This window comes from Roseisolibacter agri, from assembly GCF_030159095.1.
In the GTDB taxonomy this organism is placed as follows: Bacteria; Gemmatimonadota; Gemmatimonadetes; order Gemmatimonadales; family Gemmatimonadaceae; genus Roseisolibacter; species Roseisolibacter agri.
In genome coordinates, this window is record NZ_BRXS01000008.1 from 57,672 (window position 1) to 115,342 (window position 57,671).

At 74.4% G+C, this 57,671-nt stretch carries 45 protein-coding genes and 1 pseudogene (2 of these 46 cut by a window edge); 34 read left to right on the forward strand and 12 right to left on the reverse strand.

What is annotated here, in order from left to right; translation table 11 throughout:
• The 8 genes from rosag_RS23385 to rosag_RS23420 all read left to right on the forward strand — a co-directional run.
• A protein-coding gene (locus rosag_RS23385) for an efflux RND transporter permease subunit (protein WP_284352602.1) crosses the window boundary here: on the forward strand, positions 1-1,231 show its end. It extends 1,925 nt beyond the left edge of the window; the window shows 1,231 of its 3,156 coding nt (coding positions 1,926-3,156); its start codon lies off the left edge, out of view; its stop codon occupies positions 1,229-1,231.
• Positions 1,228-1,617: a P-II family nitrogen regulator gene (locus rosag_RS23390; protein ID WP_284352603.1), complete on the forward strand. Its 390-nt coding sequence runs from the start codon at positions 1,228-1,230 to the stop codon at positions 1,615-1,617. The genes rosag_RS23385 and rosag_RS23390 overlap by 4 nt, the downstream gene beginning before the upstream one ends.
• Before the next feature lie 198 nt (positions 1,618-1,815).
• Positions 1,816-4,887, forward strand: a complete 3,072-nt coding sequence (locus tag rosag_RS23395) for a heavy metal translocating P-type ATPase (RefSeq protein WP_284352604.1) — start codon at positions 1,816-1,818, stop codon at positions 4,885-4,887.
• Positions 4,888-5,215: 328 nt separating this feature from the next.
• Positions 5,216-5,797, forward strand: coding sequence for a Spy/CpxP family protein refolding chaperone (locus rosag_RS23400; protein WP_284352605.1), 582 nt, complete (start codon positions 5,216-5,218; stop codon positions 5,795-5,797).
• Positions 5,798-5,940: 143 nt separating this feature from the next.
• Positions 5,941-7,020, forward strand: coding sequence for a HEAT repeat domain-containing protein (locus rosag_RS23405; protein ID WP_284352606.1), 1,080 nt, complete (start codon positions 5,941-5,943; stop codon positions 7,018-7,020).
• A gap of 760 nt (positions 7,021-7,780) precedes the next feature.
• Complete coding sequence (locus tag rosag_RS23410; protein WP_284352607.1) at positions 7,781-8,071, forward strand: hypothetical protein; 291 nt, start codon at positions 7,781-7,783, stop codon at positions 8,069-8,071.
• Positions 8,072-8,481: 410 nt separating this feature from the next.
• A complete protein-coding gene (locus rosag_RS23415; RefSeq protein WP_284352608.1) occupies positions 8,482-9,138 on the forward strand; it encodes a hypothetical protein in 657 nt (218 codons plus the stop codon).
• Positions 9,139-9,238: 100 nt separating this feature from the next.
• Positions 9,239-9,712, forward strand: a complete 474-nt coding sequence (locus rosag_RS23420) for an MgtC/SapB family protein (RefSeq protein ID WP_284352609.1) — start codon at positions 9,239-9,241, stop codon at positions 9,710-9,712.
• 152 nt (positions 9,713-9,864) lie between these two features.
• Here rosag_RS23420 and rosag_RS23425 read toward each other — a convergent pair whose 3' ends face one another.
• On the reverse strand, positions 9,865-10,167 hold the full coding sequence (locus tag rosag_RS23425; RefSeq protein ID WP_284352610.1) for a DedA family protein: 303 nt from the start codon (positions 10,165-10,167) through the stop codon (positions 9,865-9,867).
• A gap of 118 nt (positions 10,168-10,285) precedes the next feature.
• Complete coding sequence (locus rosag_RS23430) at positions 10,286-11,182, reverse strand: cation diffusion facilitator family transporter (protein ID WP_284352611.1); 897 nt, start codon at positions 11,180-11,182, stop codon at positions 10,286-10,288.
• A gap of 342 nt (positions 11,183-11,524) precedes the next feature.
• Between rosag_RS23430 and rosag_RS23435 the strand changes: the two genes are divergently transcribed.
• The 6 genes from rosag_RS23435 (at position 11,525) to rosag_RS23460 (ending at position 18,156) form a co-directional block, all read left to right on the forward strand.
• Complete coding sequence (locus rosag_RS23435; protein WP_284352612.1) at positions 11,525-12,859, forward strand: family 1 glycosylhydrolase; 1,335 nt, start codon at positions 11,525-11,527, stop codon at positions 12,857-12,859.
• A gap of 40 nt (positions 12,860-12,899) precedes the next feature.
• Entirely contained in the window at positions 12,900-13,709 is an 810-nt protein-coding gene (locus rosag_RS23440) for an SDR family NAD(P)-dependent oxidoreductase (RefSeq protein WP_284352613.1), read from the forward strand.
• A gap of 136 nt (positions 13,710-13,845) precedes the next feature.
• A complete protein-coding gene (locus rosag_RS23445) occupies positions 13,846-14,664 on the forward strand; it encodes a flagellar hook-basal body protein (RefSeq protein WP_284352614.1) in 819 nt (272 codons plus the stop codon).
• A gap of 245 nt (positions 14,665-14,909) precedes the next feature.
• A complete protein-coding gene (locus rosag_RS23450) occupies positions 14,910-15,893 on the forward strand; it encodes a glycoside hydrolase domain-containing protein (RefSeq protein ID WP_284352615.1) in 984 nt (327 codons plus the stop codon).
• Positions 15,894-16,076: 183 nt separating this feature from the next.
• A complete protein-coding gene (locus tag rosag_RS23455) occupies positions 16,077-16,409 on the forward strand; it encodes a hypothetical protein (protein ID WP_284352616.1) in 333 nt (110 codons plus the stop codon).
• A 730-nt stretch (positions 16,410-17,139) separates the two neighbouring features.
• The gene (locus tag rosag_RS23460; protein ID WP_284352617.1) at positions 17,140-18,156 is read left to right on the forward strand and encodes a HEAT repeat domain-containing protein; all 1,017 of its coding nucleotides are present in this window, start codon (positions 17,140-17,142) and stop codon (positions 18,154-18,156) included.
• Between the two features lie 478 nt (positions 18,157-18,634).
• On the opposite strand, the gene rosag_RS23465 is transcribed toward rosag_RS23460, so the two are convergent.
• The 3 genes from rosag_RS23465 to rosag_RS23475 form a co-directional block, all read right to left on the reverse strand.
• Entirely contained in the window at positions 18,635-19,621 is a 987-nt protein-coding gene (locus rosag_RS23465; protein ID WP_284352618.1) for an IS630 family transposase, read from the reverse strand.
• 166 nt (positions 19,622-19,787) lie between these two features.
• Entirely contained in the window at positions 19,788-20,579 is a 792-nt protein-coding gene (locus tag rosag_RS23470; RefSeq protein WP_284352619.1) for a dioxygenase family protein, read from the reverse strand.
• Positions 20,580-21,583: 1,004 nt separating this feature from the next.
• Positions 21,584-21,985 (reverse strand): copper resistance CopC family protein, encoded by a 402-nt coding sequence (locus tag rosag_RS23475; protein ID WP_284352620.1) that lies wholly within the window; start codon positions 21,983-21,985, stop codon positions 21,584-21,586.
• Positions 21,986-22,379: 394 nt separating this feature from the next.
• Here rosag_RS23475 and rosag_RS23480 point away from each other — a divergent pair, with 394 nt between their 5' ends.
• Both rosag_RS23480 and rosag_RS25480 read left to right on the forward strand, forming a co-directional pair.
• The gene (locus rosag_RS23480; RefSeq protein WP_284352621.1) at positions 22,380-23,066 is read left to right on the forward strand and encodes a response regulator transcription factor; all 687 of its coding nucleotides are present in this window, start codon (positions 22,380-22,382) and stop codon (positions 23,064-23,066) included.
• Positions 23,067-23,860: 794 nt separating this feature from the next.
• Positions 23,861-24,616 (forward strand): sensor histidine kinase, encoded by a 756-nt coding sequence (locus rosag_RS25480; protein ID WP_425607535.1) that lies wholly within the window; start codon positions 23,861-23,863, stop codon positions 24,614-24,616.
• 164 nt (positions 24,617-24,780) lie between these two features.
• On the opposite strand, the gene rosag_RS23490 is transcribed toward rosag_RS25480, so the two are convergent.
• On the reverse strand, positions 24,781-25,935 hold the full coding sequence (locus rosag_RS23490; RefSeq protein WP_284352623.1) for a DUF4396 domain-containing protein: 1,155 nt from the start codon (positions 25,933-25,935) through the stop codon (positions 24,781-24,783).
• Between the two features lie 363 nt (positions 25,936-26,298).
• On the opposite strand from rosag_RS23490, the gene rosag_RS23495 reads away from it, so the two are divergent.
• Both rosag_RS23495 and rosag_RS23500 read left to right on the forward strand, forming a co-directional pair.
• Positions 26,299-26,898 (forward strand): hypothetical protein, encoded by a 600-nt coding sequence (locus tag rosag_RS23495; protein WP_284352624.1) that lies wholly within the window; start codon positions 26,299-26,301, stop codon positions 26,896-26,898.
• A gap of 140 nt (positions 26,899-27,038) precedes the next feature.
• Complete coding sequence (locus tag rosag_RS23500; RefSeq protein ID WP_284352625.1) at positions 27,039-27,752, forward strand: hypothetical protein; 714 nt, start codon at positions 27,039-27,041, stop codon at positions 27,750-27,752.
• Between the two features lie 347 nt (positions 27,753-28,099).
• Here the strand turns inward: rosag_RS23500 and rosag_RS25495 are convergent, their stop codons facing one another.
• A complete protein-coding gene (locus rosag_RS25495; RefSeq protein WP_486666787.1) occupies positions 28,100-28,468 on the reverse strand; it encodes a four-helix bundle copper-binding protein in 369 nt (122 codons plus the stop codon).
• Between the two features lie 150 nt (positions 28,469-28,618).
• Positions 28,619-29,453: pseudogene (locus tag rosag_RS23505) on the reverse strand (prolipoprotein diacylglyceryl transferase).
• A 354-nt stretch (positions 29,454-29,807) separates the two neighbouring features.
• On the opposite strand from rosag_RS23505, the gene rosag_RS23510 reads away from it, so the two are divergent.
• The 9 genes from rosag_RS23510 to rosag_RS23550 all read left to right on the forward strand — a co-directional run bounded on the left by rosag_RS23510 (position 29,808) and on the right by rosag_RS23550 (position 41,904).
• Positions 29,808-30,764: an IS1595 family transposase gene (locus rosag_RS23510; protein WP_284352626.1), complete on the forward strand. Its 957-nt coding sequence runs from the start codon at positions 29,808-29,810 to the stop codon at positions 30,762-30,764.
• Between the two features lie 57 nt (positions 30,765-30,821).
• The gene (locus rosag_RS23515; RefSeq protein ID WP_284352627.1) at positions 30,822-32,357 is read left to right on the forward strand and encodes a transposase; all 1,536 of its coding nucleotides are present in this window, start codon (positions 30,822-30,824) and stop codon (positions 32,355-32,357) included.
• 1,082 nt (positions 32,358-33,439) lie between these two features.
• Entirely contained in the window at positions 33,440-33,622 is a 183-nt protein-coding gene (locus tag rosag_RS23520; protein ID WP_284352628.1) for a hypothetical protein, read from the forward strand.
• A 161-nt stretch (positions 33,623-33,783) separates the two neighbouring features.
• A complete protein-coding gene (locus rosag_RS23525) occupies positions 33,784-34,470 on the forward strand; it encodes a hypothetical protein (RefSeq protein WP_284352629.1) in 687 nt (228 codons plus the stop codon).
• 228 nt (positions 34,471-34,698) lie between these two features.
• A complete protein-coding gene (tnpA, locus tag rosag_RS23530; RefSeq protein WP_284352715.1) occupies positions 34,699-35,097 on the forward strand; it encodes an IS200/IS605 family transposase in 399 nt (132 codons plus the stop codon).
• A 15-nt stretch (positions 35,098-35,112) separates the two neighbouring features.
• Positions 35,113-36,375, forward strand: coding sequence for an RNA-guided endonuclease InsQ/TnpB family protein (locus rosag_RS23535; RefSeq protein ID WP_284352630.1), 1,263 nt, complete (start codon positions 35,113-35,115; stop codon positions 36,373-36,375).
• Positions 36,376-36,729: 354 nt separating this feature from the next.
• Positions 36,730-37,059 (forward strand): AbrB/MazE/SpoVT family DNA-binding domain-containing protein, encoded by a 330-nt coding sequence (locus rosag_RS23540; protein WP_284352631.1) that lies wholly within the window; start codon positions 36,730-36,732, stop codon positions 37,057-37,059.
• A gap of 241 nt (positions 37,060-37,300) precedes the next feature.
• Positions 37,301-37,804 carry a type II toxin-antitoxin system YhaV family toxin gene (locus tag rosag_RS23545; protein ID WP_284352632.1) on the forward strand — a complete coding sequence of 168 codons (504 nt, stop codon included), beginning with the start codon at positions 37,301-37,303 and terminating at the stop codon, positions 37,802-37,804.
• Between the two features lie 1,298 nt (positions 37,805-39,102).
• Positions 39,103-41,904, forward strand: a complete 2,802-nt coding sequence (locus tag rosag_RS23550; RefSeq protein WP_284352633.1) for a hybrid sensor histidine kinase/response regulator — start codon at positions 39,103-39,105, stop codon at positions 41,902-41,904.
• A gap of 217 nt (positions 41,905-42,121) precedes the next feature.
• Here the strand turns inward: rosag_RS23550 and rosag_RS23555 are convergent, their stop codons facing one another.
• Complete coding sequence (locus rosag_RS23555; protein ID WP_284352634.1) at positions 42,122-43,834, reverse strand: hypothetical protein; 1,713 nt, start codon at positions 43,832-43,834, stop codon at positions 42,122-42,124.
• A 1,139-nt stretch (positions 43,835-44,973) separates the two neighbouring features.
• On the opposite strand from rosag_RS23555, the gene rosag_RS23560 reads away from it, so the two are divergent.
• Positions 44,974-46,497 (forward strand): reprolysin-like metallopeptidase, encoded by a 1,524-nt coding sequence (locus rosag_RS23560; protein WP_284352635.1) that lies wholly within the window; start codon positions 44,974-44,976, stop codon positions 46,495-46,497.
• 47 nt (positions 46,498-46,544) lie between these two features.
• Here rosag_RS23560 and rosag_RS23565 read toward each other — a convergent pair whose 3' ends face one another.
• The gene (locus rosag_RS23565) at positions 46,545-47,336 is read right to left on the reverse strand and encodes a response regulator transcription factor (protein WP_284352636.1); all 792 of its coding nucleotides are present in this window, start codon (positions 47,334-47,336) and stop codon (positions 46,545-46,547) included.
• 270 nt (positions 47,337-47,606) lie between these two features.
• Between rosag_RS23565 and rosag_RS23570 the strand changes: the two genes are divergently transcribed.
• From rosag_RS23570 to rosag_RS23590, 5 genes are all read left to right on the forward strand, one after another.
• Positions 47,607-50,054, forward strand: coding sequence for a TonB-dependent siderophore receptor (locus rosag_RS23570; protein WP_284352637.1), 2,448 nt, complete (start codon positions 47,607-47,609; stop codon positions 50,052-50,054).
• Between the two features lie 360 nt (positions 50,055-50,414).
• Entirely contained in the window at positions 50,415-50,741 is a 327-nt protein-coding gene (locus rosag_RS23575) for a heavy-metal-associated domain-containing protein (protein ID WP_284352638.1), read from the forward strand.
• A 12-nt stretch (positions 50,742-50,753) separates the two neighbouring features.
• Positions 50,754-51,197, forward strand: coding sequence for a cupredoxin domain-containing protein (locus tag rosag_RS23580; RefSeq protein ID WP_284352639.1), 444 nt, complete (start codon positions 50,754-50,756; stop codon positions 51,195-51,197).
• Between the two features lie 40 nt (positions 51,198-51,237).
• Entirely contained in the window at positions 51,238-53,661 is a 2,424-nt protein-coding gene (locus tag rosag_RS23585) for a heavy metal translocating P-type ATPase (RefSeq protein WP_284352640.1), read from the forward strand.
• A 260-nt stretch (positions 53,662-53,921) separates the two neighbouring features.
• Positions 53,922-54,293 (forward strand): metal-sensitive transcriptional regulator, encoded by a 372-nt coding sequence (locus tag rosag_RS23590; protein WP_284352641.1) that lies wholly within the window; start codon positions 53,922-53,924, stop codon positions 54,291-54,293.
• Positions 54,294-54,818: 525 nt separating this feature from the next.
• On the opposite strand, the gene rosag_RS23595 is transcribed toward rosag_RS23590, so the two are convergent.
• Both rosag_RS23595 and rosag_RS23600 read right to left on the reverse strand, forming a co-directional pair.
• The gene (locus rosag_RS23595) at positions 54,819-55,328 is read right to left on the reverse strand and encodes a hypothetical protein (RefSeq protein ID WP_284352642.1); all 510 of its coding nucleotides are present in this window, start codon (positions 55,326-55,328) and stop codon (positions 54,819-54,821) included.
• Between the two features lie 69 nt (positions 55,329-55,397).
• Complete coding sequence (locus rosag_RS23600; RefSeq protein WP_284352643.1) at positions 55,398-55,922, reverse strand: hypothetical protein; 525 nt, start codon at positions 55,920-55,922, stop codon at positions 55,398-55,400.
• 660 nt (positions 55,923-56,582) lie between these two features.
• Between rosag_RS23600 and rosag_RS23605 the strand changes: the two genes are divergently transcribed.
• Positions 56,583-57,671 carry the 5' portion of an RNA-guided endonuclease InsQ/TnpB family protein gene (locus rosag_RS23605; RefSeq protein WP_284352644.1) on the forward strand. Its footprint extends 291 nt past the window's final position, so 1,089 of the gene's 1,380 nt are visible here — the first part of the coding sequence; it begins with the start codon at positions 56,583-56,585; the stop codon falls past the right edge of the window.

The window sequence follows — 57,671 nt, forward strand, 5'->3', positions numbered from 1 at the left end:
GGTGCTCGGGAAGATCCCGGGGCTCGTGTTCAGCTTCAGCCAGCCCATCGAACTGCGCGTCAACGAGCTGATCGCCGGCGTCCGCAGTGACCTGGCGATCAAGATCTACGGCGACGACCTGCAGGAGTTGACCCGCGTCGGCGACCAGGTGGTCGGTGCGGTCTCGCGCCTGCCGGGGGCGACCGGCTTCAAGGCGCAGCAGCTCGAGGGGTTGCCGCAGCTGCAGGTCACGGTGCTCCCCGACCAGCTCGCGCGGTACGGGATCAACGCCGCCGACGTCATGCGCGTCGTGGAGGCGGTGGGCGGCGCCGAAGCGACCACGGTGCTGGAGGGCCAGCGGCGCTTCGCGCTGACGGTGCGTTTCCCGGAGAGCGCGCGGCAGAACCGCGAGACGATTGTCGGGCTGCTCGTCAACGCGCCCGGGGGCCAGCGGGTCCCGCTCGGCCAGCTCGCGCGCGTCGAGGAGGTGCAGGGGCCTGCGGAGATCAGCCACGAGAACGGGTCACGGCTCCTCATCGTCGAGGGCAACGTCCGCGGTCGGGACATCGGCAGCTTCGTGGCGGACGTGCGCGCACTCTTCGACGACGGCACGGTCAAGCTGCCGCCGGGCTACCGCCCGGAGTTCGGCGGGCAGTTCGAGAACCTCGAGCGCGCGTCGCGGCGGCTCTTCCTGGTCGTGCCGCTCTCGCTGCTCCTGATCTTCCTGCTGCTCTTCACGACGTTCAACTCGGTGCGCCAGGCGGCGCTCGTCTTCACGGGCATCCCGCTCGCCACGGTCGGCGGCATCGCGGCGCTGCTGCTCCGCGGCATGCCGTTCAGCATCTCGGCCGGCGTGGGCTTCATCGCGCTCTTCGGGGTCGCGGTGCTGAACGGCGTCGTGATGGTGTCCTACATCAACGAGTTGCGGCAGCAGGGCCTACCCCTGGACCGCGCCGTCCGCGAGGGGGGGCTCACGCGACTGCGTCCCGTGCTGACGACCGCGTTGGTGGCCAGCCTCGGCTTCATTCCGATGGCGATCTCGACCGGCGCGGGGGCGGAGGTCCAGCAGCCGCTCGCCACCGTGGTGATCGGCGGGCTGGTGACGAGCACCCTGCTCACCCTGCTCGTGCTGCCGCTCCTCTACTCGCTGTTCGAGCAGCGGGCGGCCGCGCGCGAAGAGCGCGCCGCGCGCCGCGCGGTTGGGGCGGAGCCCCTCGCGCCGACCGATACCCCCGTGGAGGCAGGCGTATGAGCACGTCGACGCTGATGACGCCCACTGCGCCCAGTGCGCCCGCGGTGCCGATGGTCCTCGTGCTGGCGTACGTGCAGCCGTTTCGCGCCTCCGCGGTTGTCGACGCGCTGCACGGCGTGCCGGGCGTGACCGGCGCGACGTTCGCCGAAGCCTCGGGCTTCGGCCGCGGCCGGCATCCCGACCTCGCCGCGCTCGAGACCGTCACGGGAACGGCGCCGCGCACCCGCGTGGAGGTGGTGATCCGCGCGGACCTGGAGGACGCCGTCGTGCAGGCCATTCGCGAGGCGGCACGCACGACCAATCGCGGGGACGGCAAGATCTACGTGCTACCGGTCGCCCGGGCCGTTCGTATTGCGACCGGCGAGGAGGGGGGAACAGCCGTGTAGATCGCCGCGTGGGTGGCCGGGGAGCCGGGTGGCCGGCAGCAGGTGGTCCCCGCACGCGGCGCGCACGGAGTGGCGGCGTGCGGGATCGGCCCCGGCACTCCGCACCCGCGCGGGTCGCCGTGGCTGCGTCTCCCGCCCTGCCGTCCCGCACGGCGTGGCCGCCAGGCGAAAGCACGCAGCCGCCCCCGACCCGAGGCGATGACGGGCGGACGCCCGCCCTCCCCGCCACCCCCGCCACGCCGGCGTTCGCGGCGCGCCGACCACGCCCACCGCTCGCCGGCGCCTTCCCGGCACGACGGGCCGCACCGACGAGTCCCACGCATGAGGAGTGCAATGGAGCAGACCATTCGGCTGGATATTCCGCTGCTGTTACCGGACGTCAGGGATCTGCAGGACGCCTGCGTGACGCGCCTCGTGCGCCTGCTGGAGCGCCGTGACGGGGTGGCGCGCGTCCACGTGATGTGGCCGGGCGAGCCAGCCGACGCCGCCGCGAGCACGGCCGCGGTGGGGAGCGGGGGGCCGGTCGTCGGCGCGGGCGTCCGCGGCGGCCCTGGCGCCGACCTCGCGGAGGCACCGCAGTTGTGCCTGCACTACGATCCGGAGCGCCTGACGCTGGCCCAGGTGCTGCGCGTGGCGCAGTCCGCGGGGGCCAACGTGACCGAGCGGTTCGCGCACGCCCTCGTCGTGTTTCGGGCCGTCAGCACCGAGGATGACGGCCGGCGACTCGAAGACGGCCTGCGCGAGCTCCCGGGGGTGACCGCGGCCTCGGTGAACCTGGCGGCGCAGCTGGCGCGCGTGGAGTACGACCGCCGCCGCATCGACCTGCCCAGCATCCACGCGTGGCTCGCCGAGGCGGGCGCCACCCCCGCGGGGCCGCCCACGCGAGACACCGGGGACCGGGGTGACATCGGCGGCGAGGACGCGGACCCGGGACCGGGCGTGCTGGTGACGGGGGCTACTGACGTTCACGGCCGGGGGGAGAGCCGGCTGGACGCGCACCTCCGCGGCGACCACGCGTCCTCGGCTGGCGGGGCGCGTACGGCGCTACTGTCGTCAGCCGAGAGCCGCCGGGAGGCCACGCGCGCGGCGCGGGGCGACGACCACGCGGGGCACGATCATGCGGCCGACGCGGAGCCGGCGACCGGCGGGTGGTACGCACGCAACCGGGAGCTCGCGTGGAGCTTGGCGGCGGGGGCACTGGTCGCGGTCGGGTGGAGCCTGGAGCGGACGGCGCCCGGTGACCGGTCCCTGCCTATCGCCGTTTACGCGCTCGCGTACGTGTTCGGGGCGCGCGACAACGTCGGCCACTTCTTGGGCGACCTGCGGCGGGGCCGGTTCCGGTTCAACATCGACCTCCTGATGGTCGTGGCGGCCATCGGCGCGGCCGTGCTCGGCGAATGGTTCGAGGGGGCGCTTTTGCTGTTCCTGTTCAGCCTCGGGCACGCCCTCGAGCACTACGCACTCGGCCGTGCCCGCAACGCCATCAAGGCGCTGGCGGAACTGGCACCGTCACGCGCCACGGTCCTGCAGGACGGGCGTGAGGTGTCCGTGCCCATCGAGGCGGTCCGTCCCGGCGACCGTGTGGTGGTGAGGCCCGCCGAGCGGATCGCGGTCGACGGCACCGTGACGGACGGACGGTCCGCGGTCAATCAGGCGCCGATCACGGGGGAGAGCGTCCCGGTCGACAAGAGTCCGGGGGAGCCCGTCTTCGCCGGCTCGGTGAACGGGGAAGGGGCGCTGGTCGTGTCGGTGACGACGGCGGTGGGCGACCGCACGCTCGACCGCGTGATCCGCCTGGTCTCGGAAGCGCAGACGCAGAAGGCGCCGACGCAACAGTTCACCGAGCGCTTCGAGCGCGTGTTCGTGCCCGTCGTGCTGGTCGGCGACGTCCTGCTGGCCGTGGTCCCGCCGCTCCTCGGCTGGTGGACGTGGCCGGAGGCGTTCTACCGCGCCATGGCGTTGCTCGTGGCGGCGTCGCCGTGCGCGCTGGCGCTGGGGACGCCGGCCGCCGTCCTCGCCGGCATCGCGCAGGCGGCGCGCGGGGGCGTCCTGATCAAGGGCGGCGCCCATCTGGAGACGCTGGGGTCGGTCGAGGTGCTCGCGCTGGACAAGACGGGGACGATCACCGTGGGCGAACCCGCCGTCACCGACGTGGAGCCCCTCTGGGGTGGGGATCGCGACGTGCTCCTCGCCACCGCGGCGGCCGTCGAACGCCGCTCGCAGCACCCGCTGGCGAAGGCCGTCGTCCGCGCCGCGGAGGAACGCCGCCTCGAGATCCCCGCGACGGGCGAGTTGGAGTCGGTGACGGGGAAGGGCGTGCGCGCCGTCATCGGGGCGGACGTCGTGGAGATCGGCCGGCTGCTGATGTTCGAGCAGGAGGCCACGTCCGTGGCGTCCGCCACGAACGGTACGGCGTCTGACCCGGCGGAGCCGGCGGCCGCAGGCCGACGCGAAGGCCGGACCGAGCAGCCGGGGGGCGTCCGAGCCGGCAGCCGCGCGAGCATCATCCCGGCCGAAGTGGCCGCCATCGTGAAGCGGCTGGAAGCCGCTGGGCGCACGACGATGGTCGTGCGGCGTCGGCGCGCGGACGCCGCGGCGGCCGGCGACGGAACCGCGGACGGTCTCGTCTGGCTGGGCGTGCTCGGACTCGCGGACGAGCCCCGCGCGGGCGTGGCCGAGACGCTGCGGCAACTCCGGGCGGCCGGCACTCGGCGCATCGTGATGCTGACGGGGGACAACGCCGGCGTTGGCAACGCGGTGGGGCAAGCGGTCGGCGTGGACGAGGTGCGCGCGAGCCTGCTGCCCGAGGACAAGGTGACCGCGATCCGCGAGCTCGCGGCGACCGGGCGGGTGGCGATGGTCGGCGACGGCGTGAACGACGCGCCGGCGCTCGCCCACGCGACGGTCGGCATCGCCATGGGGGGGGCGGGGACCGCGGCGGCGCTCGAGACGGCGGACGTCGCGTTGATGGGCGACGATCTGGGTCGGCTGCCCTTCGCCATCGGCCTGTCGCGGCGCGCGCGCGCCGTCATCAAGCAGAACCTGATCGTCTCGCTCGGCGTCATCGGGGTGTTGGCCGTCGCGACCGTCACGGGCGCTGCCGGCATCGGCGCCGCGGTCGTGGTGCACGAAGGGAGTACCCTGGTCGTGATCGCGAACGCCCTGCGGCTCCTCGCCTTCAAGGGCCCGCGCTCGACGCCGGCGCGGGTGGCCCAGGACACCGACGCGCGGGCGGGCCGCCCCCGGGGACCCAGGGAGGGCGGCGTATGAGCGGGCACGAGGGAAGCCCGCCGCCTGCGGACACATCACGGGTCCTGCTCCTGCCGCTGCGCGGGTTGGCCAGTGAGGGCATCGAGCCCGCGGTGCAGCGCGCGCTGGGGGAGACGCCAGGCGTCCTCGCCGTCGAGGTGCATGCCACCGAGATGCTCGTGCGCGTGACGTACGACGCGACCCGGACGGCGCCGGCGACGCTCCGTCGCCGTCTACGTGCGGTGCGTGGCTCCGGGCCGGGGCCCGGCGGAGTCGCATGACGCGCGGCGGACACGGCCGGCGGCGGCTCACAGGCACGGGCGGGGGGCATACCCGCGTGCTCACCCCGGTGCGCACGACCGTCAGCAGGGTGCTGCTGACGGCGGCGCTGGCGCTCGCCTGCGCACCGCGGCGCGCGGTGACGTCGGATCGCACAGAACTCGGGACACCGGCGCTGGCCAGGCCTCGCGCACTGCCCCGCACGCAGCCGAGCGAGTTCGACCCGGTGGGCCTACTGCTGGAGCTCAAGGGCGAACTCGGATTGACGGCGGAGCAGGTCGGCGAGCTCCGGTCGCTCCGCGCCGCACTCCGGGAGGCCAACCGGTCGGTGCTCGCCCAGCTGGACTCCGCGGATGCCGCGATGCGTGGCCGGTTGCGGGGATGGCTCGGCCGCGCCCGGGGAGAGGAGCTGCCGGTCCGCCGGACCCGTTGGACGCCGAAGGTCGGGCCCCCGCAGTACGCGACCCTCGTCGCGCTACTCGAACACGCGCGCGGCAATGCGCGGAGCACGTTGGAGGCGGCGGCGGCGTTGCTCGACGACGAGCAGCGTGCCACGCTGGAGCAGCTCGCGCGCCGGGATGCACGCCTCGCCGTGCTCACCCGATTCCAGGTCGACGCGCGGGATGCGCGCCAGGCGCAGAGGGTGCCGTGAGACGCGCGGTGGAGGCGGGGCTGGGCTGTGGGCCGGGCGTCACGGATCGGGGCGCCGAACCGAACGGCGTGCCACCGTGTCAGTGGCCTGGCGCGGTCGCCGTGCGACCACGTGCGCCGCGCCGCGTCCCGCTGCGTGCTGCGGTGGCCGACCTCGCGAGGCTCGCGAGGCGGGCGCGCGGGGGCCGTGCGCTGGCGCTCGCACGGTCGATGGTGGGCGCACTCGGCGTCGTGGCCTGTGCCGCCGATCCTGGGTACGGCGGTCGCTCGACGAAGCAGTGGATCGCGCAGCTCGCGGATCCGACGACGAGCGCCCGCCTCGAGGCGACGACGGCGCTCGGACGGGTGCTCGCGGTCTATCCGCAGTCGGCGCCGGCCGTGGCGGCGCTTGTCGGCGCGCTGGCGGATACGAGTGACGATGTGCGCGTGAGCGCCGCACGCGAGTTGGCCACGGAGGGTGTACGCGCGCCCGACGCCGTACCGGGCCTCGCGCGGGCGATGGCCGACTCCGAGCACGCCTGGGTCCGGGAGCAAGTCGCGGGTGTGCTCGGTACGGTGCTCGACCAGAGCCTTCCCCCCGACGCGCGGGCCGCGACGGGGTGGCCCACGCGCGAGGATCGCCCGCGTGTCGACGCAGCGGTGCTGGCAGTCGGGGTCGATGCCCTGATCCGCGGGCTGGGCGACCCACACGGCGAGGTGCGGACCGAAGCGGCGACCGCCCTCCGACGGCTTGGGCCACGTGCGGCCCGCGTGGCGCCCCAGGTGATCCCGGCGTGGCGCGATCTCGCGGGGGCCGCGCAGCCCGGCCTGCGGGTGCTCGCGTTTGACGGACTGACGGCCGGAGGGGCGCCGGCGGCACTGGTGCTTCCGCTCGCGGACGCCGCCATCAGGCGGGACACGGCCGCCGTGGTGCGGACGGCGGCCATCCATGCGGTGGCGCCTCTCGGCGCGGCGGCGACGGCGGCCGTGCCAACCCTCAGGATCGCGTTGCGCGATCCCGATGCCGGCGTGCGCTTGGCGGCCGCCGTCGCCCTCGGGAAGATCGGCCCGGGGGCTGCCGTGTCGGACCTGCGTGCTGCCCTGACGGACGCGGACGCCCGGGTGCGCGTCGAAGCGGCGCACACGCTCGATGCGTTCCATCGACGCGGGGGGCAGGATGCGCCGCCGGCTGAGCCGACCCCGCTTCAGAAGTGCGCGGGGCGCCTCGGCACCCCGGGCTGCTGAGGCGCGGCGACCCACGCGCCTGCGGCCGTTGCCCGCAGGGAACGCTCAGGCCCCAGGTGGAGGCGGCGCACCTCGAGTGACGGGGGATCCTACCGCGGATTGCGTGACCTGCCGCGCCCACGGAGTCGGTACTGCGGGGGCCGTGTTGACGTCCTCCCCGGCCTGTAGGCCGGGGCTTCCCGCGCACCTCGGATGAGGCGCGCGGCGTACGCGGCCAGGTGCTGTGCCGAGGCTTGCCGGGACCGCAGGCGACGGTACTGCCGCCGCCCGTGTGCGATGATGTCACGTGCGTTGGCCAGGTCGAGGACGCCCTGGTCTTTCAGGCGCTCGTCGCGCAGTCCGCCGCTGAGGCGCCCCACGCGGCCATGGTCAACCGGCGTACGTCGACGCCTGCCAGGTCGGACGGAGCCGAGGGCGAGAGGGTGTGCTCGCGCCCGCTCCGGAACGCGCGGCTGGAGAACGCCGAGCCGTGATCGCTGCCTCGAGCGCGCCGAGTGCACGGTCGGCATGCTCATGGCCCGACGGGGGCGCCCGGGGCGCCCCCGTCGGGCCATGAGCGCACTGTCCAGATGGGTGCATGCCGTCGCGCACCTGGGCGATCTGCACCGCCTGCAGGTGCCGGCGAATCCGACGGGACCTGCGGCTCCTCTCCGCTCGAGCGCGCGGCGGCCGTCCGAGGCTAGAGCCGGCTGGCAGGGCGCCGCCGCGGCGGCGCCCTGCCAGCACGCTTTCACGACTTCCGCCGCGCGTTGGTGTCGCGGTGACCGTGCTGGTCGGCGTCGCCCGGCGTGTGCCCGGGGTGGTCGTGATGCGTGCCTGGCTGGCCACTCGTTCCCGTGTCCCGGTGCCCGTGCTGGTCCACATCACCGGCCTTATGACCCGGGTGGTCGTGATGCTGGCCGGGGACCGACTGCCCCGCGCCGTCCTTGTGCCCGTGCTGATCGACGTCGCCCGGGGTGTGGCCCGGGTGGTCGTGGTGCTGATGCTGGCCGCTCTTCTGGTGTGCCATCGTGATGTCCCTCGCCAGTGGGGGGGGCCGTGCGCTGGCTAGATGCCTCCTGTCACACAGCGCGACTGGAGCACGCACGACGAAACGCGCGCCGGGCCACCTCATTGTACGGCCCGCGCGACCGCGACCGACGCCCCGTGGGGAACCCCGTGGGGAACCCCGTGGGGAACCCCGTGGGGAACCCCGTGGGCGCCTGGTGCCGCTCTGTGCGGGACCGTGCACGACGGATGCCGACACCCGTCCAGATCGCCCCTGGTCACTGTACCGAGTCGAACCGGGACGCCCGGCATACCACCGAGCGGGCGACAGCCGGGCTCCGTACGTCGCGCCCGGAGGCGCGCACGAATCACGCACGGAACATGCTCCATGTCAGCATGCACTGACCTGGGGCACTGGGCTGGCGCCGCACACGCCGGCGTTCGGCAACCACGCAGCGACTCGTCGGAGATCCCGTGAGGCCCAGCAACCCAGACGACACCGACTCGACGTTCGTCCGACGCTACGCCGAGGACCCTCAGGCGATCTCGGGGGAAGAAGCCGTGCGCCGCCACCAGCAGGTGGCCGCCCAGCTCCCGCCCGCGGACTCTCAGGAAGCCGCGGAGACGGCGCTCGCCCGCCTCTCGCCGCAGGAGCGCGTCGCGCTCGGGCGCTACCTGCTGACGCAGGCCCCGGCCGCCGGCGGCACCGGGTTCCCCGACGTCAACGGCGACGGCATCGACGACCGGCTGCAGGACCGGCGGTACCTGGCGGGCGTGGCTGCGCAGGCGCAGCAGCAACCGGGGCTCCTCGACCGGCTCCTCGACCCGCTCCTCGGCGGGATGGGGCTGGCGCCTCCGGCACCTGGTCCGGCCGGAGACCCGCCGCCGGGCGGAGCACCGGGCGGAGCACCGGGCGGAGCACCGGGCGGGGCACCGGGCGCGCCCGCCGGGCCGTTCGGCGGATCACTGGGCGGCACGCTGGGCAAGGTCGCCCGCGGCGGCATCGCCGCCGCGGGGCTCGCGCGCCTGCTCCGCGGCGGACAGGGGCACGGCGGGGGCGGACTGTTCGGCGGCGGGGTCGGGGGCGGTGGGCACCACGGCGGCGGTCATCATGCTGGGGGGCACCACTGAACCGCCCCGAGTTCCACCTCCGTCCCCACGCGCCGTTCCTGCCGCGCGCGGCCGGGCGACGCCGGCCGCACGGGGGGTGGCTCCCGAGCGCGCTGCGGCCGTGACCCCCTGGCCCGAGGTGCTAGGCCACCTCCGCGACCTCCTCGTGGCGTACGCCCTCGTCCTGCCCGTCGGCTGGCACCAGGAGCGGGAGGAGCGGAGCGCGGGGCTGCGCACCTTCCCGCTCGTCGCCGTGGCGAGCTGCGGCTTCGTGCTCGTGGCCATCGCGGTGCTCGGCCTCCGCTCGTCCGGGCAGGCCCGCATCCTCGAGGGGCTCATCACCGGCATCGGCTTCATCGGCGGCGGGGCGATCCTGAAGGGCGGGAATCAGGTGCGCGGCACGGCCACCGCGGCGAGCCTGTGGACCACGGGCGTGGTGGGCGGAGCCGTCGGCTACGGCCTGTACGACATCGCGGCCATCCTCGCCCTGGTCAACTTCCTGACGCTCCGCGTGCTCGGCCCGCTGAAGCAGGAAGGGCCGCCGTCTCCCCCGCCCGCCGGGCGGCGGGTCGGCGACACCGGCGACCGAGTGTAGTCCGGCACAGCGCCGGCGAGGTCCGCCCGGGTCCTGCCCGACCAGGGTGCGTGAGCCGCCCCCGGCGCCTCGGGGGTCGGCCGGGTGAGGTGCGCGGCGATGGCGGACGACCCGGACCACGTAGACCACGTAGTAGACCACGTACGCCACGACTACCGCGCCGACCACGACCCGGGTGCCGGGCCGAGCACGACGCGCACCCGCGCTTCGTTCGCGCCCAGCAGCCGGCCGGCGTACGCGAGCGCCGCCGTCCACGCCATGGTGCTGGCTGCGGAGTACAGCAGGAACGGCGCGAGCGGCATGCGGACCAACCCTGCCGGCACCAACGCGACCGTGCGCAGCGCCGGAATGAGCCGGCAGACGCCCACGGCGGCGTGCCCGTGACGGTCGAGCCAGGCCACCGTGCGGTCGATGTCCTCGCCGGAGAGCACGAACCAATGGCTACGGCGGTCCATCCAGGCGCGTACCCGCCGCCCCCCGCCGCCGCCGGCCGACGACGCACCACCCCACGGCGCCCATTCCGATGGCTGAGGCGGCCGGTCAGTGGCCGGTCACCGAACGGTCAGCGGCCGGTCACAGGTGGGTCTCGCCCGTCTCCCATTCCGGCGGCTCGACCTGCACGGTGAGGTGGGCGATTTTGTGGCCGCTCGTGACGCCGGCTTGGATCGCCGCAAGCACCGCCCCGTACGCCGCCCCGTCGGCGGCGACCACGTGCACGCTGAGCGCGTTGGTGCCCGAGGTGAGGGACCACACGTGTAGATCGTGCACGCCGACGACATCCGGCACCGCGGCGATGGTCGCGCGTACGGCGGCGAGGTCGACGTCGGCCGGCGTCCCCTCGAGCAGTACGCCCACCGCCTCGTGTAGGAGCTTCCACGTGCGGGGCAGGATGAACAGCCCGATCCCCGCCGAGATGATGGGGTCGGCGTAGTACCATCCAGTCGTGAGCATGATCACGCCGGCGACCATCACGCCGACCGAGGTGATCATGTCGGACAGCACCTCGAAGTACGCCCCCTTCATGTTGAGGCTCTCGGCCGAGCTGCCCCGGAGGAGGAACATGCCGGCGAGGTTCACGACGAGGCCGATGCCGGCCACGACCAGCATCCCGCCGCTCGCGACCTCCGGCGGGTTCCGGAACCGCTGGTAGGCCTCGTACAGGATGTAGAGTGAGATGACGATCAGGACGACGGCGTTGGTGAGCGCCGCGAGGATCTCGATGCGGTAGTAGCCGAACGTGCGCTGCGGCGTCGCCGGGCGCTCAGCCAGGCGGATCGCGATGAGCGCGAGCACGAGTCCGCCGACGTCGGTGAGCATGTGTCCGGCGTCGGCGAGCAGGGCGAGGCTCTTCGTTACGATGCCGCCGACGACCTCGGCGATGAGGTACACCGACGTGAACCCGACGACGAGCTGCAGCCGGCGCTTGTTGCGGCCGGCGGCGGTGGGGGCCTGGCCGTGCGCAGTGCTCATACCGTGCTCCTGTCTGTACGTCCTGGCGTCACGAGGGTGGACGGCTGCCGCCAGGACGCTGCCGCGTCGCCTGACGTCTGTATCGCCCGCTGGGTCCGTCGCACGGCGCCTTGCACAACGCTCGCCACGCGGGCGGTGGTGGGGCTCGTCGGGCGGGCATGGCAGCGGGAGGGCACCAGGAGGGCAGCAGCACGGCAGCCGGGTCTGGCGCGGGACACGCGCGACCGCCCCGCCGGGCCGCCTGGACCGCTTCGTGCCCCCAGCGACCGGTCCACCTGCGCTCGCCCTCCTCGCGCCCCGCGCCGCCGGCCCACCCGCCACCACCAGACGCCCGATCCGACGATGGCCTTCATGTTCGCGACCGGCATCGAGAACAGCTACCCGACCGTGCGGAACGCGCAGGGCGTGCGCGTGCGCGTCGACGAGATGGCCAAGTGCGGCCACTATCAGCACTGGCGCACCGACTTCGACCTCGTTCAGCAGCTCGGGGTCGACTACCTGCGCTACGGCCCCCCGATCCACACGACCTGGCTCGGGCCGGACCGCTACGACTGGGCGTTCGCCGACGAGACGTTCGCCGACCTCGCGCGGCGCGACCTCACGCCCATCGTCGACCTGTGCCACTTCGGGGTGCCCGACTGGGTCGGTGACTTCCAGAACCCCGACTTCGCGTCGCTCTTCGCCGGGTACGCACGCGCCTTCGCGACCCGCTTCCCGTGGGTGCAGCTCTACACGCCGGTGAACGAGATGTACGTCTGCGCGCTCTTCTCGGCCAAGTACGGCTGGTGGAACGAGCAGCTGACCACGGACGCGGCGTTCGTCACCGCCATCAAGCACGTCGTGCGGGCGAACGTGCTCGCCATGCGCGCGATCCTCGACGTGCGCCCCGACGCGCTCTTCATCCAGAGCGAGTCGAGCGAGTATTTCCACGCCGCGAGCCCCGCCGCGCTGCCGCGCGCCGACTTTCTCAATCAGGTCCGCTTCCTCTCGCTCGACCTGAACTACGGGCGTCGCGTGAGCTCGGAGATGTACGAGTACCTGCTCGACAACGGCCTGACGCGCGCGGAGTACCACGCTTTCCTCGACGAGACGCTCAAGCACCACTGCGTGCTGGGGAACGATTACTACGTGACCAACGAGCACCGCGTGGAGGCCGACGGCTCGACGCGCGCCTCGGGGGAGGTGTTCGGCTACGCCGTCATCACGCGCCAGTATTTCGACCGCTACCGGCTACCGGTGATGCACACCGAGACGAACCTCGTGCAGGGGCCGACGGGCGATGAATCGGTGGCCTGGCTGCACAAGCAGTGGGCGAACGTGCTCCGCGTGCGGAACGACGGCGTGCCGGTGCTCGGCTTCACGTGGTACTCGCTCACCGACCAGGTGGACTGGGACACCGCGCTCCGTGAGGACAACGGCCGCGTCAACCCGCTCGGCCTCTTCGATCTCAACCGCGCCATTCGCCCAGTAGGCGCGGCGTACGCGACGCTGATCCGTGAATGGCGCGCCGTGCTGCCGACCCAGAGCACTGCCCTGACGGTGACCACCGTGCGGCCGCGTCACGCCGGGGCTGGCGACGCCGCCCGGGCGGCGCTGTGGGCACGCGAGCGCCCGCTGCACGCCCCGCCCCAGGACCGCGCGGCGCCCGGCATGCCACGCGCGGGCGGCGAGGTATGAGCGCCGATGAGAGCCCCATGAGAACCCCATGAGCGGCCCCATGCGCCGCCCTGACGCGGGACTCCCGGAAGCCGCAGCCCACGAGATCCCCACGGGCCGCGAGGCCCGACGCTTCGACGGACAGACGGTGATCGTGACGGGCGGTGCGAGCGGCATCGGACTCGCCGCCGCGCGGCGCTTCGCGGCCGAGGGGGCGCGCGTGGTGATCGCCGACCGCGACGCGGCGGCGGCGGCGCGCGCGGCCGACGGGCTGCGCGCGGCGGGGGCGGCCGGCGCCGCGGGTGCGCCGTGCGACGTCGCCGACGAAGCGCAGGTGCGCGCGTGCGTGGCCGAGGCGGTGGCGCGCTTCGGCCGGCTCGACGTGGTGGTCAACAACGCCGGCCTGATGGTGGTCAAGGCGATCCCCGACCTCACCGCCGACGACTGGCGGCGCGTACTGGCCGTCGACCTGCTCGGCGCCTTCTTCTTCATCCGCGAGGCGTTCGCGGCGATGCGTCCGGGCGGCGCGATCATCAACGTCGCCAGCGTGCACGCCCTCGAGACCACGCCGCAGGCCGCCGCCTACGCCGCCGCGAAGGCGGGGCTCGTGTCCCTAACCCGGTCGGCGGCGCTCGAAGCCCGCGCACGGGGGCTGCGCGTCAACGCGGTGCTGCCCGGGGCCGTCGATACGCCCATGCTGTGGGACAACCCCAATGTGCGCGCCGGCCTTGAGGTCGTCGACCGCGCGGCCGTGGGCACGCCCGACGACGTGGCGGCGGCTATCGCGTACCTAGCCTCCGCCGACGCGCGGTTCGTGCAGGGCGCGGCGCTCGTGATCGACGGCGGGCGCCTGGACCGGCTCGGCGGGTAGATCCCTTCGCGGCACGGCATGCGCGTTCACCTGACGGCACCGCAGCGGCCGTGCTCGGGCGGCGGTAACGGCGACGCCGTGTGGATCGTCTGCTGTCGGAGCTACGACCCACGAGAGGCCGCTCGAGCCACCGCGTGTGCGCCTCGCGACCTGCCACCCGTCCTGTCCGGCCATGCCGCCGTCGCTGCCGCCCGCCCTACGCGATCCGCTCGCCGCCGCCTTCCGGTACTACGAGCGCCGCCAAGAAGTGGCCGCCCACAACTTGGCGAACGTCGATACCGCCGCCTTCAAGGGCGAGCGGGTGTTCGCGCGGGTGCTGGGCGCTGCGGCCGTCGGCCCGGCGGCCGTCGGCCCGGCGGCCGTCGGCCCGGCGGCCGTCGGCCCGGCGGAAGAGGGGCCGTCGGTGCCGGTCCCCGATGCGGCGACGGACCTGCGGCAGGGGCCGCTGATGGACACGGGCGCGCCGCTCGACCTCGCACTGTCGGGCCCCGGGTTCTTCGTGGTAGCCACGCCGGGCGGCGAGCGCTGGACGCGCGGCGGGAGCTTCTCGCTCGCCGTCGACGGGAGCATCCAGGACGCGACCGGGGCGGCGTTGCTGGGCCCGGACGGGCCGATCCGGATCCCCGCGGGTGCGGCGCAGATCACGCTGGATGGGGGCGGACGCATGCTGGCCGACGGCCGGGTGGTAGGGCACCTCCGCTTGGAGATGCCCCTCGGCCCGGTCGTTCAGCTCGCCCACGAAGCCGGCGGGCACGCCGTCCCGACGGCCCCGCGTGTCGGCGCCCCTGGCACCACGATGGTGCGGCAGGGCATGCGCGAGGGGAGCAACGTGAACGCCCTGAGCGCGATGGTCGACCTGATCGGCATCCAGCGCGCCTACGCCGCTCTCGGCAAGGCGCACGCGACACGCGAAGCGGTCGAGGACCAGGCGAACGAGTTGGGCAAGCCGGTCTGATCCGTCCCGGCCGTTCGGGGCGCGTCCGGTGCCGGCCATGCGCGCCGGCTGGCTGAGCGGTCAGCCAGTGCCCCCGACTCGTCGCCGCGTATGGGAACGGCCTGACAGGCGGCGCGTATCATGGAGGGCCTCCCATCCTCTGTGATGTGCATCACACGCTGCTCGCTCGTCTGGCGCGCTGGTCCCCCCGGTCCGCGCGTGGCACTCAGGTGCCCCTGATTCGGGCTGCCTGCCTCGGCCTCGCTGTGGCGCTCCTCGCCGTGCCCGGCGTGCTGCGACTCTCGGTAGTCGCGGGCCTACGCGCGGACCTGCAGGCGCTCGGCCGCACTGTGCCGACGCTCGCCGGGGTGGCGACGGGTGAAGCGGCCGACCTGGCCGTGGCAGACCGCGCACCGGACGCCGGGCGCCACCTCGGGTTCGACACGAGCGTGTACCCGGGCGACCGCGCCATGCGGGCCTGGAAGGCCTCCGACGCTCCCTACGAGTGGGTGGGCTACTACCTGCCGGCGCCCTGCCACCGCGACGCTTCCTGGAGCGGCAGGCGCCGGGCGCTGGCCGACATGGGCTGGGGCACGGCGGTCATCTACGTCGGGCAGCAGACGTGGGGGCGCACGCCGCGGCCGGGCTCTCGGGCGGCGCCGGCCGCCGCGCGGCGCGGGGCCGTGTGCGACGCCGACCTGGTGAGCGGCCCGCGGGGGGAGGTCGAGGCGGCGGACGCGGTGGCGCGGACCGCGGCGGAGGGGTTCGCGCGGGGGACGGTCATCTTCCTCGACCTCGAGTACATGGCGTCGGTGCCGCCGGCCATGCGCGACTACTACCGCGCGTGGGTCGCGCGCGTGCTCGCCGACGGGCGGTTCGTGCCGGGCGTCTACGTGCACACGCGCAACGCGGCCGAGGTCTACCGCGACATGCAGGCCGTCTTCGCGCAGGCCGGCGTCGCGCACACCCCGCACGTCTGGGTGGCGGACGGCCGCCGCTTCGCGCCGGACAAGCCGCCGCAGGCCACCGGGCACGCCTTCGCGTCCGCCTGGCAGGGGGTGCTCGACGTGGTGCAGCGGTGGAACGGCGTCGCGCTGTCCATCGACGTGAACGTCGCCCGCGTGCCGTCGCCGTCGGACCACGAGTCGCTCACGCATGTCGCCGCCGTCTCGCCGGCGGCGGCGCCGCCGACCACGCCGGCCGACGCCCGTCGCATGGCCATGGAGAGGGCCGCAGGCGTGGCCGAGTAGCAGGCCGGCTCGGCCGGTGTCCGCCCGTGGTGCCTTCCCGCGGTACCGGGCGACGGTACGGGGCTGGGAGACCGGCCCGAACCATGCCCGAGCGCCGCGTATGCCGTTCATGCCGTTCATGCCGCGCACCGAGCGTTCGTTCGTCCTGCCGTCGCGTCGCGCCCGCGCGGCGCCCACGCGGCCGTGACGCCCCGTCCGGACCCCGTCGTCGTCGGCAGCGGCCCGAACGGGCTCGCCGCCGTCATCGTGCTCGCCCAGGCCGGGAGCCACGTCGTGGTGCGGGAGGCGGCGCAGGGTTCCCTCCGGCTCCTCGACCTGGCGCCCCAGCAGGTGCTGCGCGTGGCCGGCCACCGGCTGCCCCGGCGCCAGCGCGACGCGCTCGCGCGCTTCCGCGGTGGGGCCGGCGTGTATCAGGATGTCGGGCAGACTGGGGCGGCCGCTGCGGGTCGGAGGTCGCGCCGCTGCGCGAGCACCGCGCTGGCGGTAGGTTCCTGCACGTCAACCACAACTCTGTAGCACCCAGCCCGAGTTGTACGCGCCGGCGTTGCACACGGCGTGTCTGTCGTGGTGTCTGTCCGCTCCAGGGCTGAAGGCCGGCGCCACATCGCCGCGTACCGCAGCGAGCGGCTCGCGGAGACGCAAGTGCCGGAGCGCGGCGCGCGACGGGGCTCGGGTGGCGCGCGGACCGGGGTGGTGCCACGACTGGGGCTACTGGCTTGCGTGGGTGGTGGGTTGCGCGTGCGAAGCACAGTTTGCTGTGCGCCGACGTGGCGTCTGCCCGCAGCGGACGCGTGTCCGGCGAGGCCATGACCACCCCCGCCGCACGCGAGCGGTGGCACGTACGTCAGCGGTGACAAACGCACCCTCGGCCGCCGGAGCGCGTGGGCCTGGTCGCGGCGGCTCCGAGGGAAGCGTACCGCCCGGACGGGTGCGCAGCAGGCACGGAGGAACCGCGACGATAGCGAGGCTGGTAGCCGGAGCCATGGCTTGCCACCCGCCCGTCTGTCCAACCCGAACCACGCCAGAGGCGCACCCGATGGAGCACGAGACAGCCCGCCCGCGGCCCACGGGCGCTGCCGCCGACGTGCCGTGCGGCCCGACGTGCCGCGCTGCCGACGGCGCCACCTCTGGCGCGCCTCGCCTCGCCACGCTCGCACCGGCCGGCCGTGGCGACGCGCTCGGCGCGGCGATCTCGCGGACGCGGACGCGGAGCGGCATCCGCCAAAGGAGCGCGACGCCGCCTCGGGTGCTCGTCGCGGCCGGTGTGGTGATCGCCGCCCTCACCGGAAGTGCTGGCTGTTACACCGACCCCGGCTACAAGGGCCGCCCCAGCGACGCGTGGATTGCGCAGCTCGCCGCGCCCGGCCTCGACGGCCGGCTTGACGCCGCGGCCGCGCTGGGCGAGGTGCTCCGCCTCCAGCCGAACGCGCCCAAGGTGGTGACCGCCCTGGTCGCGGCGCTCGCCGACACGAGCGACCCGGTGCGTGTCGCCGCCGCCTCGGCGATCCGGCATGCCGGGCGGGGCGGCGGCCGGGTGCGCGAGCAGCTCCAGCGCGACGCGGTGCCGGCCGTCGCCGCGTTGCTCGCCGACTCCGCGCACCCGGTGGTGCGGACACAGGCGGTCGCCGTGCTTCGAGACTTCGGCCCCGACGCGGCGCCGACCAGTGCCCCCGCGCTCGCGGGCGCACTCAGCGACCCGGACCCGTTTGTGCGCCGCCCGGCCGCCGAGGCGCTCGGCGCCCTGGGCGAGGCGGCCCAGCTGGTGGCGGCATCGCTCGCGCGCGCGGCGACGCGGGACGGGGACTTCCGCGTACGCCGAGCGGCGGCGCATGCGCTCGCCCTCGTCGGCGGCCCGCCGGGCACCGTCGGCCCGGCGCTCGTCGGCGCGCTCCGGGACACCGTGGAGCTGGTGCGCGAGGCGGCCGCCGAGGGCATGGGCCAACGCGGCGCTGACGGGTTGTCCGAGTGGACCGTGCCGGCCGCCGCCGGGGCGGGCGATCCGATGGCGATGCTGCGCGCCACCGCGACGGCGGACCCCAACCCTCGCGTGCGGATCGCGGCGGTCACGGCACTCGGCCTCGTCGGCGACCGGGCCAGCCGCCCGGCGCTCCGCCAAGCGCTCGCCGACCGAGACGCCACCGTGCGGCGGGAGGCCGAGCACGCGCTCTCGGCGCTGCACCGGCGCGGCGGTCAGGACCCGGGGATGGAGGAGCCGAGTCGGGCGGACCTCTGCCGGTCGAACCCAGGCGGGCCGGGGTGCTGATGATGCTGCAGATGCGCGTGTGGAAGAGGGTGCCGATGCCGCTTCTCGCCGCCGCTCTCGTAGCCGGAGGTGCGCAACGCGGTCGTCTAACGCGCGGGCCGCGCCGCGCCCCGTAGCGGCGCCCGTGCGAGACGAGTTGGACCCGCTCGGCTTCGTCGTGGAGCACCGCGCGGACCGCGAGCTCACCGAACCGCAGAGGAGTGCTCTCCGAGACCTGTGTGCCGGGTTACGGGTGTCGAATCGCGCCGACTGGCGCGCCCTCGACTCGCTCGACTTCGTGCTCCGCAGGCGCCTCGGGCCGTGGTTGCGCGAGGCACACGGGGGCCTGCGCCCGAGATGCGGGTGACTGCCGAAGATGACGCCCGATCAGCGGGAGGTGTTCGAGCCGCACATCGGGGCCATCCGAGCGAGGGGAGAGGCGACCGAGTGCCGAATGGCGGCGCTTCTCACGCCCGAACAGCGCGTGAGACTCGTGCGCCTAGTAGCCCGAGTCGGAAGTACGTAGACAGAACCGAGCGACGGAGGCGAGGATCTCGTCGGCAGTCTTCGTCCAGACGAAGGGCCTCGCCTCCGTGTTCGCCACCGCGACGTACTGCCGGATCGCGCGCTCCAGCGCGTAGGTGCTGCGGTACACGCCGCGGGCGAGCTCGCGCCGCTGCAGGATGCTGAACCAGCACTCCACGAGGTTCAGCCACGACGCGGATGTGGGCGTGAAGTGCACGTGGTAGCGCGGGCGCTTCCGCAGCCACCGCCGGATGATCTCGGTCTTATGCGTGGCGGCGTTGTCGAGCACGAGGTGCACGTCGAGGGCCGCGAAGAGGTCCGTCGTCCCATGCCGCACGTAGTCGTGCGTGCGCCGCTCCAGCTGCGCGGAGCGCATCGGCATGACGGGCACGGTCGGTTCGCGCGCCTGGACCTGCGTCTTCTCGTCGACGCACAGCACGAGCGCCCGGTCCGGCGGCGCGAGATAGAGCCCGACCACGTCGCGCACCTTCTCGACGAACTGCGGATCGCGTGAGAGCTTGAACGTCTCGGTGCGGTGCGGCTGCAGGCCGAACGCCCGCCAGATGCGACTCACGGCGGTCTGACTCAAGCCGACGCGTCGGGCGAGCTGCCGCGTGCTCCAGTGCGTGCCGTTGGGCGGCGCCTGCTCGAGGGTGGCGGCGAGCGCCTGATCGACCCGGTCATCGGTGATCGTGCGCGGCGCGCCGGGCCGGGGCTCGTCGGTCAGCCCCGCGAGGCCGCGCGTCGCGTACCGCTGGCGCCACTTCGCGACCGTGTGGCGGTGGGTGCCGAGCCGCGCCGCGATCTCCCCGTTGCTCGCCCCGTCGTCTGCCGCCGCCGCGAGGACGATGCGGGCCCGCAACGCGAGTGCCTGGGCCGTCTTCGGGCGGCGCGCCCAGCTCTGCAGCGTCAGCCGGTCAGCCTCGCTGACCGTGATCGGCACGGCATACGGCGCGGGCATGGCTCTCTCCAGTATGGGAGCCCGCTCCGCGCCGCACTACCCGCGCCAGACTGGCCACCTTCTACCAACTCAGACCACTAGCACTACCCTGCCAGATCTTCCCCTCGAGTTCGGCCTCGCAGAGGTAGGCCGCTGTGCATCGGTATGCTCCCGGGGGTGCACGACCCTACCGGAGGGTGTCGCGCCCTTGCGCCTTGAGGATGTCCCAGAATCGCGTCCCGATGGAGCGGCCCATGCCGCCGCGCAGCACCCCGTCGTCGCCCTCGAAGGCCGTCCGGCCGAGCACCACGTCGAAGCGCGCGGTCCGTTCGCCCGAGCGCGCACCGGGGGCGCGCCCGAAGTCCGCGAGCACGGTCGCGCGCGCCGGGGGCGCGAGCCCCTGCAGCACCCCGTCGGTCGCGTTATCCGGGTGCCCGCGCACCAGCACCTGGGTCGTGAGGACCCGACGCCCATTGAGGCTCACGGCGAGATGGATGTGCGGCGCGCGCGTCACGCCGTACAACGCGTAGGGCCGCGGCACGATGGTCCGGAACAGGTAGTCGCCCGTGGAACCCGTGAGGGCGCGGCCGTAGCCCTGGAAGTTCGGATCGAGGCCGCTCGGATCGCGTCCGCGGGTGTGCACGTACGAGCCCAAGGCGTCCACCTGCCAGATCTCCACCGTCGCGTTCCGCACCGGCTGTCCGCTCCGCGAGAGCACCCGGCCGTGCAGGTAGGCGACCTCGCCCACCGCCGGGGTGATGGCGTCGTTGATGATCAGCAGGTCGTTGTCGGTGTCGAGCGGCATCCGGTCTGGGTAGAACGGGCCCTCGATGGTCTGCGCCGTCTCGGTGAGCGCCTCCGCGAACGCGCCGCGTACTGCGAAGAGCGGCCCGCCGAGCGCGAGGCCCTGCAGGAAGTGGCGCCGGTCGTAGCGGTCGTAGCGGTCGTAGCGGTCGTAGCGAGGATCGGGCGAGGACATGGGCCTCCGTGCCGTGGCGCGAGTCGGGCGATCTGCGCCGTCGCGATGCGGGTACCGAAGGTATCGAACGTGGGCAGGCGATGCCGCGACAAGGTACCGGTATCCGGCACACCGGCAAGCCGATGGCGGAGCGGCGCGGAGTACCGGAGCGGCCTCATGCCGGCCCTGGCGGATGGTAGGTCAGCCGTCCGTGGCGGGAGCCCGAGGGCGCGAACGTCGCGCCGCACGGCGGACATGCGCCGCGTGCGCCGGCGAAGGGACCGGGCCCGGCATCGCGATGACTGGCGCGCGGCGCCAGGGGCGCCCGGTGGCACGCGTCTTCGCCGCCGCCCGTGGGCGGCCCGATCCGGAAGTGCGCCGCATCCGGCACCTCTGGGCGCCGAGTCATGGCTCGGGGCCAAGGCGCCCGGACGCGTGGCCCGCGGCGCTGACGGCATCACGAGACGGCCGCTCTGTCGGTGCGGGAACAGGCACCGCCATGCTCCCTGCCGCACCTGCGTGCGCGGGCAGCGACCGGGGCGGCGACCACGCGCCGCACCCTCCCGCGCATGTCGACCGCGGCCGCCCAGCACCGGGGTGCACGCGAAGTGGTCGTTGTGCGGCCGCGCTCGGCGCCGTGGGCACCGCAGCGAGTGGTTTGAGGTGGCGTAAAGCGGTGGCCGTTGGTCGCGTGGCCCGGCCGCATGCCTGGGACGGCCGGCGGTGGTGCGGCCGCGGGCGGGGCTCGGACGACTGCTCCTGCAGGCGCTCATGGACCGGTGAGCTGTTTGCGAACGTGCATGTGGGGCTCGCCGCGACGAGAGACGTCTTCGTCGACCACCACAGCCGGACGCCAGCCGGGGTGCGCTCCATCCACGGCGCCCCCCATGACGCGCGACGAAATACGTCGGACCGCGAGCACGCCGGGGCGGCGGCCGCGGCGGACCCCGCGGCCGTGGTGGTGTACGGGTGCGGCGCTAGGTGCGGCGCTAGGTGCGGCGCTAGGTGCGGCGCTAGGTGCGGCGCTAGGTGCGGCGGACCGGCGCCGTGGCGGCGGATGACGTCGAGCCGACCACCCTGAACGTGTACGTGCCGCGCACCGGGTGGCCGTCACGTCCGGCCATCTGCCACCGCACCTCGTACCTCCCCGCGCCGAGCCCGCGGGTGACGGGCGCGACGAGCGTCATCGGGTCGCGCGGGTCGAGGGCCGCTGTACCGAGGGGGACCGACCCGCCGTTTGGCCCGACGAGCGTGATCGCCGAGACGGCGGCTTCCGGTCGCTCGGTGAACGTCAGTCGGAGGGATCGGACGACGCCGGTGACTCGCGACTGTGGGCCCGGGGACGCCGTCTTGAGGCGGCCGTGCGCGAACGCGGGGCGCGCGGTCACGAGCAGCGCGGTCAGGGCCGCGAGCGCGACGGCACGCAACCGGGGCGCTCGGCCGCGGCAATGCGCGACCGCCGCGGACACACGGGTGCCGCCGAAGTGCGTCGGCGCCGGGCGGTGCAGGGCGGGGCGGAGCGGGAAGCCCGGGAGTGGGCGGCGAATCGGGCGCGGGAGGGAGCGCATGGTGTGGGGTGTTCGAGAGTCGATGGCGCTGGGACGTGCGACCACGTCGCGTCCCAGGAGTGCCTGCAATCTCACGCCCGCCGTCTGAAGTGACCGTGAAGGTCGGCTAAGGACGGCTTCAGAGTTGGGGACCGCCACGCGACGGGTGGCGACGCGCGGCGCGTGTCGCGCACCGCGCGTCGTCCCCGGCCACGTGATGTCGGCGGCGCGGCGCCTGTTGCGCCGGGACGCACGTGGGGGTGATCGTTCGCGCGTGCGCGCACTGCTCGTCGAGGACGACCCGAAGCTGGCCGGCTACGTCGCCCAGGCGCTCCGCGAGGAGGGCTGGGCCGTGGACGTGGCGGCCACCGGACCCGAGGGCTCGTTGCTCGCGCACACCGAGCCGTACGACGCCGTCGTCCTCGACGTCATGCTGCCCGGCAAGAACGGGTTCCAGATCGTGGCCGAACTCCGCGCGGCCGGCGTGCGCACCCCCGTGCTGATACTCACCGCGCGCGACGACACCGCCTCGCTGGTGCAGAGCCTCGACCTGGGCGCGGACGACTACGTCACCAAGCCGTTCACGCTGGAGGAGGTGCTCGCCCGCCTCCGTGCGCTGACGCGGCGCGGCGCGCCGACCGGACGCGTCGAAGCCTTGCGTTACGCGGACGTCGAGGTGGACCGCCTCCGGCACGTCGCGCGGCGCGGGGGGCAGGTCCTGCCGCTGACCGCCCGGGAGTTTCAGATCCTCGAGCTGCTCGTCTCCCGGCCGGAGCAGGTGGTCCGGCGCACCGAGTTCCTGGAAAAGGTGTGGGACCTGCAGGTGGACCCGGATTCCAACGTCGTCGACGTGCACGTCGGGAATCTCCGGCGCAAGCTCGCCGAGGCGGGCGGGCCGCCGCTCGTGCAGACGGTGCGTGGGGTCGGGTTCGTGCTCCGACTGGCCAACACCGCGACGTGAGCGGCGACGGCGGCGCCGTGCGCGCCGACACCGCCGAGGGCCCCGCGCGGAAGTCCGACGGTGCCCGCCCGGCGTCCGGCCGTCGCCCCACGTCGTTCCGGACGCGGCTCGCCGGGCGCTTCGCCGCGCTGATGGCGGGCGCGTTCACGCTCGCCGCGCTGGTGGCCATGGTGCTGCTGCGGCGTGCCCTCGTGGGCCAGCTCGATGCCACCCTGCTGCGCCTCGGCGCTATCGAGGCGGCCACGCTGGCCGACGCGCCCGCCGACGCGATGCACTTCCATGAGGGCGCCTTCGACCCGCCCGCGGCCGACCAGCGCGAGCTTGCGCAGTTGGTCCGCTACGCGGAGATCTGGGGCCTGGACGGACGCCCGGTGCTCCGCAGCCGGAGCCTCGGCGTGCGCGACCTCCCGCTGGCCCCTGGTGCCCTCGCGGCGGCCGCGCGCGACCGGGTCGTGGCGACGGGTGGCCGCTGGGACGGCGGGCCGTTACGGATGGTCTACCTTCCGCTCGCCCGGCTCGGTCGGGGGCACGAGCGCCACGTCCTGCAGGTGGCCGCTCCCGCCGCCCCGGTGGACGAGGTGCTCCGCGCCATGGTGTGGACGCTCGCCGCGTTCGGCGCGACGGCCACCGTGCTGACCTTCGGAGGCGGCTGGGCGCTCGCGGGCCGCGCGATCCGACCGGCACGGGAGGTGGCGGAACAGGCGGCCGCCATCACCGCCGGCTCGCTGGGCGCGCGGCTGCAGGCCCACGCCGATGCCGAGGAGTATCACCGTCTCGTCGCGGTCCTCAACGACATGCTCGCGCGCCTCGAAGCGGCCTTCGCCGCGCAGCGTCGGTTCGTGGCCGACGCGAGCCACGAGATCCGGCATCCGCTCGCAGTGCTCCGGGCGGGGCTCGAGTTGGCGCTCCGGCGCGACCGAGCTCCCGACGAGTACCGGGCCGCGCTGGCCGACGGGATCGCCGAGGCGGACCGCGTCGGCGAACTGGCCGCCGGGCTTCTGCTCCTGGCTCGCAGCGACGCCGGCGTCCTGCAGCCGCGGCGGGTCCCGACGGACGTGGAGGCGCTCACCGCGGCGGCGTGTCTCCGTGCCGCCAAAGTCGGCGAGGCCCGTGCCGTCCGCGTTGCGCTCGTGCCGGGGGCTGCGCCCGAGCGGCCCGAGGCCGCGGGCGACGCGGCGGACGGTCCGCCGGTCGTCGCCGCCGTGGACGCCGTGCTGGTGAGCCAGGCGCTCGACAACCTGCTCGACAACGCCGTGCGGGTCAGCCCGGCCGGCGGGGGCGTACGCGTCCACCTCACACGTTCGCCGACGACGGTGGCGGTCCACGTGGTGGATAGCGGGCCGGGCGTGGCGCCGGAGCACCGGACGCGCCTCTTCGAGCGCTTCTTCCGGGCGGATCCGGCGCGGGCATCCGGGGGCGGCGCGGGCCTCGGGCTCGCCATCGTGAAGGGCATCGCCGAGGCGCACGGGGGCGACGTGACGTACGCGCCGGCGACCACCCCGACCGGCGCGGTGGCTGGAAGTCGGTTCACCCTCCGGCTCCCGATCTAGTCTCGGCGCACGGCGCGTAGCCGTCGAGTGCCGCGCCGGGCCCACGGCCAGGCCCACCGCCAGGCCCACCGCCAGGCACATCCTCGGGGAGCACGCTCGCGCGCCGCTTGCCGGCCCGATCTCCGCCTCCGAAGGGCGGCGACCGGCCCGGGTGTTGGCCTCGGCTACCGAGTCGGGGGCATGCCGGGCATCGCGGGCATGCCGGTCCCCGGAGCCGCGTGTCCTGACGCGGGCGCGGCCGGCATCCCTGGCCGCATTGTGAGGTCACCGCCGAGCGCCGCCACCAGCGTCCCGGCGCCGAGCGCGAGCACCGTGAGGATCGTCACGGCGGCCACCTGGGCCGTCGTCGCGGCCGGCCGTTCGGGGGTCCCCATGCCCCCGTGCACCATCGCGGGCGGCACGCCTGGATCCTCCGGCCCGTCCGAATGCCGCTCGGGCTGCGCGGGGGCGGGCGTGGCGGGCGTGGCGGGCGCGATGCGGGGCATCTCGTGCGACATGGCCCCCATCTCACCCCGTGGCCCTCGCGTGTCTGCCACTGCCCCTGTCTCGGGCGTCGCGGCGCCTCGGGCCGTCGTGCCAGCCGCCGCGAGGCGCGCCTCGCGGCCGCGTTCGACGGCGATGGGGTGACCACCGGCGCCCAGCACGCGCTCGGTCCCCATCCCGTGCTTCATCCCGACCGCGACCAACCAGGCGTTGACCGGGTACGCGACGGCGGCGCCGACGAGTGAGGCGAGCGACATCACCCCCCAGAAGCGGAGCGAGGTCGCTTCCATCGCCCGCATGTCGCGCGACATCAGCACCGCCATGACCGGCGTCATCCCCGCCATCACCGCGTTCATCGACAGCCACTCCGGGAGGAAGGCGCGCCGCACGGCTCGCGCGTACGAGCCGCCGAGCATGCCGCGCATGAAGAGCGCCTGGAAGACGAAGAGCCCGAAGGCGAAGCCCAGGACGTACTCGACGACGAGGTCCAGTCCCATCGGCAGGCCTAGGGCGGCGGTGACGGCCGCGGCGAAGACGATCCCGCTCGCGTCTCCCGCGAGACAGTGGATCGTGGAACCAAGCGCCTGCTTCCAGAGCGGTCGCACGAACTGTTCGTGGGCGCCGGGGGCTGGTTCCTGACACGCCAGGACGTACACGGCCGCGCCCACCGGGCCGGTGTAGAGCGTCACGAGCAGCCAGCCCCACTTCATGACGCGCATCTCTGGGGTGCGAACAAATGCGTCGTACGCCACGTACGCCGCACCGAGGCCGGTGAGGGCGAACCACGCGACGAGCGCGACGTCGATGAGTTGGCGCGAGTCGGTCATACGCCTCATGCGGCTGATGGTGTGCGGCGACGGACGGTCGAGTCGCTCCGGCCGCCGACCCTCGCGCGACCGGGGACGGCCGGATCCTGCGAAGTCTAGTGCCAGTTTTATGCTGCGTAGTATGGTCGGCCGGCGGCTTGTTCGCGCGAATCCAGCGGGTGGCGCGGGCCCATGCGTCCTCGCCCGTGAAGTCTAAGGCCCTCTTTAGGCGTGCTTCACAGTCCCTTCAGCTCGCGGCGGCTAGCATCTCCCCGGTCGGGCAATGCGCCCCGCGCAGGCTCCGACGCTCACGCAGCCCGGCATGCCCACGACGCCGGCTCCGCTGCGGCACGCTGCTGCGCACCACGCCTCCTCGCTACTGGAGTGACCCCGATGTCTCTGCGTTCCACGATGTCGTCGACCGCTCGTTCCGCCGACCTGCCGCGCGCCACGCGCGACGGCGCCCGCCCCGCTGCCGCCTTCGCGGCCGCCTTCGCGGCGGCCTTCGCGGCTGCCGTCCTCGCGCTCGCCGCGCCGCGCGTCAGTACGGCGCAAGCCGCGGGGGCGCCACCGGCGTCGGGCCACGCGAGCCACTCGGGGCATGCCCACCCGAACGCGTCCGGAGCGGATACGGCCCGCGGAGCCACGGCGATGACAGGCCACGGGCGGGCGCCACACGGTGGCCAGCTTGCCATGGCTGGCGCCGGACATGTGGAGCTGGCGGTCGAACCGGGTGGTACCATCGCCGTGTGGCTCTACGACGCGGGGTTGAAGCCCATCGCGCCGCCGCCGGGTGCGAGCGTCATGCTGATGCGAGGGAATCAAATGGTGACCCTGCCGCTGACCTCGGACGCGGCCGCCGGCCGGCTCACGGCTCGCTACGACGCCGCCGCGTTCCGCGCCTTCGAGGCCATCGTCCGACTCCCCAGTGCCGGTGTCGGTTCCGGTGCGCCGCGCGAGGTGACGTTCACGGTGCCCGCGCCGGCGCCGTGACCATTCGCGCCGCCCCGGAACGCGCGTGCCGCCCATTGGCCCAGCTGGGCGCGGGTGTCTGGCCCGTCTGGACGCGCGGCCGCGTGCACCGGGGGGCGCGTGTAGGGATGGATCACTCCGTTGGGCCTTGGGAGGCTCGCATGCGTCTGCTCGGAATCCGCCCCGTCGGCCGGATGGCCGCCCTCCTCGCCAGCGCGGCGGCGCTCGGCTGCACGCGCGGCCGGGAAGCCGACCGGCGCGGCGACTCGGCGACGCGCGATCCGGTGCCGACGACCGTGGCCGCGCCGGCGCCCGCACGCGCCGCGTCGGCACCGCTCCCGCCACCGGCGCCACCGGCGCCACCGGCGTCGGTGGCGGCGCTGCCAGCGGCGCGCGACGCAGATCAGGACTTCCTCCGGCACATGCTCGACCACCATGAGGCGCTCATCACGTCGGCGCACGAGGGCATGATGCAGCCCGCCGGGCACGCAGCGCACGGTACCGCGCAGGACCCCGCCGAGACCGACGCCGCGCTGGACGCCGAGAAGCGCGAGATGCTCGCGTTGCTCGACCGTCTGTACGGCGAGCAATACTCACCGCGGCCCGGCGCCGGGTCGGCGGTCGACCCCAGTCGCACCGGTGGCGCAGCCCGTCCAACCCCTCCGCTGCCGGCGCGCGAGGCGGCGCACGCGGCCGCCGCGGCATCCGAGGCCGGATCCGCGCCGGCGCGGTACCGGGAGGGGGTGGAGCTGATCGACCGGTTTCTGCCGCGGCTCCGCCGCCCGGCCGTTCGAGCGCTCGCGGTACGGCTTCGAGCCACCCAAGGCGCGCGGGCGTCGACGACCCCGCCCGGGCCCCGCGCGACGCCACACTGACGCACCCGCGCTGCGGCGCGGACACGGCCTCCGGTCGTGCAGCGCTGCGCGTGGGGCACGGGCGCCAGGCAGCCCACGCGGGCCGCGCCCGCCGTACGACGTGCTGCGCACCGCGGCGCCCAATCGCCCAGCCGCGGCTCGCGGCGCACGCCCGGCGGTGCAGCGGGAGGACGCGTCGGGCGGTCGAGCGCGTGCGGGAGGGGGGCGCCGACCGCGCCAGCGCCTCCCTCGGGGGGAAGCGCGACACGCGGTACTCACCCGGTACGGCCGGTGCTGCGAGCCCTGCCGTGCGACGCCTCGGACGCAGCGCTCCGCCGGCGCGCCGCGCTCCGGCAGACCCTGGGGGCTCAGGTCCCAGGGGCAGCAGCGGTCTGCTCGCACGCCTCGGCGCATATGCGGCACGCGTCCGCGCAGCGGCGCAGCGTCTCGCCGGCGCTGAGCGCCAGGCAGGAGGCTTCGCAGTCGCGGCAGACGCTCGCGCACACCGCGCACAGGCGCGCGTGACGCGGTGACCCTCGCAGGAGGTACGCCGCGGTCGTCTCGCAGAGCACGGCGCAGTCAAGCAGCACCGCGACATGTGCGGGCGCCGCGAGGTCCCCGCCACGCTCGACGGAGTGCGCAACGGCCACCAAGCAGGCGTCCCGGCAGGCCGTGCATGCGGCGACGCTCGTGCGCATCGCGGGCGTCATGTCGTGCTGCATCGGTTGGGGCTGCATAGCGGCAAGCAGTGGCCGTGGGCGGGCGCCACGCCGTGGCTGATGTCGGGCGCGACGCCGGACGTGTGGCTGCTGCGCAGGGTGCACCCGCAGTGTGACTCGCCGGGCGCGGCGCGGCGTCGCGCTAGGGGGCTGCACGTCATGTGCCCTTTACGGCACGTAGAGCCGGCCCGCGATCCGCCGTCCGTCGGACGTGTGCGCGGCGCCCAGCGGGTCACCTGCGACGGCGACGTGGATCCCCGGCCGCCGCGCGCCGGTGCGCCACCGTGCCGCCATCCAGAGCACCCCACCGAGGGTCAGCGCGAGGGCGACCCCCTGCGCCGAGGAGAGCCCGAGCGGCAGGAACCGGTCGTCCTTGGCCCGGAGGAACTCGATGAGGAACCGCTCGAGTCCCGCGAGCACGAGGTACAGGCCAAAGAGCCACCCCTCCGCGTGGTCGTGGTCGCGCCGGCGCCACAGCGCGAGGAACGTGAGCAAGCCGAGGACGACCTCGTAGAGCTGGGTCGGGTAGGCGGCGAGCACCGTCTCGGGGGACGTGCCTGGCGCGAGTGGGGTGCCGAAGGCGCGCGCCATGACCGCTGCGGTAGACGGCGGCGCGCCCTCCGGAAACTGCACGGCCCAGCGGGATGACCAGGGCCGGCCGTAGTCGTCGCCGATAGCCCAGCATCCTGTCCGCCCGACCGCGTAGCCCGCGGCGATGGCGATCCCCGCCACGTCGCTGAAGCGGGTGAAGGGGAGCCGCTTGCGGCGGAGCACCCACGCGCAGGCTGCTACGGCTCCCGGACCCCCCCCAGAACACGAACCCGCCGCGGCTGAAGACGTCGCGCCAGTCGTGCGTGATGACGAGCACGTCGTAGAGCTTTGCGCCGATCAGGGTGCCCACGAGCGCGGCCGCGAGCACGTCGGCGACGGGCGCCGGGTCGTGCCCCCGACGGGCGAGCTCGCGGTGCATCACGATCTGCGCAATCCAGAAGGCCGCCACCATCGCCAGGCCAAACCCGGTGAGGGTCAGGGGGCCGAGCGGGATGAGAAAGGGTTGATGGACGATCAGACGGACGGTGCCGGGGGGAGTCCCAGGGGTACGCGTCGCTATACATTTTACTGGCGTAAAGTTCGGCCGGCCCCGTGAGTCGATGCCCGGGCGGTGGTACGCCCCTACGGCGTGTCGCGCCGGCCGGCGGCGGTGATGCCCGGGCGCCTCGCCCGATGCCTCGCGCCCTTGGCCCTTCGGGGTGCCGCCCCTCCGGTGGTGCTGTCGCGGGTGTCGTATCACACGGCGGAACTATGGCGCTGAGGCACACGGCAGGAACGGTCGAGTCCGGTCGGGGCAGGACTCCGCATGGCGATCACCACGATCCTGCGGCGCTTCCCGACCGAGCAGGCCGCCATCAACTGGATGGAGCAGCAGCGCTGGCCTGAAGGGCCGGTCTGCCCCTCGTGCGGGGTGCTGAATGAGGTCTGCCGTCTCCGCACCCGGCCGGGGCGCTACACCTGCCTCGCCTGTCGCCACCAGTTCTCCATCACCTCCGGGACGGCCCTGCACCGCACTCGGCTCCCGATGCGGACGTGGCTTCTCGCCATGTACCTGATCGCCACCTCGAGTAAGGGCGTGAGCGCCTTGAAGCTGGCGGCGTGGCTCGGGGTAGGCTACCGAACGGCGTGGCACGTCGGGTACCGCATCCGGCAGATGATGGCGGCCAGCGGAGCCCCCGCCGGGCTGCTCCGGGGCGTGGTGGAGCTCGACGAGACCTACGTCGGCGGGCGCCCCCGCCGGGTGCATGGCGAGCGGACGCTGCCCGCCGAAGAGCGCCCGCGGCGCCGGATGGGCCGCTCGACGGCGAAGCCCTGCGTGTTCGTGGCCGTGGAGCGGGCCGGGCGCGTGGTGACGCAACTCGTGCCCATCCACTCCGCCGGGGCGCTCGGCGGGGCCGTGCGGGGCACGGTGGCCCCGGACGCCACCCTCATGACGGACGAGTTGCCGGCCTACGTCGGCGTGGGCCGCGAGTACGCCGGCCATCACCGCGTGCGGCACTCGGCCGACGAGTACGCCCGGACGTGCGAGGCGACGGGTCTCCGGGTCCACGTCAACACGGCCGAGAGTTGGAACGCGACGCTCAAGCGCGCGATCATCGGCGTCTTCCACCGCGTGAGCCGCAAGCACCTGCCGCGCTACGCCGCGGAGTCGGCGTTCCGCTGGAACGAGCGGCTGCCGGCGCTCGACCGCCTCGCGGCGCTCCTGCGCGCCGACGCCGCGCCGCTCCCGTACGCCGCCCTCGTGGCCCCGTCCGCGGCGTGACGGTGGCCGGATGCGGCGAGATTCGTGCGCGCGGCCGTGCCCCCGTATAGTGCAGGCGTGACGACCGTCCTCCGCTGCGACCCGCTGGCCCATGCCGCCAATGCCGGGAAGACGCGCGCCCTGCGCGCCGTCCTCCGGGCGTATCGCGCCGGCGCGGTGCTGGTCTCCCGGGAGCAGTGGCGGCTGCTGTTCGAGACGGGACGCATCAACAAGTTTTACCGCAGCCCCGAGGAGCACGCCCTCGCCGCCGTCGTGGGCGCCGCGAATCGACTCCAGATGGTGCGCGGGCAGGTCGTCGGCGTCCTGGCCGGCTTCCTCGAGACCCGGGCCGACGACTTCGCTCGCGTGGTGCAGCGGTCGTCGCTCCCACCCGAGGTTCGGCACCAGCTCCACACGGTGAACCGCCGCCAGGCGTGGTTCTCGCGCGGGCCCGTGCCCATGAAGGACGGCACGCCGGTGCCGGCTGAGGTGCAGCGGCTGGCCCGCACGATCATGCGGCACGTGCTGGCCCAGCACCGCCGGCCAACCGTGTCTCGGATCAACGCCGTGCTCGATGCGCGGGCGGCCACGCTCGCTCCGGCCGCTTCGGCGACGCATCACCCGCTCTGGGTGACCGTCTCCACGATGGTGCCCCAGCAGCGCGTAGCGATCCCGCTCGTGCCGCACGCCCACTTCGCCGACCGGGCGGGGACGCGGAAGGCGACGGTCCAGCTCAACGAGGACCGCGACGGGCGCCTGACCGTGGGGGTCATCACCGATGTCACCGCAGTCTTCGCAGAGAGCCGAGCCGCCTACCAGCCCCGCAGGGAGGAGGTGGCGCTCGACTGGGGGCTCCGCCCCCTGTTCGGGTCTGACCAGGGCGACCTGCTGGGGCGCGGCTTCCTCGACCGGCTCCGGTACTACGACCGGCGGATCACGCGGCTTGCCCAGTACCGGCAGCGGCACAAGCTCCGGGTGCGGAGCCCCCGGTACGACCGGGAGGTCCAGCGGCTGCGCGGCTTCCTGCGCGAGACGATCAACCGGGTGCTCAACCGGGTCGTGGCGCGCGATGCGCCGGGCCGGCTGATCGTCGAGCGGCTGCACTTCCGCCGCCCCGAGCTCTCGCGGCGGATGAACCGGCTGGTTACGAACGCTGGGCGGGCGCTCGTCCAGGCCAAGCTCCAGGATCTCGAAGATCGGTACGGGATCGAAGTGGTCGAAGTCCAGGCCGCGTACTCCTCGCAGGAGTGCTGCGACTGTCACTTCGTGGACCCGAAGAACCGCCGCGGCGCGACCTTCCGCTGCGGCAGGTGTGGTGTGATCCGGCACGCCGACGTGAACAGCCCCCGTACGCTGCGGTCGAGACGTTCTCGACTGGCAGGCGGCGGCGTGGGGCTCACGAAGGCGGCCACCCTCCGGGCACTCGTCGCGCTCGACCTGCGCGAGCGCCCGGTGCGGACGAAGCAGGGGCGTTGGGGAACGTCCCGTGATCCGCGATGGCACGCGCCCTACTACGCCGAAGCGCTCCGTGCGCTCGGCGCCGACGGGCAAGTCGTTGCGGTGACCTCAAGTGGCCGACGCATACGCCGCAGTGCGTGTGTCTCAGCGCCATAGTTCCCTCACACGGCGCCGCCCTCGACTGCGCCGCGGGGCCTGAGACCGTCTGCGCTACCGACCATGACATGCGCGCAGCCGCGGGTGCGGCCGTACCGGCGGCACCGTGCCGGGCGGCGGATGACCGCCGTGCCGGTGGCGCACCTCATGAGGGGGCATCCGGACGGGACCGGCCCCGCGGCACGCCGTACGCCGGACGGGTCGCCCGGGGAGGGCCGCCGCGGTCAGGGAGCGTTCGGCAAGGGCGTGTCCGACTCGATGGGGACTACGGTGTTTGCTTCGCTCTCGGTGACGCGTGACGTGCAGCGTGGGACAGCCCGACACGGCACCGGGTCGTGGGCGACCGCTGCGGCGACCGGCGCGCCGGTCGCCTGGGCTGCCTGACGGTGCGCCTGGCCGGGCAGGGGGGTGGTAGTCGGGCCGGCGCGGGTCGGGCCGGCGCGGAGCGCAGGCGGGGCGCGCGGAGCGGTGGCCCAGAGGAGGGCCGCGCAGCGGGCGCCTCGGTCGGTGGGGGCTCGGCTGGGCCGACCATCCCGCGGGCGCCGTCGTCCTGGCCGTGATGGCCCTTCTGGAGGCCACCGTGTTTCCAGCCCCGACGGAAGGGCTCCTGGTCGCCCTCGTGCTCGCCCGCCGCGAGCGCGCGTGGTGGCTCGGCGGGCTCGCGACGACCGCGTCAGTCGGCGGGGGGCTGCTGGGCTACTACCTGAGCGGGGCGTTGTTCACCGAGGTGGCGAGGCCGCTCCTCCGCGCGGCCGGGGACCACCCAGCGTTCCGTCCGCCGGGCTCGGGCGGCGCTCTCAGGAGCTACATTGCGCCAGGCGCAGGATAGGCTGAGCGTCTCGTCACGCCGACCCCCCTCCCCGGGAGTGATCTCGCTGCCACCTCGCGTACTGGCCCGTGGGAGCGGTCCGCCGGTCCGCGAGGAGGCAACCAGGCGGGGCCGTTGCGTATAGAGCCGCGCCGCGTCTAGATTATACCGCCCCCCGTCGATTCGTCGCGGACACGAACCGACCGCGTCTCCTGGGGTACACTGTGCATCGAGCGTGAGAACGCTCCGGCTTTCTTCCCCGGAGGGCGCGACCATGAGCACGAAGCCCATTCTCCAGACCCCGGTGATGAGCCGCGAGGTGTCGGCGCGGATCTACCGCGACCTGCAGCGGCCGACCCCGCCGGCTCCGAAGAAGGCGGCACTGCTCCGCCGTGCCGTCCGCGTGTACCAAGCCGCGAACGCGAAGCACCAGAGCGGGCTCGTCGGCGCGCGGTAGGGCCGTCGAGGGCCGGATGGGGTGCGCGAGAGGTAGCGCCCCCGTCGCCGCGGTGAGGTCGCCATCCGGTGTAACTCTGGCGGGCGTGCGGTTGACCGCACGCCCGCCGTCGCGTGTGGGCTCCATCGCCGCGCGCGCGTGCTCGTTCACCCAACGCGTTCATGTCCAAGAGCGTCGTACCGGCATCCTCGGCGTCAGTCCCGGCCCCCGCCGTTCCGACGGCGGCCGCGCCCCTGGAGGGCGCGGCCAGTCCCGCCCGTGAAGCGGTGCCCGTCGTCCCGGACTATCAGCTGAGCGTCATCGCGCAGCCTCCCGGGCCCGAGCACACCTTCCACTCGCGGGAAGAAGAGATCACGGACTACTTCTGCGGCGAGGATGCCTACCGAGACGCCACGCAGCACGTCGCCCGCACATGGAGCGTGTGGCACGGGGCAGATCTGCTCGGGTGCTTCGCGATCCAGACGGATGCGGTCCGGCTTGACGGTCGCGAGCGGCCAGAGAGCATCCCGTACCTCTGGGCGCCGGCGGTGAAGATCGCTCGGTTCGGCGTCAACGAGGCCGTCGCGAGGCGGAAGATCCAGCTGACCGACGCCAGGCGCGCCGACGACCCCGACGAGCCGGACGTCGTCTCGGTCGGCGAGTACATGCTCCTGTACGTGATCGGGTTGGCGAAGACGCTCAGCGAACAGATCGCCGTCCGCTACCTCACGTTGGACGCCTTGCCGCGGGAAGGGCTACTCACGTGGTACGAGAACTACGGGTTCGAGCGGACGAACGTACCGGTGATCGACTATGACGGTGCGACGCAGGCGGCGGAGGTGAACATGCTGTTCGACCTCCACGGGTGACCTCCCCCGGGACGGTGCTCCGCCCGCTGAGGCGGTAACGCTCCAGCCTCCCGCCGGCGCCACCCGGCGCCACCCGGCGCCACCCGCGGCGTGCCGGCCGCCCTCACCGACTTACAGCAACGGGGTCTGGGGCGGAAAGCCAACGCCTTCAGGCGTTGGATGCAGAGCCCCAGCCGCCCGCCGGGCGGTGCTCTTGTGCAGGACGCTGTGATCGCAGAGCCTGTGGTGATGGCGCGCCCCTATCAACACGGCAACACGTCTGTCTTCCTGCTCAACTACCACTTCGTGTTCTGCCCGAAGCGGCGACGGCGCGTGCTGGTCGGACCGGTGGAGGCGCGCCTGAAGGTCGTGCTGCAGGCCGCGGCCGCCGAGCATCGGTGGGAGGTGATCGCGCTCGAGGTCATGCCCGACCACGTACACCTGTTCCTGGGCGCCACGCCCGACGTGCCCCCGACGCAGATCATGCACGCGCTCAAGGGCCGCTCCTCACGGCTGCTACGCGCCGAGTTCCCGGCGCTCCGCCGTCTGCCGTCGCTCTGGACCCGGTCCTACTTCGTGAGCACCGCCGGCAACGTCAGCGCCGCCACCGTCGAGCGCTACATCGCCGAGCAGAAGACCCGCGACTGACCGCCGCCAACGCCCGTGGCCCTGCTCCCCTGCGCCTTCCGCTTCCGGCTCGAGCCGACAGCCGAGCAGGCCGCCCAGCTCGGGCGGCTCGCCGGCGCGCGCCGGTGGGTGTGGAACTGGGCGCTCGAGCGCCGCACCGCCACCTACCGGGCGGACGGGAAGTCCGTCAGCTGGGCCGCGCTCTCGGCCGAGCTCACGGGGCTCAAGCAGGCGCCGGCCATGGCGTGGCTGGCCGAGGTGGACAGCCAGGCGCTGCAGCAGGCGCTCGCGGACCTCAAACGCGCGTTCGCCAACTTCTTCGAGAGCCGCGCGCGCTTTCCGCGCCGGAAGACGCGGAAGCGCAGCCGCCCGGCGTTCCGCATCCCGCAGCGCGTGCGGCTCGACGGCGGCCGGCTCTACGTGCCCGGGGCGGGCTGGGTGCGCGTCCGGCGTGCGCGCGCGGAGGATGGCACCTTCGCGGAGATCGGGCCGACGAAGAGCGCGCGCTTCACCTGCGACGCCGGCGGGCGCTGGCACGTGGCGCTGGTCGGCGCACGGCACGTGGAGGAGGGGCCGTTCCCGCTGCCGCCCGAGGCGGCCGCGGCGGGCATGGACCAGGGGCTCACGACGTTCGCCGTGCTCTCCGACGGCGCGACCGTGGCGAACCCGCGCTTCGGCCGCCGCGCGGATCGCAAGCTCCGGCGCCTGCACCGGGCGGTGTCGCGCAAGGTGAAGGGCAGCCGCAACCGCGGGAAGGCGCGCCGGGCGCTGGCGCGCGAGTACGGCCGGGTGCGCGACCGGCGGCAGGACTTCGCCGCCAAGCTGGCCACGCAGTTGATCACCGCGTACCCCGTGCTCGGGGTCGAGTCCTTGAACGTGTCGGCGCTCGCGAGAACCAAGCTGAGCCGGAGCGTGCTGGATGCGGCCTGGGGCGACCTCCACCGGCGACTGCACTACAAGGCCGCGTGGTGGGGCGGTGGGCCGGACGGGCGAACCGGGCGCTGGGTGATACCGGTGGGGCGGTGGTTCCCGTCGACCAAGCGGTGCTCCGTGTGCCACCGACGGAACCCCGATCTCACGCTCGCCGACCGCACGTGGTCGTGTGGGCAGTGTGCCAGCGTGCACGACCGGGACGGCAACGCGTCGGAGAACCTGCGGCAGGAGGCCTGGCGCCTGCTCGCCAACGGGCTGCTCGGGAAGGGGCACGAAGACCAGCAGGGAGCGGCCGGCGGGCAGCCGGACGCCAGAAACGCTTCTGGACCGCGGGTCAGACCGTCGACAGCCGGCACTGCGGGGTGAAGGAAGAATCCCACGCATTCATGCGTGGGAGTGTCAACGGGGACTCGTGGCGCGCCCCGCGGCGGCGCGGCGGGGGCGGCCCGTGCGGCTCGCGTGGCGAGTGGAGTGGCGATGGCTACCGCGACCGCCACGCCGCGGCCTACCCCGCCCGGTCACCCCGAGTCGCTCGGGCCGCCGGCCGACCCGGGGAGACGACTCGCGGCCCCTCCCCGAATGTTGCGGAAGGCCAGGTGTGTTCGTACTATTGTACGAACGGCGGCGGCGCTCGCGAGTCGGGCGAGCTAGCCGCCGTCTTGAGGCGACGAGTTCGGAGCGACGGAGACGACGATGCCATTCCGCGGACGCCATACCACCGTGGGCAACTCGGACGGGTTCACGTTCGATAAGGCCCTGTTCAAGGCGCACCCCGAGTTTCAGGGCGGGCGGGTGGCGGCACACGTCATCGCCCCCGGGCAGATGCTCGTGAGCGTCGACGTGCCGGTCGACCTCGCCCCGGAGGTCGAGGGGCATGACCCGGTGCTCGCGGCGTACCTCGGCTTCCTCGACGGGCAGTTGGAGGCCCGCCGCGATCTCCTCCGCCCGTTCACGGCCGAGGACATGGCGGGCGTCGACGCGCTGCTCGAAGGAGTCGAGGTGGACCTGGACGCGCCGCTTGAGGGCGCCGAGGACTTCGAGCTGCCGTGACGTGCCCGGGCGACGGCCCCTCGTGAGTCCCGGTGACCTGGTCTGGGGGGCGGCCGTCCGGACGCGCCCCCGCGCCGCACGTTGGTCCGGCCGCCCGAGAGACTGCATGGCAGACCGCCGCAAACCGCAGCGCCCACAACAGGACGCGTCACGAGGTCGCACGCCGGACGCGACCGGCGCCGCGCGCGTGCCGGTCGGTAGGGGCGTCGGAAGGGGAGGCGCCCCGCTGGCGCGCGCGCCGATGAACGCCCCGCTGGTGTTCCAGGGCTGGCGCATCATCGTGTGGCCGGGGTTCGCTGACCGCTGGGCAGCCCTGCGGGGCGAGGTCGAGCGGCTGCGCACGGTCGACCCGACGGGGTACGCGACGAAACCCGCCACCAAGGTCTTCGCGGCCGTCCGGACCCTCATTCGCGACGAGATTCCGCGCGACCCCGGCGCGGCGCGCTTCCGCCAGGGCCGGACGCTCGGGGCCGGCTACGCGCGGTGGCGGCGCGCGAAGTTCTTCGAGCGATACCGCCTCTTCTTCCGCTACGACAGCACGGCCAAGGTCATCGCGTACGTGTGGCTGAACGACGAGCGGACGCTGCGCGCGCGGGGCGCGCGCTCCGATCCGTACGCCGTCTTCGGCGATATGCTCCGCGCCGGCGCACCACCGGACGACTGGGACGCCCTCGTCGCGGCGTGCCGCGGGTGGACGGCCGAGGACGCGCGTGATCCCACCAGTGGCGCTCCCCCCGCCGCGTAGGACGCCGAGGCGAGGGTCGGCGGTTTTCGGCGAACGGCAACCCCGGGAAGCGCAGCTGCGGACGTCCCGCGGCCCAGCGGAGGTCCGCGCCGTCTCCTGCGCGACGGCGCGCCTCGGGTGCGTCGATCAGCGTGCGTCCGCCGGCTGCCACGACGGCGTGCGCCGGATGCCGGCGTCGCGAGGGGCTGGGGGGGGCCGCCGGCCCCGCCGGCCCCGCCGGCCTCACCAGATTCATCCGGGCGCCGGGGCGCCCGGTGGGCAGGGGGCTACGTACTCAGCGTGGGAGTGGCGGAATCCGAGTCGTGACCTCGTGCTCGCACGCGGCAGCGTTCATGGGTCGCGCCAGCCATCGGGTGCTCCGGCCATCGGGTGCTCCGGCCATCGGGTGCTCCGGCGGCGCCTGGCGCTTCCCGCGTGACGGCGTGCCCCTCACCGCGTCTCCGCGACGCTCCTCCGAGGGGCGCGCGCCGTGAGCAGGCTCGGGAAGCGCGCGTGACGCGCGCGCGTCGCCCCCGCTGCGACAGGGGGGCGGATGGTCGGCACCTGCGGGCCGTGCTCGCGTGTGCGCCGCGCCGACTCGTGCCGATCCGGGAAGGATGGGAAGGGGGGCCATCCCGCGGGGCTACGGGAATCGCGGCGTCTCGACCCGCGCCTCTACCGCGGATAACCTGACGGTCTAGATTCTACGCCGGATAAAACCTCGGCGCGACTGCGTCGTCCTGGCTTCGGGGCATGGCTCCGGTACCTGCACGCCCTGAGGGTGCCCGTGTCTGGGTCGGAGGTCCCGTCTGCGGCCGCGGTGGTCGTCGGGCGGAGGGGGCGCTCGTGGACAGGCCCACCGCACGACTCCACGCCTGCGGCACGGTGCGACCCGCAATCGCCGCGATCTCCGGCGCCGGCGGCGCCATCGGTGGCGCCACCAGACGCGTGGTGTCGTGGAGTGGCGCCTCTGGCACGGCGGCGCGCTGTGGCGCGCTGTGGCGCGCTGTGGCGCGCTGTGGCGCGCTGTGGCGCACCGACGGTTGTCCCGCGCACGCCGGCTCGGCGGTGCCATGAGGCGTGTGCCGCCCCTGATGTCCGTGCAGCCCAGCTCCGGCGCTGCGACTCCCTCTCCCTGCCCGATGGCCCGTCTGCGGATCGGACCCGCTGCTCAGCCCCTGTCCGACTCTTCTGCGGCGGGTGCGGAGCGTCTCAGCGTCGGCCGTCCAGCTGCGTTCTGGGCGGGCCACCCGTCGGGGGCGGCCACGGTCGGCGCGCCGACGACGCGCACCGACCCTTCGGCCGACCCTTCGGCCCGAGTGGTCGTCGACTCTGCGGCCCTGACGCAGCTGCTGGACGGGACCACGGAACTCGTGTGCGCCGCCGACGCCGACGGCTGGATCACGTACGTGAACCGCGCCTGGCGCGAAACCTTGGGCTACTCGGCCGCCGAGGCGGCGGGGCTGCGCCTGGACGACGTCGTGGCGCCGGAGCACCGCGCCTGCTACGCAAGCACGGCGGCGCGCCGGCTCGCCGAGGGCGAGGCGGTGGACGACCTCGAGGCCGTGCTTCTCACACGCGATGGCCGGCGCATCGTCTGCCGCGGCCGCGCGGAGCCCGTGATGGCCGGCACACCCGAGGCCCGGCGCTGCGTGGGGACGCGGGCGTACTACCGCGAGTTGGCGGCGCAGCACGAGGCCGAGGTCCGAGGCGCGCGCCTGCTCGCCATGCACGACGCCTCGGCGGACCTCGTCGGCACCGCAGCGCCGGACGGGCGCATCGAGTACCTGAACGCCGCGGGACGTCGCACGTTGGGTCTCGCCGACGACGCGGACGTCACGACGCTCCGGGCAGCCACGTTCCTCCCGCCCGCCACGCTCGAACGCCTGACGGTGGAGGGGCTCCCGACCGCCGCCCGCGACGGTCGCTGGACCGGCGACGGGGCCGTGCTGGGCGCCGACGGCGTCGAAACACCGGTGTCGATGGTCGTAGTCGCGCACCCGTCGCTGCGGCCCGGCGAGCCGCCGCACTTCTCGGCAGTCCTGCGCGATGTGAGCGAGCGCCGGCGCGCGGAGCGCCGGTCGGCGGATCAGGCAGCCGTGCTCGAGATGATCGCCGCGGGTAAGGCGATGCCGGAGGTGCTCGCGGCCGTGGCGCGGCTCGTCGAGCGCGAAGCGCCTGGGGCGCGCTGCGCCGTGCTGCGGCTGGACGGGGATGGGCGGCGCCTCCGACACGGGGCAGCGCCGAGCCTCCCGGACGCCTTCACCGCCGCCGTCGACGGGCTCGTGGTGGGCCCCGGCGCGTGCACCTGCGGGGCGGCGGCGTTCCACCGCCTGCCGGTGGTCACCGAGGACATCGCCACGGACGCGCGCTGGGCGCCCTTCCGCGACGCGGCGCTCGCCGCGGGGCTGCGCGCGTGCTGGGCGACGCCGCTGCTCGCGCCGGATGGCGCCGTGCTCGGCACGTTCGCCGTCTACCGCGGGGCGCCGGGGCGCCCGTCCGACGCGCACGCACCGCTCATCGGGGCCGCCACGCACCTCCTGGGGATCGCGCTCGAACGCGCGCGGGCGGAGCAGGCCCTGGTGCGGGGCGCGCGATACGTCCGCGCGCTGATCGAGCACGCGTCCGACCTGATGGCCGTCGTCGACACGGACGGCGTGTACCGGTACGTGAGCCCGGCGCACCACCGGCACTTGGCCTACGCGCCGACTGCCCTGATCGGGCGCGACGCGCTGGCGCTGGTGCACCCGGACGACGCGGCGCGGGTGGCGGCCGCGTTCGCGGAGGCGCGCGCGACGTCCGGGCGCACGGCGCGCGTGCAGTACCGGTTCCGCCACGGGGACGGCTCCTGGCGCACGCTCTCCTCGGTGGGCACCAACCTGCTCGACGACCCTGCTGTGGCGGGGGTCGTCGTCAACTCCGTCGACGTCACTGAGCAGCAGGCGCTCGAGGCGCAGCTCCGCCAGGCGCAGAGGATGGAAGCCGTGGGCCGGCTGGCCGGCGGCGTCGCACACGACATCAACAACCTCCTGACGATCATCAGCGCGAACACCGAGTTCGCGCTGCGCGCGCTGCCGGACGTGAGCCCGGCGCGGCCGGACCTGACCGCGGTCGCCGGAGCGGCCGCCCGGGCGGCGGGTCTCACCCGCCAACTCCTGAACTTCAGCCGGCGGCAGGTGCTCCGGCCGGAAGCCGTGGACCTGAACGCCGTGGTCGAGGACGTCGCGCGGCTTCTGCACCGCACCCTCGGAGCGGACGTGGCGCTCGCGACCGATTTGGCACCGGGGCTCGGGCCGGTGCAGGCGGACCGCGGTCAGCTCGAGCAGGTGCTGATGAACCTCGTGGTGAACGCGCGCGACGCGATGCCCGCCGGCGGCACGATCACCGTGACGACGGGGCGCGAGCGCGTGGACGGCCGCGACGCGGCGCGGCGCCCCGGCCTCTCGGCGGGCCGCTACGTCGCGCTACGCGTGCGCGACACGGGGCTCGGCATGGACGCGGCGACGCAGGCCCAGATCTTCGAGCCGTTCTTCACGACCAAGGACCTGGGGCAAGGGACGGGGCTCGGATTGGCCACCGTGTACGACATCGCCATGCAGTCCGGCGGCCACGTGTACGTGGACAGCGCGCCGGGGGCGGGGAGCACGTTCACCGTCCTGCTGCCCGGCGGTGGGGCGGCGGTCCCACCCCCGCCGTTCGCGGCCGCCGACGCGGAGCTCGCGGTAGAGTGCGGGGCGGTGCAGGGCGGTGCGGCGCGAGGGACCATCCTGCTCGTCGAGGATGAGGCGCCGATCCGCGGGTTCGTGCGCCGCATCCTCGACCGGGGCGGGTATCACGTGCTCGAGGCCGGAGACGGACGCGCGGCGCTCCGGGTGGCGGCGGCGTACCAGGGCCCCCTGCATCTGGTGCTCACCGACGTCGCGATGCCCGAGGCCGGCGGTGAGGCGCTGCTCGCCGGGTTGCGCGAGCGGCGTCCGAGCACGCGCGCGCTGCTGATGTCCGGGTACAGCGTCGCGGCGGTCGCCCGACAGGGCGCACTCGCGGAGGGCGTTGGGCTGCTGCAGAAGCCGTTCACGGCAGATGAGCTACTGCGTGCCGTACGGGAGGCGCTCGGCGGCTGACGGCGGCTCGGCGTGTGAGCGGTCCCGCTCGCGGCGGGCCGCGCAACCTGGAGGCGCGTCCGCATGGACGCAAGCGCGTCGACCTCGCGCGAGCCGCGTCGATGCCCCACGCCGCTCGTCGCCGCTCGTCGCCGCTCGTCGCCGCTCGTCGCCGCTCGTCGCCGCTCGTCGCCGGCGGCCATCGGCGGCCACCAGCGACACCGGCGGCCACCGGTGCCTACGGGACGAACGGGGGCAAACCGACCAGCGCGATGCTGACGTACGGTTTGCTGGGCCCGTACGTCTCTCGCGTGCTCAACTCATCCGGGTCGCGCAGGGTGGTGCCGACGGTCTGCCCGGCGAGGACGCTGTGCTTCGTCCACGCCCGGCCCACTCCGAGCTTGACGTTGTATAGCAAAACGCCCGCGCCGACCGCGAAGGCCCGCAGGTCGGCCGACGGGTTGATGGTGAGTTCCGGCAGGTAGACCGCCCACGGGACGCGCGCGTCGCGGTAGTCGAGCCCGCGCCACGTCGACGCGAGCACGAGGCCGTAAGTGAAGCGGCCGTCCGTGGAGCCGGCTTCCTGCACGCGGTACGTGGTGTCGTCGAGCTGCTTCGTCGCGAACTTCGGGAACTTCGCGTTGGGGACGCCGACGAACGCCAAGCCTACCGTGGGCCGGACCAGCCAATCGGGGTGGACGCTCGCCTTCATCGTGTACGGCGCGCCGGTGCGCGTCCGCGCCACGCCCGGCACAGTCGTGGGGGTCACGGCGACGGTCACGTCGCGCCCGCTGTTCCATGACGCGCTCACCACGTCGTCGCACGTCATGGTGCGCGTCGCCCCGTAGGTGCGCCGCACCATCTGCTCGATGGCGTAGGCCGCCGCGAGGAGGGCGTCGGCGTCGCTGAGGGCGCTCGCCCCCCGCTCGACGAGCCGCTTCTCGGCGGCGGCGGTGTTCGGGTCGTTCGACGGCTGGGCGGTGACGGCGCTGGCGAACGCGCCATACCGCGCGCCGAGGACCGACAGGGCCGTGGTGAGGCGCTCGGTGGCGCGCAGCCGCGCGCAGTCCGGTCCCTGGAAGACGCAGTCGGCGCTGAGCGACGTCTGGTACGTCCCGAGCGCGAGTGGGCTGTCGGGCGGAAGCCCGCGCATACGTTCGAGTTCCGCTGCCGTCCGCGTGAAGATCGTCCGCAGCCCGCGCGCGCCGGTGAGCGCCTCATCGATCTCCTCGAGCGCTTGGCGTACGACCGGTTCGTCACCGCGTCCACCGGGGGCCGCCGTAAGATTGGCCGCCGCCCGGCGGTACGCGTTGTTCGCCGCCGTGTCCGGCCGTGCGGCCGCCGCCAACGCCATCTCCTGCAGGTAGGGGCCGAGGCCCTTCAGGAAGCCCAGCGCGGCGTCCACTTCGGCGGTGCTCGTTTTCGTCTGCCCCACGTCGCAGTCGAACACCGCGGAGTTAGTCCGGGCGACGACGACGGTGAGCTTGAACGGGCTCCGGATGCGGAGCTGGTCTCCCGACTCGACGGGCCGGCGCCTGAAGGTCGCCGTCTTCCCGGCGTGGTCGAGGAAGAGGGTGTCCGCCGTCGGGGCGGGGCCGGCGGCGGGTGCTTGGGCGACCGCGAGCGCCGGGCTGGCGAGGAGGGCGGCGGCGCAGGCGGCGCGGCGCACGGCGGAGGCGACGGCGACGCGGGCACGGTGCGACACGGCGGCGAGGCAGCGGTGCGGCCGCCGGGCGCGGGGCCGGCAGTCCAGCGGAGGCTGGTATAGCATGCGGATCGGCATGCGAATCGGTGGGGTGTTGGGCACCGACAGGTTCGCGGCGATCCGGCGGCGTCGCAGGGAGCGCGGCGCGGCAACGATACAGGCACCGGGCGGAGCCGTCAAACCGAGCCGCGTCTGGCGCCGCCGGCCTGCGCGGCGCCCCTCGCGCACGCGACGGCGGACGCGCATACTCCGGACGGGTCGCCCCCACAGGCCGCGCGGGCGCGGCAGCGGCGCGGCAGCGGCGCGGCAGCGGTGCGCCGCCCGACGCCGCCCGACGCCGGGACGCGCGGGGCCCGCGAGGCGTCCTCGGCTCCGCGACGGTGGGCGGCGCCGGCGTCCGCCTCGGACCGGTCACCGGGACCGCCATGCCGCATCCATATGTGCGTTGGACGCCCGACGACTGGCGTTGGGCCGTGCCCACCCGCCGTTGCGTGTCGCCGCCCAGGCGCGCCGCCGCGCCGACCCTCGGCGTCCTCTTCGGGCTCACGTTCGGCATCGCCGCTCCGACGGCGGCCCAGGTCCCCGGTGGCGTGCGGCCCGACCCCCCGCCGTCGCCCGACAGCATCTGGCGGGTCATTCCGCCGACGCCGAAGTCCGGCGCGCAGGCGAACATCACGCTCGGCCCCGCGACCATCAGCCGGGCGGACCTGTTCCGCCTCGCGCAACGGTTGACGCTCGCGCCGGTGGACACGGGGGCCGGCGCGCGCCAAGGCGGCCTCGAGTTCTGGCTCCCGCGACCGTCGGCCCTCGGCCCGCTGCGACGTCGACCATCGGCGGCCGCCGGTGCGGGGCGGGACGACGTCGACCGATACTACGTGCGGCTGCTTGTCCACGAGAGCAGCGCGCTGGCCCCGGAGCTCGCGTCCCGGCTGCCGAAGTCGTATCGCGCGCGCGGGGCGGACGACCCGACCGTCACGGCGCAGTTCGACCTTACAGCCGACGGCCTGCGTGGCGTCATCTTCGCGCCCGGCGGCACGTTCCCGATTGCGCCCGTGCCGTCTGCCGCGTGGCTCGGGCCGGGCGTGCACGCCTCGGATGTCGGCGGCGGCGGACGATTGCAACGCCGTCCCGACGGCGTCCCGACGCAGCCGGTCACGCCACCGCGACCGGTGCCGTCGGGGCGACCGGACTCCGGGGCGCGTGTCGGGTCGCCGACGGCCACGGGGCCGTCCCCCGGGCCGTCGGCGGCGCCCACCAGGCGGGCGGGCATCGCCGGCCGGCCCGCGCCGCGACCCGCCGCACGACCCGCGGCGCGATCCGCGGCGCGATCCGCGGCGCGATCCGCGGCGCGATCCGCGGCGCGGGATTCTGCGGACCAGGCACCCGTGCCGCTGCGGACGCTTCGGCTCGTCGCGGTGGCGACGGCCGACTACACCGCCCTCTACGCCCGTGGGGCGGTGGACACCGCGGCCGCGCGCGACTCGGCGCTGGTCGGGATCAACCGCACGCTCCGCTACGTGAACGAGATCACGGCGCGCGACCTCGGCGTGGTGTTCACCCTCATCGCCGCGTCGCGGTCGCTCCTGTTCGTCGGCGCGAACCCGGCTCGCTTCGCGCCCCCACGGGCGGCCGCGCCGGGGCAGGCGCCGTCCGACGATGGCGCGGTGATCCTCCGCGAGAGCCGCGCCGTCGTCGACTCCCTTCTCCCGCCAGGCACCCCGTACGATGTGGCCCACGTGTTCGGGGTTGGCGGCACGTCGTGGGCGGAGGTGGGCGCGCTCTGCGACACCGCGCGGATGACGCAGGGGGTGTCGCTCGTCCCATTCCGCCGGGGCGCCGCGGCCGCGCCCCTGACGGACGAGGAGGAGTTGTACTTCGCGACCGACGTCGTGGCGCACGAGATCGGGCACCAGCTCGGCGCGACCCACACGTTCAACACCGTCGCGGACGAGTGCGCGGACGGTCGATGGGGGCCCACCGCGTTCGAGCCAGGGAGCGGGTCGACCGTAATGGCGTACCCGGGCCTCTGCGAGTCCGACTTGGTGCAGTGGCACGCGGGCCCCTACTACCACGCGGCCAGTATCCAGCAGGTGCGCGATCTGCTCGCGGCACGCGCGCCGGCGTGCGGCGTGCCCCGCGTCGTCGATAACCGAGCGCCCCGGGTCACGGCGGCGCCGCGCCGCGTGTTCGTCCCACGCGCGACGCCATTCCGGCTCACCGCGCGGGGCGACGACCCGGAGCAGGACCCCGTGTACTACACGTGGGAGGAGTACGCGCGCTCGGATTGGGCGCCCGCCGCCTCGCCCCCGCTCGGAGACGACGACGGTCACGTGCGGCCGCTGTTCCGGTCGTTCCCGCCCGACGCGGCGCCGACGCGCACGCTGCCCGGCCTCGTGGCGCTGGCCTCCGGCCAGGCACCGTACGAGTCCCTCCCGAGTGGCGCCGTCCTTCCGCGAGTGCCGGGCATGCGGCGCCTCACCTGCCGGGTCACCGCACGGGACTGGCGCGGGGGCGTGGCCTTCGATGACGTCGCGGTGGACGTCGTGCCCACGGCCGGCCCGTTCCGGGTCACCGTGCCGGCCGCGGGCACGCAGCAAGTCGTCCGCTGGCGCGCCGCGCGGACGACGGAGGCGCCGCTACACTGCGCGACGGTCCGGGTGACGCTCGTGGCGGAGCCGGGGGGGCCGTACGACGTCGTACTCGCGCCGGCCGTCCCGAACCGCGCGGAGCAGGTCACGGTGCGGGTGCCGCGCATGCTGGCGGCGCGCGCCGCGCGCGTGCAGGTGGCGTGCGCGGACGGCGCGTTCTTCGGGCTCTCGTCCGGCGACGTGGAGATCGTCGCGACCGCGGACCCTGCGGGGCGGCCCGCCCGACCCCGCGCGGTGCGGAGGGCGCGGACGACGCCGTAGCGCGTGGGCGGCGGGCCGCGCTCCGTCGCGCTGCGGCGCGGCGCCGATCACAGTGTCGGCGGTCGATGTGTCGGTGGTCGACCCAGTCGGCTCGATGGCGCCGGAAGCCCAGAGACGCCGGGGTCCGGCCCGGTCGCCCCGTCCAAGCCACACGCGATGACGTAGCGTGTGAGGATCGCGGGCGACGATCCGCCGACCTTGCGCGCGAGGCTCTCTCGGTACGTGTTGACGGTGCGCAGGCCGATCCCGAGGGCGCCGGCGATCTGCTTGCTCGTCAGCCCGGCGGCGACACGCACCGCGACCTGACGCTCGCGCCGGCTGAGGGCGGCGACGAGCCGCGGCATGGGGCAGTGCGCGCGCAGCGCGCACGCCGCGCACCCGCCGTCGAGGAGCGCGCCCACGGTCGCGCAGAGTTCCACCACGCCCGCGTCGTTCGGGATGCTCATCACGGCGCCGTCCGGCGGCGTTCGGTCACCGCCCTCGGCCCTGCCGTCCGCCTCGCCTCCGGCGTCTCCGAGGCAGAGCACACAGACGCCCGGCGTCTCGGCGCGGACTCGCGCGACGGCGGCGTGGTCGGCGGCGTCGCGCGGCGGCGTACTCACCAGCACGACCGCCGGCCGGACCTGCCGCGCGAGCGCAGCGGCGCGCGGCAGGTCCGGCGCCTCCGCGACGACCACGAACCCCGGCATGCCGCCGAGCACGGCGCGGAGCCCGGCGCGCATCAGGGCGTGCTCGGCGACCACCAGGATCGATGTCTCCGCGGGCGGCGTCGTGGGCGCATCCGCCCCGAGCAGCGGCAGCGGGCGTACGCGACGGGCGCGGGTGGCCTCGGCGGCCACGTCGAGAGTAGCGGGGGACGGTCGCATTCTATGCCCGATAATATCACTCTGGATTGCGGGAGCCAAGCACTGCGCGGCGGCGAGCACTGCGCGGCGAGCACTGCGCGGCGGCGGCTGACGGGTTCGCCCGCCGCGGGTTCGCCCGCCGCGGGTTCGCCCGCCGCGGGTTCGCCCGCCGCGGGTTCGGGAGTATTGCCGAAGTGCGGCCGCGACCAGCCGCGGCGATGGTTCGCGGGCGCATCCACGCGCTGTCTCTCTTCCCAGACCCCCGTGCGAACACTCGTCGCCCTCGGTGCACTCGGCTGCGTCGCCCTCAGCGCTGGCAGCACGCCAGTCGCCGCCCAGTCGGACGCCCAGCCGCCGTCTCCGTTCCCCACCACCGCGCGCCTGGCCGGCGCGCCCCGCGCGTCCGCCGACACGACCGGCCGCCGCCACTTCGAGATTCCTGCGCAGCCGCTCGCGGACGCGCTGGCGGACTTCGCGCGCCAGGCTGGTGTGCGTGTCCAAGCGGACGCGACGGCGCTCACCGGCGCCCGCTCGTCCGCCGTCACCGGCACCCTCACGCCGGGAGACGCGCTTCGCGCACTCCTGCAGGGCACCGGCCTGACGGCGCGGTTTCCCGACGCCCGGACGGCAGTCGTCGCCCAAGCGGGACGGGACGCTGCCGCGGGTCAGCCGCTCCGCCCGGTGGTGATCACTGGCGCGGCGGGTCGGCGGCCCGGGTACGGCGCGCGGCAGACGACGTCGGCCACGCGGACCGAGACCCCGCTCCGCGACACGCCGCAGGCCGTGACGGTGGTGACGCGCGAGCTGATGGACGACCAGGCGATGCAGGGCATGGCCGACGTCGTGCGCTACGTACCTGGGGTGACGATGAGCCTCGGCGAGGGGCACCGCGATCAGCCGACCATCCGGGGGAACAGCACGACGGCCGACTTCTTCGTCGACGGCGTGCGCGACGACGCGCAGTACCTCCGCGACCTATACAACGTCGACCGCGTCGAGGCGCTCAAGGGCCCGAACGCCATGACCTTCGGGCGTGGGGGCGGGGGGGGCGTCGTCAACCGCGTGCTCCGGGAGGCACAGTGGGTGCCGACTCGGTCGCTGACCCTTGCGGGCGGCTCGTTCGCCCACCGGCGTGGGACCCTCGACGTGGGGCAGGGGGTCGGCCCGCTGGCGGCGGCGCGCGTGACCGGAATGGCCGAGCGTTCGGGCGGGTTCCGTGAGGCCGCGCGGGTGGAGCGCTACGGCGTCAACCCGACGCTCGCCCTCGCAGCCGGGGCGCGCACGACCGTGCGCCTCGGGTACGAGTATTTCCGCGACGACCGCCGCGTGGACCGCGGCGTCCCCTCATTCCAGGGGCGGCCCGCCGTCGCCGCGCGAACGACCTTCTTCGGCAACCCCGCGGTCAACGAGGCGTGGGCGAACGTGCACGCCGTCGGGGCGACGGTCGAGCACCAGGGCACGCGTGGCATCACCGTGCGCAACCGCACGCGCGCCGCGGACTACGACAAGTTCTACCAGAACTCCTATCCGGGCGCGGTGAACGCGGCCGGGACGCAGGTGGCGCTCACCGCCTACAACAACACGATCCGGCGACGGAATCTGTACAACCAGACGGACCTCACCGGGACGCTCTCGACCGGCGCGGTGCGGCATACGGTGCTCGTCGGCGCCGAGGTCGGTGGGTCGCGCACCGACCAGTTCCGGACGACGGGGTACTTCGCCGATGGCACCGCCAATGGGACCACCAACGGCACCACCTCACTCTCGGTCCCCCTCAGCGCGCCGACGATCTCGACGCCGGTGACCTTCCGCCAGAGCGCGACGGACGCCGACGGGCGCGCGACCACGGGGACCGCGGCGGTCTACGCGCAGAATCAGATCGCGCTCTCCCCGCAGTGGCAGGCGGTCCTCGGGCTCCGCTACGAGCGGTTCGGCATCGTGTACCGGAACAAGCGCACGGGCCAGGAGCTCGCGCGGACCGACCGGGTGTGGTCGCCGCGCGCGGGGCTCGTGTTCACCCCGGTGACGCCGCTGTCGGTCTACGGCGGCTACGGCGTGTCGTACTTGCCGAGCGCCGGCGACCAGTTCACCGCGCTGACCGCGACGTCGCAGACGCTCACGCCGGAGCGGTTCCGGAACCGCGAGCTCGGCGTGAAGTGGGAGGCGGGCCCCGCCCTCGCGCTGTCTGGCGCCCTCTACCGGCTCGACCGGACGAACACGGCGGCGCCTGACCCGACCGACCCCGCACGCACGGTGCAGACGGGCGCGCAGCGGACGACCGGCTACGAGGTGGGCGTCTCGGGCAACGTGACGCGCGGGTGGCAGATCGCCGGCGGGTACGCGTGGCAGCGGGCGACGCTCACGAGCACGACCGCGGCGGCGAGAGCGGGCGCGACGGTGCCGCTGGTGCCGCGCGCCGCCGTCTCGGTGTGGAACCGCTATCAGATCGCGCGTCCGCTGGGGCTCGGGCTCGGCGTGGTGCACCAGACCGCGATGTACGCCGCTGTCGACAACACGGTGCGGCTCCCGGGATTCACGCGGGTGGACGCCGCGGCATTCGTGTCGCTCGCGCCGCTCGTGCCACGGCTGGGCGCCCAGGTCAACGTCGAGAACCTGTTCGACCGGTACTACGTGGGCACGGCGTTCAGTAACAACAACTTGATGCCGGGCGCGCCGCGCACGGTGCGTGTCGCGCTCACGATGGGCCGCTGACGCTGCTGATGCCGGCATCGCGGTACCAGCCGGCCGCCCTCCCCCTCCGGCGCCCGCGGACGAGCCGAGTTGCACCCGCGCTGGGCGCGCATCCGCGTGCCGTCGCGCTCCCACCCCGCGGCGACCACCCTGACGTGCCCGGTCTCAGCCATCGCTCGGCCGCCGCTCGGCCGCGGCCGAGCGGCGGCCGAGCGGCGGCCGAGCGGCGGCCCAGGGGCCGGTGGTGTGGCGACTGAGGACGACCCACGGGACACAACGCCGGGGGCACGGGGTCGGCGCAGGCCCTTGCATACCCCCAGGGGGCATACTAACATTATATTACCCCCAGGGGGTATTCAACTCGCATCGGCAGGAGGAACCATGGAGACGGTCAAGCTCGCGATTTCCGGGATGACGTGCGGCCACTGCGTGTCGAGCGTGCGACAGGCGCTTGAGACAGTGCCCGGGCTGCAGGTCGAGAACGTCCGCATCGGTGCGGCTACCGTGCGGCTCGACGGGACCACGGAGTCCGCCACCACCGAGGCGGCGCTCGCGGCCGTGCAGGGCGCGGGGTACGAAGCATCGGTCGACGCCCCGCGCGCGGCGGACGCGAGCGAGGATGCCACGGCGGGCTGCGCCTGCTGCGCACCGCGCGCGGAGGTGCCCACGCCGCTCACGAGCACGCGTACCGCCACGCCGTCGGCGTAAGGGCGCCCACCCGTGACCGCCATCGACTGGCTCGTGATCGCCGCCGGCGCGTCCGCCGTCAGCTGGGTGCTCTGGTACTTCTTCGCCGCCGAGCGCGTCGGGGCGGTCGCGACCCTCGCCCCGGCGTCAACCGGGACGTCAACCGGGACGTCAACCGGGACGTCAACCGGGACGTCGGGCAGCGGGGCCGTGCAGGCGCAGCAGGCCACCATCACGGTGAAGGGCGGCTACTCCCCGGCCGTCGTGCGGGTCAAGGCCGGCCGGCCGGTGCGCCTCGCGTTCGACCGGCAGGAGACCTCCGGGTGCTCCGAGGAGGTGGTCTTCGCGGACTTCGGCATCCGCCGCTACCTGCCCGCCCATGAGCAGACCGTCGTCGAGGTGACGCCCCCCGTCCCTGGCACCTACGCATTCACCTGCGGCATGGGCATGCTGCGCGGCAAGCTCGTCGCCGAGTGAGTCCGCGGCACATCCCCCGCGTTCCGAGAGAGTCGCTCCCATGACCACCGCGAATATCACGCACTCAGGGCCCGCCGCCGAGAAGGTCGTCATCCCGATTACGGGGATGACGTGCGCGGCCTGCCAGGGTCGCGTTCAGCGGACGCTGCAGAAGACCCCGGGCGTCGTGGACGCCGCGGTGAACCTGATGATGGGCAACGCCACCGTGTCGTACGACCCGGCGGCGGTGACCCCCGACGCGCTCATCGCGACGATCCAGAAGACCGGCTACGGCGCCGAGCTGCCGCCACCCGACGCCTCCGCCGTCGACGAGCAGGCCGCGCGCGACCGCGCGCAGGAGGAGGAGTTCCACGAGCTGCGTACGAAGGCCGTGGTGAGCGGCGTGGCGGGCGCGGCGGCGATGGTCGCCTCCATGCCGCTCATGGCCGGCGATCACGCGGCCGGGCACGCAGGCATTGTCGCCGACCCGTTCATGCGCTGGGCGATGCAGTCGCTCACCCCGGCGCTGCGCGGCGCGGCGCCGTGGCTGTACGCGATCCCGACGGGCGCCCTTTCGTGGGCGCTGCTCGCCGTCACGCTGGGCGTGATGGCGTGGGCGGGGCGCCACTTCTACACGCGCGCCTGGGCCGCCTTCCGCCACCACGCGGCGGACATGAACACGCTGGTCGCCGTCGGCACGGGCGCGGCCTTTCTGTACTCGGCCGTCGCCACGGCGGCGCCCGGGCTGTTCCGCGCCGCGGGGCTCGCGCCGGACGTGTACTACGAGGCCGTCGTCATCATCATCGCGCTGATCCTCACCGGCAACGCGTTCGAGGCGCGCGCCAAGCGGCAGACCTCCTCCGCGCTGCGCGCGCTCGCCGCGCTGCAGCCGAAGACCGCGCGCGTGCTGCGCCCCACCCCCGACGGCGGGCAGGCCGAGGTGGATCTCCCGGTGGAGGCGGTCCGCGCGGACGACCTGGTGCTCGTGCGCCCCGGCGAGCGCGTACCGGTGGACGGTGAGGTGGTGAGCGGCGAGAGCGCCGTCGACGAGAGCATGCTCACCGGCGAGTCGCTGCCGGTGGCGAAGAAGCCCGGCGACCGCGTGATCGGCGGGACCATCAACCGCACCGGCGCCTTCCGCTACCGCGCCACGACGCTCGGCGCCAGCAGCGTGCTCGCGCAGATCGTGAAGCTGATGCGCGACGCGCAGGGCTCGCGCGCGCCGATCCAGGCGCTGGCCGACCGGATCAGCGCGGTGTTCGTCCCCGTGGTCCTGAGCATCGCCATCGTCACGTTCACGACGTGGTTCGTGGCGGCGCACGTGACGGGCACGCCCGCCGGCGCGGCGCTGGTGCGCGCCTTCGCGGCCGCGGTCGCGGTGCTGATCATCGCCTGCCCGTGCGCGATGGGGCTCGCCGTGCCCACCGCGGTGATGGTCTCGACCGGAAAGGGCGCCGAGCTCGGGGTGCTGATCAAGGGCGGCGAGGCGCTGCAGCGCGCCGGCGACGTCAGCACCGTGGTGCTCGACAAGACGGGCACCGTGACTGAGGGGCGCCCGACCGTCACGGACGTGGTGCCGGCGGCGGGCACCGTCCACGCGAGCGCCGCCGGGCGCGACGCGCTGTTGGCGCTCGTCGCCTCGCTCGAGAGCTCGAGCGAGCACCCGCTCGCGGATGCCATCGTCCGGCACGCGAAGGATCAGGGGTACGCCGTCCGGGCGCCGGAGGCGTTCGAGTCCCACACCGGGCGCGGCGCGACGGGGGTCGTGGACGGGACGGCGCTGGCCGTGGGCAACGAGCGGCTGATGGCCGACTGGGTTATAAACGTCGCGCCGCTGCGCGCCGACGCGGAGCGCCTCGCCGGCGAGGGGAAGACGCCGATGTACGTCGCCGTCGACGGCGCGCTGGCCGGCGTCATCGCGGTGGCCGACCCGATCAAGGAGACGTCGCGCGAGGCCGTGCGCCGGCTGCGCGCGCTCGGGCTCGACGTCGTGATGCTCACCGGCGACAATCGCCGCACGGCGGAGGCGGTGGCGCGCGCGGCCGGGATCGACCGCGTGGTGGCCGAGGTGCTCCCCGACGGCAAGGTGGCCGAGGTGCGGCGCCTCCAGGAGCAGGGGCGCGTCGTCGCGATGGTGGGCGACGGGATCAACGACGCCCCCGCGCTCGCGCAGGCCGACGTGGGGATGGCCGTGGGGAGCGGCACCGACGTGGCGGCGGAGGCGGCCGACGTGGTGCTCATGCGCGGCGACCTGGCCGGCGTCGCGCGCGCCGTCGAGCTGTCGCGCCGCACCATGCGGACGATGAAGCAGAACCTGTTCTGGGCGTTCGTCTACAACGTCGTCGGCATCCCGGTCGCCGCGGGCGTGCTGTACCCGGCGTTCGGGCTGCTGCTGAGCCCCATCCTCGCCAGCGCGGCGATGGCCTTCAGCTCGGTGAGCGTGGTGTCGAACAGCCTGCGTTTGCGCCAGGCGCGCGTCGACTGACGCATCGCATCCCACCGCACCGGACCGCACAGACCCGCTGCACGTCCGAGCACGAACGGCGTGCCGCACGGCGCGTCCGGTGTCCGTCCGCCCCACCGGTGAGACGCTCGGCGCGCAGGGGCGCTGGCTGGGGGGCGCCCACGGACGTCCCAGTCGGATGGCATACGCCCTGGGGGTATGTTAACATTGTGCAGGAGACCGCGGCGCGCGTCCGCATGGGGCGAGCGCGGCCGAGGTCGGCAGTTGACGCGGACACCAACATGCCGACGAAGACCACGCGCGAGCCGGCGGAGCTCACCCAGGCGGCGAGCTGCGGGTGCGGCACGGACCACGACGGCGACGGCCGAAAGGCGGCCGGCGTCGATGCGGAGGCCAAAACGCGCAACCTCAAGCGCCTGCGGCGCATCGAGGGGCAGGTGCGCGGACTGCAGAAGATGGTCGAGGAGGACCGCTACTGCGCCGACATCATGACGCAGATCTCGAGCGTGCACGAGGCGCTGCGCGCGGTGGGGCGCGAGCTGATGCGCAACCACCTCAAGCACTGCGCGTCGTCGGCGCTACGCGGTACGTCCGAGGAGGCTGAGAGCATGTACGACGAGCTGGTGGACCTCATGTATAAGCACAGTCGCTGACGGCCCGCCGCGCCGGCGCGGCGGGCCGACTCGTGTGTGCGTCGGAAGGGGAACGGGGCGCATCATGTGCCCAGCGGAGGTGCGGTCCGGCCCAGAGTGCATCAGCCCACACTACGTGCGCTGCCATCCGGCACGGCACCCCGAACTGGCCCGCGATACGCGCCCCGACGCGCTGAGCGCCCACCATCGGGCCTGTAAGCGGGATGAGACGGAGCGTGGCGTGACCGCTCCCGAGCGCGGCGGCCGCGGGACCGTGACGCCCGGGCCGAGCACCGCGTGGCGAGCGGCCGCGCCCGTGGGCGCTCGATCCGTGGCCCGTCTACGGCGGCCACTGGCCCAACGGGCGCCGCCTTCCGAGGGGCCCCCGAGGTCGCGTGGCGGCGCCGCCGTGGGCGCCGCCGTGGGCGCCGCCGTGGGCGCCGCCGTGGGCGCCGCCGTGGGCGCCGCCGTGGGCGCCGCCGTGGGCGCCGCCGTGGGCGCCGCCGTGGGCGCCGCCGTGGGCGCCGCCGTGGGCGGCGTGTCGTGCTACCCGTCCCGTTGCCGCAGCTCGGACGCGATCCCGGCCAGCACGCGGGGGAAGTCCTCGCGAAGGACGCGTGCCGCAAGGGCGGTCAGCTTCTCAGGCGTGACGAGCGTCTGTCGAATGCCTAACGCACGGACCGTGTCGAGCCACGTCAAGGCGCCGAGCCACAGCACCTGCGCGCTGTCGGTGTGGAAGTCGCCCAGCTCGACCGATGCGGGGTCGTCATCGGCGAAGTAGCGGTCGACGGCGGTGAAGTCGCGGTCCGCGCGGCGGCGGTCGGCGCGCGCATGCGTCAGCATCTGCGCGGCACTCGCGTGATCGAACCACTCGAGTTCCGGGAAGCCTCGCATGTACGCGTCTGCGTAGTTGACGTCAGTGCGCCGCTGCAGGCTGTACTCCGTGTCCGTCAACACGAAGGCGAAGCGCTCGTACCCGGGCACGTCGCGCGCATGCAGCAGTTCGGCGGCGAGGCGCCACCACCGCTCGTGCGAGCCGCGCGCGGCGAGGGGCACGGGGACGACCGCGTCACGCGGGTGCTGACTCGCCCGACGGGCGCGCAGCAGCCGTGGTCCGTCGGTCCCCTAGTAGACCAGCAGGTCCTCGTAGCGGAGGTCCGTGTCCTCGCGTTCGGCGGCCGGGGATTGGTGGGGACGCGGGGCGACGACCTCCGTGGTCACCCACGAGCCGAGCCAGAGATTGGTCAGCGCCTTCGCGAGGTAAAATCGACTGTAGTACCCGGTCGTGAGCGCCCACGACCACAGGCCCCGGCGTTCGAGCGCGAGCACCGCGAGGAACAAGTCGAAGGCGCGGATCGCGCACGTCGCACTCCAGTAGAAGTGGCGCTGCAGCAGTACCCGCGGCGGGCGCCCGTCCTCGGCCGTCGCCAGCGCGTCGCGGATGTCCGTGAGGTCCGCCTCCTCACGTAGGTCGGAGAGCCAGGCGGAGAGCGAGACGCGATGTGGCTCGAAGTGTGGCGTGAAGCCGCCGTAGAGGTCGTGCAGCTGGCCGAATGAGAGCGGGAAGTCCCCGAGCGCCTGGAGGGTCGGCCCCGAGGGCGCAGTGGTCGGTTGGCGCCAGAAGCGGCGACGTCGGCGATGCTCGGTCATGTGGCCAGGTGGGGGACGCCGGCGGCGCGGGGGGAGGCGGTACCGCAGTGTCGCAGGTCGCACTCTCATGGCGGCGGCCCGGGCGCGGGCACGACCACGCGCGTACGGCAAAGTACGGGGCGGCGAGAGTTGGAATGCGAGCGCCCGCGAGGGTGCAGGTCGCGAGGGTGCAGGTCTGGCGGGCGGCGACCCGCCGTGCCGCCCGCCAGCGCGTGACGCGCGCGGAACGCGTTGGCGGCTGGTACTGGCGCGACTAGCTTGGGTTGCAGCTTCCGATAACCCCGGAGTATCGGCACCTGGAATCGGGCCACGCCCAGCGCTCCCCACACGCCACATGGTACACCTGCCAGCGACTCGGGCCACCGGGCCGCGACGTCCGACATCGCCCGAGGACGTGCTCCGCACGTGTCTCATCGACGTGATCGCGGCCGAGAAGGCCTACGACGTCCCGGCGTTCTGCGTCGAGGTCGGCCTGCAGGCCGTCGCGGCGCCCGGCGACGGACAGGAGGCCTTCGCCGGCAAGGCGCGCTACGTCACCAAATCGCGCGGGAAGCCCCGGCTTCCGCGGTGGGGGGCAGCCCCGGCGCCGCAGCCCTTGCATCGGGTCGCGCTGGCTCTTCGGCGCTTGTACGGGCCACCGCGTCTGCGTAGCTTCGGCGGGTGTTCGCCTACGCGCTCGAGCCATCGCTGATGTTCGCTGGCCGCAGCTTCGCGCTCGATGCGCGGTGCGCCCAACAGCGCCTGCTCTACGCGGAGATCCGGCGCAGCCGTTGGGTGTGGAACCGCGCCGTGGCGCTCGCCCGCCGGCTGCGCCGCATCGCGGTCGCCGCGAAGGCCGCGGGGCGACCCGTGCCCGCCGTCTGCCGAACGAGCTACCCCGCGCTCTGTCGGCGACTGACGGTCTGGCGCCGCCGCCGGCCCTGGCTCGCCGCAGGCTCGGTCGTGCCGCAGCAGCAGACGCTCAAGACCTACGTGCAGGCCGAGGCGAACGCGCTCGCCGGACGGGCGCGGTGGCCCGTTTTCAAGAAGCGCCGTGATCCGCTCGGGCTCCGCTACCCGCTGCCGCACGCGACGCTCAGCGACACCACGCTGACGCTCGCCAAGGTTCCGGGTGGGATTCGGCTCCGCCGCTCGTCGCCCGACCTCGGGGCCCTGCGCCATGTGACCGTGGCCCACGACGGTGTGCGCTGGACGGTGAGCGTCTGCTACGCCGCGGCTCCCGTGCCCGTGCCTGAGCACCCACGCATGGCGGCGCTCGCGAGCGGTGATGACAGCGCGGCCGTGGGGCTCGACTTCGGCGTCGTGTCGACCTGGACGCGCACGGTCGGCGCCGAGGGGCAGGCGGCCGTGCAGATCGCCCGGCGCTCGCCCGCGCAGCGCCGGCGGACCGCGCGCCTCGGGCGGCAGCGCAGCCGTCGGCGGAAGGGGAGCCGCGGCTGGTGGCGGAGCGTCCGGGCCGAGCAGCGCCTGCAGCGTCGCGTGGCCACGCAGCGCCGCGAACAGGTCCGGCAGCTCGCGCAGGACCTGGTGCGCGACCACGCGGTCGTCGGCTTCGAGGAGCTCCACCTGCGGAGCATGACGGCGCGGCCGAGGGATCGGAGCGGGGTCCGCAACGGCCGCGCAGCCAAGGCGGCGCTCAACCGGCGGATGCTGGAAGGGGCGTTCCGCGCGACGGTCCAGGCGACACGCTGGGCGGCCCGAAAGACCGGCGCGGTCGTCGCGACGACGCCGGCGCCCTACACGAGTCAG

Bases quoted from the DNA above. Each gene is read 5' to 3' on its own strand.
- rosag_RS23390 (WP_284352603.1), top strand. From the start codon at position 1,228: ATGAGCACGTCGACGCTGATGACGCCCACTGCGCCCAGTGCGCCCGCG.
- rosag_RS23395 (WP_284352604.1), top strand. From the start codon at position 1,816: ATGACGGGCGGACGCCCGCCCTCCCCGCCACCCCCGCCACGCCGGCGT.
- rosag_RS23425 (WP_284352610.1), bottom strand. From the start codon at position 10,167: ATGGACCGCCGTAGCCATTGGTTCGTGCTCTCCGGCGAGGACATCGAC.
- rosag_RS23430 (WP_284352611.1), bottom strand. From the start codon at position 11,182: ATGAGCACTGCGCACGGCCAGGCCCCCACCGCCGCCGGCCGCAACAAG.
- rosag_RS23435 (WP_284352612.1), top strand. From the start codon at position 11,525: ATGGCCTTCATGTTCGCGACCGGCATCGAGAACAGCTACCCGACCGTG.
- rosag_RS23440 (WP_284352613.1), top strand. From the start codon at position 12,900: ATGCGCCGCCCTGACGCGGGACTCCCGGAAGCCGCAGCCCACGAGATC.
- rosag_RS23465 (WP_284352618.1), bottom strand. From the start codon at position 19,621: ATGCCCGCGCCGTATGCCGTGCCGATCACGGTCAGCGAGGCTGACCGG.
- rosag_RS23470 (WP_284352619.1), bottom strand. From the start codon at position 20,579: ATGTCCTCGCCCGATCCTCGCTACGACCGCTACGACCGCTACGACCGC.
- rosag_RS25480 (WP_425607535.1), top strand. From the start codon at position 23,861: ATGCTCGCGCGCCTCGAAGCGGCCTTCGCCGCGCAGCGTCGGTTCGTG.
- rosag_RS23490 (WP_284352623.1), bottom strand. From the start codon at position 25,935: ATGAGGCGTATGACCGACTCGCGCCAACTCATCGACGTCGCGCTCGTC.
- rosag_RS23495 (WP_284352624.1), top strand. From the start codon at position 26,299: ATGTCTCTGCGTTCCACGATGTCGTCGACCGCTCGTTCCGCCGACCTG.
- rosag_RS23500 (WP_284352625.1), top strand. From the start codon at position 27,039: ATGCGTCTGCTCGGAATCCGCCCCGTCGGCCGGATGGCCGCCCTCCTC.
- rosag_RS25495 (WP_486666787.1), bottom strand. From the start codon at position 28,468: ATGCAGCCCCAACCGATGCAGCACGACATGACGCCCGCGATGCGCACG.
- rosag_RS23510 (WP_284352626.1), top strand. From the start codon at position 29,808: ATGGCGATCACCACGATCCTGCGGCGCTTCCCGACCGAGCAGGCCGCC.
- rosag_RS23520 (WP_284352628.1), top strand. From the start codon at position 33,440: ATGAGCACGAAGCCCATTCTCCAGACCCCGGTGATGAGCCGCGAGGTG.
- rosag_RS23525 (WP_284352629.1), top strand. From the start codon at position 33,784: ATGTCCAAGAGCGTCGTACCGGCATCCTCGGCGTCAGTCCCGGCCCCC.
- tnpA (WP_284352715.1), top strand. From the start codon at position 34,699: ATGGCGCGCCCCTATCAACACGGCAACACGTCTGTCTTCCTGCTCAAC.
- rosag_RS23545 (WP_284352632.1), top strand. From the start codon at position 37,301: ATGAACGCCCCGCTGGTGTTCCAGGGCTGGCGCATCATCGTGTGGCCG.
- rosag_RS23555 (WP_284352634.1), bottom strand. From the start codon at position 43,834: ATGCGCGTCCGCCGTCGCGTGCGCGAGGGGCGCCGCGCAGGCCGGCGG.
- rosag_RS23575 (WP_284352638.1), top strand. From the start codon at position 50,415: ATGGAGACGGTCAAGCTCGCGATTTCCGGGATGACGTGCGGCCACTGC.
- rosag_RS23585 (WP_284352640.1), top strand. From the start codon at position 51,238: ATGACCACCGCGAATATCACGCACTCAGGGCCCGCCGCCGAGAAGGTC.
- rosag_RS23590 (WP_284352641.1), top strand. From the start codon at position 53,922: ATGCCGACGAAGACCACGCGCGAGCCGGCGGAGCTCACCCAGGCGGCG.
- rosag_RS23600 (WP_284352643.1), bottom strand. From the start codon at position 55,922: ATGACCGAGCATCGCCGACGTCGCCGCTTCTGGCGCCAACCGACCACT.